Below are 57,027 nucleotides of genomic sequence, written 5' to 3' on the forward strand. Positions count from 1 at the left end.
TAGGCTTCCTCCCTGTTGATCGTTGACGGGCCTCAGGCCACGTCGGCTTCCGAGAACGCGCCGGTATCGGGCTTGTCCTCCTTGAACTCGTGCTCAAGCCCGTTGACGTTGAACACGGCGACAACCGTGCCCTCCTCGAGGGCTATCGGCGAATGACGATGTCCTTTGGGGATTAACGTGCCCTCGAACTGCCGCATGGCGATGGGCTCGCGGCCCTCGACATCGATCTGCAGCGCGCCCTTCAGAATCAGCCAGCCTTCGTCGCCATTGGTATGGCGATGCCAGGGAAAGCGGCCAGTCACCTCGGCGATGCGCAGATTGTACTTGTCGTCGAGCCGGAAGACGTTGAAATTGGTTCGGGGCGGATGGCCTTCCAGGGTCTTCATGACGTTGAAGAGCTTGAAGGCGCCCAGCGGTTCGGCGGTCATCAACTGCCCTCCTTAATCCGAAACGTAGTTCGCGCCATGGGCCGGCCGATCCCATTCGAGCAGCGGCCCGCGCAGCGCCTCCAGCTTGTCGCGGTCGAGCTCGAAGCCGAGGCCCGGGTCGGTCGGCACGATCAGGCGAGTGCCCTCGTAGCGCAGCGTTTCGGTGACCACATCCTCGATGTAGAGCAGCGGCCCGACCGGATCGCCGGCGTAGTGGAGCTGCGGGATGACCGCCGCGAGATGGGCGTTGGCGGCGGTGCCGAGGCTCATCTCCTGAGTGGTGCTGATCAGGCATTTGAGGCCGGCCGCCTCCGCGAGGTCGAAAAGCTTCCTGGCCTGATAGATGCCGCCGGACTGGATGGTGATGTTGAACACGTCCACCGCGCCCGCCTTGATCATACGCATGGCCTGGGCCTGGCTCGATATATGCTCCGAGATGTCGACGTCGATGCGCCGGCGCAGTTCGCTCATTCCCTCATAGTCTTCGGCCCAGCAGGGGCTCTCTATGAGTTCGAAATCATATTCCTTGAAGCGCTCGTAGATGCGCAGCGTGTCGCGCCAGTGGAAATGCCCCTGGAAATCCAGCGCTTTCAACTGCACCGAATTGCCGAAACGGTCGCGAAAGGCTCGGAGGAAGCGCTCGTCCTGGTCGAAATCGACGCCGACATAGTAGCGGAAGCGGTTGACGCCCTCGGCGACGAGTTCGGCGGTGTAGCCGAGATAGCGTTCGGTATCGCTTTCCTTCTTGGCCTGGAACACCGGATAGGTGATCTCGAAACTGTCGCGCACCTTGCCGCCGATCAGATTGTACACCGGCGTGCCGAAGGCCTTTCCGACGATATCGTAGAAGGCCATCTCGACGCCCGCGGCGATCTGCGAGGCAGGGGTGAAAGGGGGATAGTTGTTGGCGTAGCGGAAATAGACCGGCATGTAGGCGAGCAGCCGCTCATGCAGCGCCGCGATCTCGAACGCGTTCTGGCCGAGCGCGACCTTCTCGATCCCCACGCGCACGGCCTCCGGGTCGGGCATATACATGCGGTAGCAGTCGAGGTCGGAAATCTCTCCAAGCCCGATGATGCCGGCATCGGTCGCAAGCTCGAGCACGATGTGCGAGCTGATCGCCCCGGTGCGACGGCGCGTGCGCACCGTGTGAAGGGTCACACCGGTGATCCTGATCGAGTCCTTTGCGGATATCTGGGTCTGCAGCATAGCCTGTTCCATCAATAGATTTCGGGCTCGGGCAGCGGCGGGCCGGCTGCCAGGAAGTCGAAGTCGCAGCCTTCATTGGCCTGGCTGACATGGCGCGCGAACATGGCGCCGTAACCGCGCGCCAGGCGCGGCTCGCGCGGGATCCATTCGGCGCGGCGGCGGGCGAGCGTCGCCTCGTCGACATCGAGGTCGAGCCTGCGCGCTTCCACGTCGAGGACGATGAAGTCGCCGTTGCGCACCAGCGCCAGCGGCCCGCCAACATGTGACTCGGGTGCGATGTGGAGCACGCATGCCCCGTAGGAGGTGCCGCTCATGCGCGCATCGGAGAGCCGCAGCATGTCGCGCACACCCTGCCTGACCAGCTTCTTCGGGATGGGAAGCATGCCCCATTCGGGCATGCCCGGACCGCCCTGTGGGCCGGCATTGCGCAGCACGAGCACGTGGTCGACGGTGACATCGAGGTCGTCGCTTTCCACCGTCGCCTTCATCTCGGCATAGCTATCGAACACCAGGGCGGGGCCTCGATGTTTCAGGAAACGCGGCTCGGCGGCTGAGGGCTTCATAACCGCGCCGTCGGGCGCAAGATTGCCCTTGAGGACGGCCGTGCCGCCGCGCGGATAGACCGGGTTGGAGAGTGGCCGGATGACATCGGCATTGTGGACCGCAGCGCCCGCGAGCCCCTCCCCGAGCGTCCGGCCGCTGGCGGTCAGGCAGGAGCCGTCGATGAGATCGCCAAGTTCCGCCATCAGCGCCGTCAGGCCGCCGGCATAGTAGAAGTCCTCCATCAGCATCGTGCCCGAGGGCCGGACATTGGCGATGACGGGCACGCGCTGCGATATCTTGTCGAAGCGCTCAAGGGTGAGGTCGAGCCCGGCGCGGTGCGCCATGGCCAGGATATGGATGATGCCGTTTGTCGAGCCGCCCATGGCCTGGTGGACCGAGATGGCGTTGTCGATGGCGGCAGGGGTCACGATCTTCGACGGCAGCAGGTCTTCCCAGACCATTTCGACGATGCGGCGGCCGGATTCGGAGGCCATGCGCGGATGGTTGGAATCCGGCGCGGGGATCGAGGACGAGCCGGGGAGCGAAAAGCCCATCGCCTCGATCACCGACATCATGGTGGCGGCCGTGCCCATGGTCATGCAGGTGCCGTGCGAGCGGGCTATTCCCTGCTCCATCTCGCGCCAATCTGCCTCGGTGATGTTGCCGGCACGCTTCTCGTCCCAGTATTTCCAGGTGTCTGAGCCCGAGCCCAGCACCTTTCCGCGCCAGTTTCCCCGCAGCATCGGCCCCGCCGGCACGAAGATGGCCGGAAGGTCGGCTGAAAGCGCGCCCATGAGCAGCGCCGGCCCGGTCTTGTCGCATCCGCCCATCAACACCGCACCGTCGATGGGATAGGAGCGCATGCCTTCCTCCACCTCCATGGCGAGGAAATTGCGGTAGAGCATCGTGGTGGGCTTCTGGAAGGGCTCGGACAGGGTCATGGCCGGCAGCTCGAGCGGGAAGCCGCCCGCCTGCCAGATGCCGCGCTTCACCTCCTCGACCCGCACCTTGAAATGCGCATGGCACGGATTGATGTCCGACCATGTGTTGAAGATGCCGATGACCGGCTTTCCCATGAAGTCGGCCCGCTCATAGCCCATCTGCAGCAGGCGCGACCGGTGGCCGAACGAGCGCAGGTCGTTCACGCCGAACCAGCGATGGCTGCGCAGGTTTTCCGGGCTTTTGGGCATCATTCCTCCCTCATGAGGCGATTGTGTTATCATTCCCGCTTAAATCATACAATCCCTGCTATTTACAAATTTGTTATACAATCTTATTCAGAGCAAAGCCGCAGCATAGGAGCTCTCCATGGCCGACAAGATTGCCGAGAAACTGGGCCGCACCGTCGTCGCCGTTCCGCCAGTGGCGTGGACGCGGTCGCTGGACCTGGCCGAGAACCAGAACCGGTGCCTGATCGGCCACATAGAGGCAGGCGGCGTGAGCGCGCTGCTTTATGGCGGCAACGCCAATCTCTATCATTTCGATCTGGGGCGCTTCGCCGCGCTGATGGATCTGTTGGCCGAGGCGCCAAGTGCTGCGACCGATGTCATCCCGTCCATCGGTCCCGATTTCGGCAAGCTCCTGGATGAGGCGACGATCCTGCGCGACAGGAAGTTCGCCGGCGTGATGGCCTTGCCGATGACCTTCCCCACCCATCCCGAGGGCATCGAGAAGGCGCTCCGGGCCGCAGCGGACCGGCTCGGCGCACCGCTCATCCTCTATGTCAAGCGCGAGCACTATCTCGCGCCGGCGCGGATCGGAGCGCTGGTGGGGGACGGGGTGGTCAGCTTCGTCAAATATGCGGTCGAGCGCAGCGAGCCGGCCGGCGACTCCTATCTCGCCGACATCTGCAGTGCGATCGGCTCCGGCAATGTCGCAAGCGGCATGGGCGAGACGCCGATCCATGTCCATCTGCCGCAATACCGGCTGCGGACCTACACGTCGGGCGGCGTGTGCATTGCGCCGCGCGCGGCCATGAAGCTGCTTGCCGCCCATCGCGGCGGGGATAACGAAGCTGCCGGCCATCTCGCCGCTCCGTTCCTGGCCTTCGAGAAGGTGCGCGCCGCCATCAACGGCTTCTCGGTGATGCACGACGCGGTGACGCTGGCGGGCATAGCCGACATGGGGCCGATCCTGCCCATGGCCGGCAATATCCCCGGCGACGCGCGGGAAAGGGTGCAGCAAGCGGTCGACGCGCTTGTGGCGCTGGAAAGGACCTGCCAGAAATCGAGACTAGTACCAACGCCAACCGGACGAGGTAGCCTGCCCGATGAGCGAATTCGACCTTGTGGCCCCAGGCATTAAGGGGACAGCCGGCCGGACGCTCAGCGACACGGTCTATCAGCGCATCTACGAGCGGATATCCAACGGTGAATGGCCCAAGGGCACTCGCCTGCTCACCGAGATAGAGCTGGCGGAACAGTTCGGAGTCTCGCGCACCGTGATCCGCGAAGCCCTGCTGCGGCTGCGCATAGACGGGCTCATCGCTTCCCGGCAGGGAGCGGGCACCCATGTGATCGGCGCCCCGAGCCAGCGCGTCATCGACTTCGCCGAACCGGGCAGTGTCGCGGACCTGCAGCGCTGCTACGAATTCCGTGTCGGCGTTGAAGGGGAAGCGGCCTATCTCGCCGCCACCCGGATTTCGTCAGAACGCATTGCCGAGATCGAGGCGACGCTCGACGCCATGGAGCGCTGCATTGCTGAGGACCGTCTGGGCGCGGAGGAGGACATCGCCTTCCACCTGGCGATCGCCCGCGCAACCGAAAACGACTATTACCAGCGCACCATCGCCTCGGTCACCAAAGCCATCCGTGTCGGGATGTCCATAGCGGCCACGCTCTCGAACCGCCCGCCGCCCCAGCGTCTCGGCATAGCCATAGGCGAGCATCGCGGCGTGCTGGACGCCATCCGCGCCTCCGATCCCGACCTCGCCCGCGCCCGCATGCGCGCCCACATCGAAGGCGCTCGTAAACGCGTTTTCGTCGGGGGCAGCTAGCGAGGTCTCGTTTGAAATGGCAAAATCTCGGTTGCGGCCAAAGTCATGTGGCTCACTCTTGCTTCTCGATCGCTCAGCAGAAGATCGCCACCGCCCGCCCAGCTAGCGGCTATCCGGCTTGCGTAAGCCATTTGGGCTTCGGCACGGCCTGCAGCAGGGTTTGCGTGTATTCGTGGCGAGGCGCTGCGAACAGCGTCGAGGTTTGGCCTTCCTCAACGATCCTTCCGTTCTTCATGACCATGATCCTGTCCGCGAAATGGCGGACGATCGGCAGATCATGTGTGATGAAGACATAGGAGAGACCGAGCCGGGTCCTGAGGTCGGCGAGAAGGTCGATCACCTGCGCCTGGATGGAGACGTCGAGCGCTGAAACCGCCTCGTCGCAGACGATCAGCTCCGGCTCGCTCGCAAGCGCGCGCGCAATGGCGATGCGCTGCCGTTGGCCGCCGGAAAACTGGTGCGGGTAGCGGTCGGCGTGCTCCGGCAGCAGCCCTACCAGCTCCAGGAGCTCCGCCACGCGGCCCTTCCACTTGCTCTTCGGCAGGATATCGCGGTGTATCACCCAGGGTTCGGAGATGATGGAGTAAATGCGCATGCGCGGGTTCATGGACCCGTAGGGATCCTGGAACACCATCTGCACCTTGCGGCGAAACGCCATGAGACGCTTCCCGTTCATCTCGAAGATATTCTCGCCGGCGAAGACGGCTTTGCCCGAACTTGGCTCGTTCAGCCCTAGCAGCATGCGTGCGACGCTCGATTTGCCGGAGCCGGACTCGCCGACGATGCCGAGCGTTTCGCCTCTCCTGACCTCGAAGCTGACGTCGTCCACCGCCTTGAACGTGCGCTTGCCGGCAAAGGCCCCGGACGCAAGAACGTAGTCCTTGGTGAGATTCTCCACCTTGAGCAGGGTTTCGCCGGCGATCTTCGTCGAACGCCTGTTCGGCGCCTCCGTTGCATCGCCGTGCGGCAGCGCCGAGATGAGGCGGCGCGTATAGGCATGCTGCGGATTGCTGAAGACCTCCTCGGCGATGCCCGTCTCGACGACCTTCCCGCCATTCATGACGATGATCCGGTCCGCCATGGACGCGGCGACTTCGAGGTCATGGGTGATCATGATCAGCGCCATGCCGGTTTCGCGCTGGAGATCGCGCAGCAGATCGAGGATCTGCGCCTGGACGCTGACGTCGAGGGCGGTCGTCGGCTCGTCGGCGATCAGGATATCCGGCTTCAGCGCGATCGCCATGGCGATCATCACGCGCTGGCGCTGTCCGCCCGAGAATTGATGCGGATAGAAGTCGACGCGGCTTTCGGGTTCCGGAATGCCGACGCGCCGAAGCAGTTCTATCGCCTTGGCGCGCGCGGCCTTGCCGCTTCCCGCGCCGTGGCTCTCATAGACCTCCGCGATCTGGCGGCCCACCGTGTAGACGGGGTTCAGATAGGCAAGCGGATCCTGAAAGATCATCGCAATCCTGCGGCCGTTGATGCTTCTGCGCGCCTCCGCGTCGAGGCCGGAGAGTTCGACGCCGTCGAAGAGGCAGGAACCGGCCACGATATCGCCCGGCGGACAATCGATGAGATCCATCACCGCGCTGGTGCTGACGCTCTTTCCCGAGCCGCTTTCGCCGAGGATGACGAGGGTCTCGCCACGGCTGACGTGGAAAGAAACGTCGTCGACGGCGCGTACCGGCTCGTCGTCCGACAGGAAATCGACAGTCAGGCCCGCGACCTTGAGGATGGGATTGCTCGCGTTGCTCATCGGGCGGCTTTCCGCAATTTTTGCAGGCGCCAGCGTTGCTGCGGATCGGCGACGGTGCGCGCCCAGTTCGAGAGGATATTGAGCGACAGCGTCGTCAGCATGATCGCGAGGCCCGGCCAGAATGCGATCCACCAGGCGGTGGCGAGATAGCCGCGGCCGTTCGCCACCATTGCGCCCCAGGTGAAGTCCGGCGGCTGGATGCCGAGACCAAGGAAACTCAGCGCCGATTCCGACAGGATGACGGTCGCGAAATCAATGGCCGAAATCGTCACCAGTGTCGGCAGGACGAGGGGTGCGATATGCCGGATGATGATCCGGGCCGGCTTTGCGCCCATGGCCATCGCCGCGCTGACAAACATGCGCTCGCGCAACTCCAGCACCTCGGCGCGCGCCGTTCGGAGGTAGATGGGCATGCGCGTGACGGCGAGGACGATCACGAGATTGGTGATACTCGGGCCCAGCGTGTAGAGCACGATGAGCGCCAGGAGCAGCGACGGAAAGCTCATGACGATATCGGCCAGGCGCATGATTAGGTGGCTGTACCAGCGCTCCGAATAGCCCGCCACCAGGCCGAGCGTGCCTCCGACCAGCATGGACGCGAATACCGCCGCCGCGGCAATGCCCAGCGTGTTCTGCGCGCCGACGATCAGCCTGGCCAGGATGGGCCGGCCGAGCGTATCGGCGCCAAGGACGTAGATCCAGCCGCTCTCCAGCGAGAAGGGGGCGAGATTGCGCTGGCGCAGCCCCAGCCGCGAAGCGGCGTCCCCCACCAGCCACGGGCCGAGGATCGCCGCGAGCACGACAATCGCCAGGAAAATAGCGGCGGCGAGCGCAAGCTTGTCGCGCGTCAAATAGGCGAGAAGCACACGGCCGCTGCCTGGAACCGCCGCCGGCTTGGTGTCGGGGGTGATGATCGTCATGGTTCAGTACCGGATCCGCGGATCGAGAACGGCGTAGAGCAGGTCGATCGCGATGTTCAGGATGAAGATGGCGGTCGCCGTCACCAGGATCGTCGACTGGACGACGGCAAAATCGCGCTGAATGATCGAGTCGATCATCAACTTGCCGATGCCGGGCCAGCCGAATATCGACTCCACGACGACGGCGCCGTTGATGAGGCTCGTCGCGAGGTCGCCGGCGACCGTGACGACGGGCAAAAGCGAGTTGCGAAGCGCATGCCCGAAGATGATCTTCCGCCGGCTCAGGCCCTTGGCTCTCGCGGTCTTGATGTATGGGGAGGCCAGCGCCGACAGCATGGCGCCGCGCACGACCTGCACCAGGAGACCGAAGGGGCGGAGCATCAGCACGAAGATCGGCATGATCCAATGGGTCCAGCTTCCGGTGCCGGATGTCGGCAGAAGCTCCAGCCCCACGGCGAAGACAAGAATGCCGACGATGGCGACCCAGAAATCCGGCGCGCTCGCGCCGGCCAGGGAGACGAGGCTGGCGATGCGGTCGAACAGGCTGCCCGGACGCGCGGCCGCAAGGGAGCCGACAAGGATAGCCAAGGCGGTCGACAGCGTGATCGCGACGACGGCAAGCTTTAGTGTCTCAGGAAAGGCCTCGAGCGCGACCTCGATCGCGGAGCGGTTCTGGCGCAGCGACTGGCCGAAATCCAGTTGCAGCAGATCGCGCAGATATTCCAGGAACTGCCAATAGATCGGCTGATCGAGGCCGTTCAGCCGCGCGAAATCGGCCCGCGCTTCCGCGGTCGAGTCCAGAGGCAGGTAGAGGGCCGAAGGATCGCCGGTGAGCCGCGTCAGGAAGAAGACCAGCGTCAGCAGACCTATGACCGACAGGATGCTGTGGGACGCGCGGCGTCCAAGATAGGCAATCATTCGGATGCCCTTCGGCGATATCGACAGAAGTAGCAGGCCGGGGACGCAGGATCATCATCGGACCCTGCGTCCATGCATCGCTCAGTCTTTGATGGCGATGTTGGCCAGCGGTATTTCGCTGTTGGTGGTGATATCGGGCTTCCACTCCAGCCTGGCGCCAACGCGGGTATAGCCGATCATGTGGAACATCGGTATGTCCCCCACCACTTCCTTGCGGGCCCTGGCGAAGATCGCCTTGAAGCCGTTCGTGCGGGTTTCGCCGGTGGCGGCGAGAGCCTCGTCTATCTCCTTGTCGAATGCGGGATCGGCCAAGGTCGAGTAGCTGCCGCTCGAGCGGTAGAAGATCGGAATGGTGAAGGCCGCGTCGCCCTTGTTGTTGTCGTGCATCATCTGCAGGAGATTGGGGCCGCGTTCCGCGGGGAAAGGCTTCTGCAGGTAGCGCAGCCAGTCGGCGACATCGAGCATGGTGAGCTTCACGTTGAGGCCGGCGTCCTGCCACATCATCATCATGGCCTCCATGGCTTCCGCGCCGTTCGGATAGATGCCGTTGCGCCCGATGAGCTTGATTTCGGTGTCGACCGGAACGCCCGCTGCGCGCGCCTCTTCGATGAGCTTCTTCGCCTCTTCCGGATCATAGGGCCACGGCTCGAGCGCATCGTCGTGGCCGTTGATGCCGGCGACGACCATCTGCGAGGCTCGCTTGACGTCGTCGCCAAACAATTGGGCAAGGCCTTCCCAGTCGATCGCAAGGTTGAGCGCCTGGCGGATGCGCAAGTCATCGAGCGGCGGCTGGGCAGTGTCGATGCGGATCGCGGTGGTTTCGGAGTTCAGGTAGGCGAAATCCGTCTCCGGATTGCTGGCGTCCTGGATGGCGATCGACGGCGTCAGGTCGGCCTCTCCGGTTTCCACCATGGCCGCTCGAATCGAGGATTCCGGCCGCCAGACATAGGTTGCCTTGGTGATCTCCGGCTTTTTGCCCCAATAGCCGTCGAACGCGTCCAAAACGACGGTCTGCGGGGAGAAGGTCGACAGCTTGAAGGGGCCGGTCCCGACCGGGTCGTTCACGGCCTGATCGGCAGGCGTCTTCGGCGAGACGACCATGACCACGCTCAACAATGTCGGCATGATGGGCTCAGGCCGGTCCGACTTGATCTCGACGGTCAGGTTGTCGACCGGCGTCACCGTCAGTTTGGCATCGCCGAATTTCGCTATGTTGCTACAGGTGATCTTGCCGCCGATCATCCTGTTTATGGAGAATGCGACCGCCTCGGCGTTGAGTTCCGTTCCGTCCTGGAACTTCACGCCTTCGCGCAGCTTGATCCGCCAGGTCGTCGGGTCCACGCTGGTCCATTCGGTCGCCAGCTTCGGCTGAGGCTGTCCGGTCACCGGATCGATGACCGTCAGCGGCTCCACGACGTTCTGGCTGAGAATCTGTCCGACATTCGTGATGATGGTGCCGCAGGGCTCCAGATTCGCCGGCTGTTCCGGCAGGACGACACGGATCTCCTGCGCAGCTTGCGCCAGGGCCGATGGCGCGGCGGCCGTCATCAATATGGCGGCCGCAATCGTATGAATGCTCGTCCTGTTCATGTCTTACCTCCCTTTGATCTTCCGTTTTGGCTGTCGCGCCAGGCTGACGAACGTCCTCTTCCCGCTCGTCCGCCAATTCGCCGATCGTTCTAGGCGGCGACCCTCTCGATCAGGCCGCGCAACATGTCTTTTTCCTGTGGCTTCAAGTCCGTCAGCGGCGGACGGAGCGGGCCGGGCGTGCGCCCGATGATCTCGACGCCTGCCTTGATGATCGACACCGGATAGCCCTGTTCCCGATCGCGCAAGGCTGCGAAGGGGAAAAAGAAGCCGTGCAGGATTTCTTCCATTGCAGCGCGATCGCTTGCCCGCATGGCCTTGTAGAAGCGCTGCGCCAGTTCCGGCACGAAGTTGAAAACGGCGGAGGAATAGGTCGTCACGCCAACGCCGTTGAAGCCTTCGGCAAAGAGCTCGTGCGTCGGCATGCCGCCGATGTAGCAGAGCCGGTCGCCAAGCTTCGCGGTGACATGGCGGACGAGATCGACCTTGCCGGTACCGTCCTTGAAGCCGATGAGGTTGGGACAGGCGTCAGCAAGGCGGGCAACCGTGTCGGCATTGGCGACAGAGTTCGCGCGGTTGTAGATGATGACGCCGAGCCCCGTGGATTCGCATACGGCCTTCACATGCCGGAATATGCCCTCCTGGGGCGCCTCCATCAGATAATGGGGCAGCAGCAAGAGCCCGTCGGCTCCCGCATCTTCGGCGCGGCGAGCGGTTTCCCTGGCGAGCGACATGCCGTAGCCGCAGCCGGCGATGATCGGCACATTTCCCGACGCATCCTTGGCCGCACGGGTGACCTCGGCGACCTCTTCCGGCGAGAGGGAGAAGAATTCACCCGTGCCGCCTGCCGCGAACAGGGCAGCGGCGCCGAAGCCGGAGAGCCATGCCACATGAGCGCGGTAGCTTTCGAGATTGAGGCTGAAATCCTCGTTGAAATGCGTGACCGGAAACGAGAGCAGCCCAGAAGCGACCCGCAACTTTATTTCATCTGGCGACAAAGAAACTCATCCCGCAATTAATATGATGTCGCCCGGAGTCATATGATGAGTTTTATGACGAGTCAACCGCCGTTCTTGTCTTCCCTCGCCGGGCGCCGGACGGTCAGCGCGCGATAGCGCTTGATCCCCGTGACCAGGTGGCGGCGCATCGCCTCGCGGGCCTTTTCCGGGTCGCGGGCGAGAATCGCATCCGCGATTTCCCTGTGCTCCTCCAGAATCGGATGGTCGCGATTGGGCAAGGGATCGACGCCGCCCATCATGGTCTTGAACTTCACCCGCGGGATCATCCGGCGGCCCACATGTTCGAGGAAGGCCTTGAACCTGGCGTTGTTCGTCGCGGTTGCAATCGCCATGTGGAACTCGAAGTCCGCCTCGTCGGTGGGTTGCCCTTGCGCCATGAGATCGGCGAACCTTTCGACCTGGGCCTCGATTTCGGCCTCCTGCGCCGGCGAACTGCGGGCCGCGGCAAGGCCGGCCGCCTCGACTTCGATGCCTATGCGCAGCTCGAGCTCCTCGATAATGTCGGAGATCTTGTCCGTTTCGTCGGTGAAGAGCTTCAAGCCCTCGTCGACGGGCTTCGGGCCGAGAACGAAGACGCCGGCGCCTTGCCGCGATTCCACCAGCCCGTCGGCGCGAAGGGCGGCAATCGCCTCCCGGACCACCGTGCGGCTGAACCCGAACCGGTCGATGAGCGCGGGCTCTGTGGGCAATTTATCGCCGGGCGCATAGAAGCCGGCTTCGATCTGTCCGCGCAGCGCATCTGCAACCTGCGAGACGAACGACCTGCGGGACGTTCGGTGTTCGGCCTGCTGCATGGGTCCTCCAAACTAACGGGTCATGACGCTTCATACTCCCAGCGCAGGACAAAAGCGAGGACATCATACTACATAGGACTGAAATTCTCTTCAGTCATCATATGACTTCTATTTGCGCTCCGTGTTCCCGCCCGTCGGATCGCCGATGCTTTTGCCTCGCGAGTATCTTTCGGCGGTCAGCGCCGGGTGGAAGACAAAATATGGCGCCGACACGCGTTGGATGTTTTCAGAATCTCATCTTTCTGGCGTGAACGGAGGGTTGATCCGCACACCTGACTAGGATAACCTGACAATCGTAGTTAAGTTTAGCCGCGGCCGCAGCAAGGCTGGTCCTTTTACGCGCGGCGTCCTCGAAACCTTGAAGAATTCGAACCGAGCGCCTGCCCCCGGCCTCTGCATAAAATGGCGTCCGCAGGAATGCTCGACAAGAATCAGATTGCAGCAGAACAGGGGACGTTTAGAGCTTTCGCCAACAGCTATATGCGTGAGCTGAATTCCGGGATCCCGGTATTTCATCGCGTTGGAGAACGGAATTTCGATTGCGTGGAGATTTCGCTCCTGTCGCGGCGAGCCGTCCTGCGTATCGAAATCAAATCCCGATCGCTTTGCGGAATGCACCTCTTCGGACGAATCTGGATGCGCCAGGACGCCGGCGCAAACTGGTACGAGATAGAGCCGATCCTGGCCATGCATCTGCTTGTGCTGGGAGCCCGAGAAGCTGGATCGGCCACGCACCGACAGGTCGATGTAGAGCTTCTCGAACGGATTCTTCAGAGCTGCCAGGCGACGAAGCGTTATCTCGACGCCGCCGATCTGGCGCCGCCGCCGGTCGGCTTTATAGCTGCGGAACAATCCTTGTATTTCGGGCATCCGCTGCATCCGACGCCCAAAAGCCTGCAAGGCATGACGAATTGGCAGCAGACCGCCTATGCCCCCGAATTGCGCGGCGGTTTCCATCTGACCTATTTCGCCGCCGCCGCCCATCTTGTCCGCGAGGATTCCGCCGGCATGGCCGTGGCGCCGATCGTCGAATCGCTGCTGGGGAATGACGCCGGCAAAGTGAACGCCGGCGATGGCGAAGTACTCATGCCAATGCATCCGCTGCAGGCGGAGGCATTGATGCTCGACCCGAAAGTGCGGTCACTCATTGCCTCGGGACAGATCCGCCATCTTGGACCGGCGGGGCCCCTGTTCACGGCGACCTCTTCTGTACGCACCGTCTATTGCGAGGACGCAGCGTGGATGCCTAAATTCTCGCTGCCTGTCCGCATCACCAACTCAAAGCGCGTGAACAGGCGGCATGAGCTGGAGGCCGGTGTGGCGCTGGCGCGCCTGTTCGAGCGCGCCGGGATCAACACTTTCGATCCGCGCCTCGGCTTTCTCCACGACGGCGCATATTTGACGCTTGATATTCCGGGACAGGCCGAGAGCGGATTTGAAGTCATCTTCCGCGAAAATCCGTTCCGGCATCGCGCCGGCGATCCGGTGATAACCGTTTCGGCCCTGACGGCCGAGCCGCGTCCCGGACGGGTATCTTTGCTCGACAGCATCGTTCGACGTGTCGCGCGCGATAAAGACATTTCCGTCGGGGAAGCGTGCCGCCGCTGGTTCGTATGCTATCTGGACTGCGCGCTCGACCCGCTGGTCCGGCTCTACGACAGGTTTGGGGTCGCGCTGGAGGCGCATCAGCAAAACAGCCTGCTCGATCTTTCACGGGAGGGGCTCCCGAGCCGATATCTCTATCGCGACAGCCAGGGGTTCTACCTCTCGAGCAGCTTCAAGGAACGATGGTATGGCCTTGTGCCCGAAATCGTCCAGATCCGCAGCCTCTTCTTCGACGACCGTGAAATTCGCGAGCGGTTCTCCTATTACCTCATCGTCAACCAGATATTCTCGGTCATCGCGCGTGCCGGACATGACGGCCTGGCAAACGAGGCCGAGCTGCTCGGCATCCTGCGCGCGCGGCTCAAGAGGCTTGCGGGAGAGCTCACTGGCGCGGGCGGGGAATTCGTGACCGGCCTGCTAGACAAGCCGAACATTACCGCAAAGGCCAATCTCGCAATCCGGCTGCAGGATGTCGATGAGCTGGCCGACGGTGGCAGCACGATCTACACGCATTTTCCCAATCCGCTGAGCCGCGCAGGGCTGTTCATCGCCGCGGAGCAGGCGCATGCCATTGCCTCTTGATCTCCATGGCATTCCCGAGCTGCGTGTGATGCGCCAGCTCGCGGAAGCTCTGGTCTATGAAGGCCTGGTTGATTGCGAGGTGACGCGACTCGGCGGGAAATGCCGCTTCGAATGGCCCCAAGGCGGCGCCAGGATACGTTGCGAGGGCTCGATCGGCGCCTTCGGCCGGGTCAGGATCGCCCCCGAAACGCTTGAGCAGGGTTACGGCGATCGTTGGCGGCCGGCGACCCTCGACGATCTTCTGGCGAGCACAAACGCCTGTCCCGAACGCCGGGCGCAGCTTGCATTCGAGTTGGAGCGGACGCTTGGCTTCAGCGCCTGGAACGCTACGAACCTCCCGCTCCGGCCACGCCGCGATTTGCCGTTTGCACAATTGGATGGCGCGATGGACGAGGGCCATCCGTATCATCCGTGTTTCAAGGCGCGCACCGGCTTCGATTACGACGACCATGCGGCGTACGGCCCGGAAGCGGGCAATGCGTTTCAGCTGGCCTGGTTGGCAGTCGCACCCGAACGCCTGCACTCGGCGTTTCCCACGGACGAGCAAATCTTCTGGACGAACGAACTCGGCGCCGAAACCTATTCGGACCTGGATGAGCGCCGCGCCCGGTTCGGCGACAATGCAAGGCGGTTCGGCCTGATACCTCTACACCCCTGGCAATTGCGAGCGCTGCAGGATTCGGAATTGTCGCGCTGGTTTGCGGAAGGCTCAGCCGTGCTCGTCGGCCAGGCCGGAGATCGCTACACCGCCAGCCAATCCGTGCGGACGCTTTTCAATCGCGATCACCCGGAACGCGCCAATCTCAAACTGCCGATGAATCTCGTCAACTCATCGGCCAAGCGCATCATCGAACCGCATTCGGTGTGCAGCGCGCCGACGATCAGCCAGTGGCTGAAGGACATCGTCGCCGGCGATCCGCTGTTTGAGGAACGTTACCCGCTCACAATCCTCGGCGAATATGCCGGCACGATCGCGGATCGGGACGGTCCGCTTGCCGGACAGATCGGCGCGATCTGGCGCGAAGACGTGACGGCCTGCCTGAAGCCCGGCGAAGCTGCGGCGCCTCTCAACGCGCTCATGACCATGGAGAGCGACGGCCAGCCGTTCGTTGCGAACTGGATCGAACGGTACGGGCTGGAAGCCTGGCTCGACAAGCTTGTGGACACGGTGGTGATGCCAGTGTGCCACCTGCTCGCCGGCCATGGCATCGCGACGGAATCGCACGGCCAGAACCTGATCCTCATCCACCGCGACGGCTGGCCGGTCCGGCTGGCGATGCGCGACTTTCACGACAGCGTCGAATTCGTACCTGGCTTCCTTCGCGATCCAGACAGGGTTCCCGACTTCCTTGCCATGAACCCCGCCTACCGCGATGCCGCGCCCAACCAATACTACTGGATGGAGAGCGCCGAGCTGCTCGGCGAACTCTTCCTCGACGCACTGTTCGTCTACAACTTAGCCGAGATATCGCACCTCCTCAGCCACAGTTACGGCCTCGACGAAGCCGGCTTCTGGTCGGATGTCGGCAGGCGATTGCAGGACCATGCCCGGCAGTTCGGACTGACGGATCGGCAAGCCGCGCTTGGACTTTTCCAACCCCGCATCCGCACGGAATCGCTGCTCCGGCGGAAGCTTTCGCCGCCGGGCGCCGAATGCGCCCACGAAATCCCGAACAGTCTTGCCGGCGAGTAAGGAGGCATAAAGATGATAAGAATCAACGACACGGTCTTTGATCAGGCCTATTTCCGCGACGCGGCGGACCGTATTGCCGCTGACGCGCAGTTCGACAGGCGCGCGGGCGACCGCTTTGCGGTCTGCTTCTCCGATGCCCAGGATTGGCTGGCGTTCTTCTTTGCTGCGCGGGCGGCCGGAGTCAGCGTCCTGCCGCTGCATCCCTCGACACCTTACGCCGCGGCGCGCCGGCAGGCCGAGACGGCGAAATGCAACTGGCTCTTCTACAACCGGCTGGAAGGCGAACCGATCACCGAGGAGCGAGCGGCTGAGCCCGGGCAGTTGTTGCAGATGAGTTCCGGCACGACCGGTGAGCCGAAATGCATCGCCCGTTCGTGGGGCGACATAGACGACGAGATCGAGAGCTACGTGTCTTCGTTCGTCGAGCCGCGGGACATGACACCGCTGATAGCCTGCCCGACCACTCATTCCTATGGCTTGATCTGCGGTATACTGGTGGCGCTGAAGCGCGGCCAGATGCCCGCCATACTGGACACCGGGAACCCCAAATTCCTGTTGCGCAAGCTGAGGGAGACAGAACGGCCCTATCTGATTTCGTCGCCGGCCATCCTGCATACGCTTGCCAGGCTTTTGCCGGCCGGCGAACAGATCCACGCAACGATGACATCCGGGACCCTCCTGCCCGAATCCTGGTTCAGGCAGATCCGGAACAAGTCCAGATATATGTTCCAGCAATATGGCTGCTCGGAAGCGGGCTGCATCGCGATCAACCCGGACGTGCAGGCCGCAAATGAAGTCGGCTACGTACTGCCGCGGTTTTCGTTGCGCGACGCCGGCACTGACGGCGATCCGAATGAGATCGCTGTCGAGCGCGGAGGCATAGTGGTGGAAACCCGGGACCTCGGCTATCGCCGCGACGACGGCATGCTGGTCTTCCTGTCGCGCCTCGACGACCTCATCAATGTCTCCGGCCTCAACGTCTATCCCAAGGAAATCGAGGACGTCGTCATGACGTTCGCCGGCATCGGCGACGTTGTCGTATTCCGCAAGCAGGATGCATTCGCGGGCGAGCGTGTCGCGCTTCTCTTCAGCGCCGAACATGCGATCGACCGGGCGCAGCTTCGGCAATGGTGCGCCGAGCGGCTGGCGGCACACCAGATTCCAACTGAAATCCTTCAGGTGGAGCGGATTCCGCGTCAAGCAAACGGCAAGATAAGCAGGCGCGACGTGGCCGCCCGCTACGACGCCGGCGAATTCGGAGCTGTGCGGACGGAGGCGGCGTAGTGACCTACAATCAAGTACTGGGCGCGATCGAGAAGATCCTGCGCGAGAAGCTCAATCATCAACATATGGATGCGTTCGCGCCGCAGGCGAGGCTGAACGAGGACCTTTATCTCGATTCCGTGCTTATCCTCGAAATCATGCTGGCTCTCGAACTCGACTATGGCGTCGAATTGCCGGAGGAGGTCATCAGCCGCCAGGACCTCGACACTGTCGACGATCTGGCGCGGCTGTTCGTCGAGGCATCCGACTCCGCTCGGGAACTGGCGAGGCCTGCCAAGGAACTGGTCTTCACCCGCGCCGAAAAGGAGGCAGCCGAGCGGGTCGGCGTGCATGGGGAGGACTACGTCGATATCAAGGTTCACTGCTTTGTCAGCAGTGTCTGTCATGCGGTGAAGCAAAAGCAGCTCGATCATCGGCCGTTCTTCTTCGGCGTCTGGGATGCGGGCTTCGCCGTCGATCGACGCTGGCGGCTGGCGTATCACGCGGCTGAAATCAACCACGACTTCTTCCGCGATTGGTTCGAGCGCCTGTACGGCCCCAAGGTCCGCCAATGGTATCGGCCGGAGGCCACGAAAGAAGAGAATCTGGCGACGATGCTGGAGCTTCTGGAGCGCAAAAAGGAGAGCGAGTACCTGATGGTCATGCTCGACCTCTTCCATCTGCCCGAGCGCGAGAACAAGTTCAACCAGAACCCGTTCCCGCACTACCTGATGCTGGAGAACACCGACGACCCTGCGGTGTGGATGATTCTGGACCCGGATTTCCGCTGGGAAGGCAAGATCGAGAAGCAGAAAGTCATCAACGCGATCATGCAGCCGACCGTCGCGGGCGGCTTCATTTTCGACGCCGCCGATATCAGAACGCCGTCTGCGGTCGATCTGCGCGACTATTTCCTTGCCTGTTTTCACGAGGACGACAACCTTTTGACGCGCGCCACGCGCGAGATCGTCCGTGCGCATGTCGAGGGCCGCGACGGCGTGAAGTTGGGCGAACTGTCGAGCGCCCTGCGCGAGCTGCCAGTCATCTCAATCCGCAAATACGGGCTGGAGCATGGCTTTGCCTTCTTCTGGCGATCGCTGCAGCTTTCGAACACCGAGTTCGACATAATCTGCGACGACATCGAGGCGCTGATCCAGGAATTCAAGACGCTTCACTACGCCATCATGAAGCTCAGCCAGACAGGCAACGACGCCTTCGCGGCACGGGTGTTCGAAAAGCTCGGCGAACTGGACGCGATGGAACGCGACCTCAAGCGCCGCCTCGCTCAAACCTATCGGATGTGGTGCGACACGCGCGGCCTCCTGCACGCTCCGCGCCACGATCTGGAGGAGGCCGTCGCATGAGGCTGTCGCTCTGCACGATCACGTTCCGCCATCACCTGCTGTCGCTGGAGGACATTGCGCGATGGGCGGCGGCGAACGATTTCCAGGGCATCGAGCTCTGGGCGGCGCACGCGCGCAATATGCAGCACATGACCGACCGCAACGCCGAGTGGATGGCGGCGTTCGGCCTTTCCGTGCCGATGCTCAGCGACTACCTGCCTCTCGACGAGGACCTGGCGTCGCTGCGTCATGCCACATCGAATCTCTGCCGTCTGGCCGGCCGCTGGGGCGCTCGCAAGGTGCGCACGTTCGCCGGCAAATCGGCAAGCCGGGACATCTCGCCCGAAGGCCGCTGGCGACTATCCGCCCGTCTCAAGGATGCCTGCATGATTGCACAGGACCAGGGCTGCCAGATACTCGTCGAGACGCATCCAGGAACGCTTGCCGATACATTGTCGTCGACGCAGCGCCTGATCGAGGAGATCGATCATCCGGCGCTCGGGATCAACTTCGACACATTGCACGTCTGGGAAGGCGGCGACGATCCGATCGCCGCGCACCGCGCCCTCCTGCCGCATATCCGGCACTACCATCTGAAGAACGTGCGCTCGCGCGCCGACCTGGGCGTCTTCGAACCGGCGAACGTCTATGCGGCAGCCGGGAAACGGACGGGAATGACGGCGCTTTTCGACGGTGTCGTGGACTATCTGGAGTTCCTTGACGAACTGTTCGAGCGTGACGATGTCGACGCCTCGCTCGAATGGTTCGGCGGCGACTGCTTCAACATACTCGCCAACGACGCTCGTAACATACGTCTCCTCGAAGCTGATCGAGATGCGCCTATCCGCGCCGGCGTAGCGTAAGCCATCGCGTTTCGATACGAATTGCAAGGCCGGCGCAGGTCACTCCCGCGCCGGCCTTTTCGATGTCAGAACCGCGCGGTGGCGCTCGGGGTCAGAACCGTGCCGTGGCGCTCAGCCTGAACGAGCGGCCGGGATCATAGTGCGGATCCACGCCGTCGAAGTCCTGTCCGTAGGCCGCGCGATCCGTATAGTTCTCGTCGAATATGTTGAGTGCGTCGGCGCGCAGCGTGAAGTTCGGCTTCGAAGGCGGTGTCCACTCGAGATAAGCATTCACCACCTCATAGCCGGGAAGTTCTTTCTTTGCGCTCTCCGGGTCGGTCGGATGCCTCACCAGGGTCCTGTCGGTCTTCAAGGCGATTTCGATGTCGCCACCGACTTCAATGCCCCAATCGTCGAATGTGTATCCGGCGCCGATCATGATGATCTGCCCGAGCGGCGTCGTCAGGTACCGGCCGATCTCGGAATCGGCAGGGATATCGTCGACATCGGCATTGATGTCGGCGTATTTCACGCTGACAAAGCCGGCGTCCCAATCATATCGGCCTCCGATTTCCCAGCCGTTGGAGACGAGATCGAGCGTGCGGATCGACGTCACTTCCGGGACCGGCGCGCCGCGTCCGAACACCGGCAAGCGTGCATCGCTTATGTCGGTGCGAAAGACATTCGCTTCGAAGGTGAAGCCATTGTAAAGGGCCACAAGACCGGCCGTGTAGTTGTTGGAGGTGACCGGTTCCGGGCCATCGGCATAGGTCCAGAGTGGATTCTGGATGAAGTTCTCCGCCAGCGGAACGCCGCCCCAGACATGCGAGGTGCCGGCCTTGACGGTCAGGAATTCCGGCACAAGGTCATATTCGCCGGAGATGTTGCCGCTCACGCCAGCATTCTTCCAATCCGAATCGTCGACGCCGGTGAACCACTGATGATCGGCGCGGCCGCCAAACGAAATCCGGGTGCGGTCGAAAGGCTCCAGCCTTGCTTGCGCATAGGCGCCGATGTTTGTGGCGCGCTCGTCCGTAAAGAACGGCTCCGTCGGGTTGCGATACTCCAAATCGGCCTTGTCGTTGTAGAAATCAAAGCCGGCAGTGACGCTGCCGATGTCGAGCGCAAACCTGTTCTCCACCTTGCCGTTGAAGCTGCTGGTCGCGCCTTCCGTGGGCGAAACAACGTCGAAGAAATACTCAGGTGTCGCGATCTGCGTTCTGCTATAGGCGAGCACGATCTTGGGATCCCACCAACCTTCCGGCGACGTATCGGTATAGGTAAAGACCGTGTTCTGGCGGTGCAGATCGTAATTCCGCAGTTCGGGTTCCCGTCCCGGCCGATTGATATAGACATTGGCGCGATAGGGACGGAGGTCGTCGTCGCGCACCTGCTCGTGGCTGAGTTCGAAGCGATGCCCCTCGACGCTTTCGTAAGCGATCTTGGCGAGCCCGCTGATCAGGTTCGTGCCCGTCCCCGGCATCTCATCGCCGTCGCCAGCGGTGAAGTTGCCGCCGTTGCTGTAATTGATGTAACCGAGATATTCGAAGCCGCCCTGCTGGCCGAAGGCGCTGACGCCGGTCGTGTAGGTTTCGCTGTTGGTGTCCCAGATACCGGTGACGAAACCGCCGAAGTTGCGGCCTGGTTCGAGCAGGTCGGCAGCGTCCTTCGTCTCGAAGCCGAGCGAGCCGGCCAGCGCGCCTGGACCGGCGTCGGCCGGCGCGACGCCCGCCTGCACGGACGCGGCTTTCAGGAGCGCCGGGTCGAGCAGGTAGGTGCCGTTGTGGTGGAACACCTTGTTGTTCTGTCGCGACCCGTCGACGGTCACCGCCAGATTGTTCTCGTCGATACCGTTTACGTAGATCTTCTGCGTGCTTGGGATCGCCCCGCCGACGGCGATCTGTGGTTCGCCGGAAAAGACTTCCCTCAAGTCCCGCGGTTTCTTGCGGTCGATCTCCTGCTGGTCGATGATGATCACATCGGCGCCGGCCGTAGCGTCAGCGCCCGCACCCACGTCCACGATGATGATGGTCTCGAGTTGCGTTACTCCATCGGGAGCTTGAGTGTCTTCAGCGGAAGTCGTCGCGGCTTCCGCTTCCCGGGTGGGATCCGACTGCGCCAGCGCGCCGGTACACAAGAGAGTGGACATCGCGGTGCTGACGGCAAGCGCTCTTAGATAATCGGATGACATCAACTTGATTTCCCCTCAATGACGGCGGCCCCGGCCGGCGCGAAACGCGCGGCCCGGATTGCCTTAACGCATCGGGGCGATCTCGACAATAAAGTTGATTAAAAAAATCCAGTTTATGCAAGCTACTGTAACCATTGTGTTCTTCAGAACACACCAAGCGTTCGCGCGCCTCAAATGTGGTGCAGGACCGCCAATCGACCGGCGACCCGTTCGACACGCATCGGGAAGCCAAAAATGCCCTCCAGAATGTCTGGCCGGATGATGGCGTTGGTGTCGCCCGATGCGACAATGGCGCCATCCTTCATCGCAACGATACGGTCGGCGTAGGCGGCTGCGTGATTGATGTCGTGGAGCACGATAAGCACCGTCTTGCCGTGCTCATCGGCGATATGTCTCAGCGTCCGCATGAGGTTCCTTGCATGAAACATGTCGAGGTTGTTCAGCGGTTCGTCGAGAAGGATGTAATCCGTCCCCTGGCAGAAGGTCATGGCGACGAGGGCGCGCTGCCGTTGACCGCCCGACAAGGTGTCGATGAAGCGCTGCGCCAGATCGCTGAGATCGAACCGTTCGAGGGATGCCGCGATGATTTCGCGGTCTTTCGCCGTCAGGCTCCCGCGGTGATGCGGGAAACGGCCAAAACCCACTAGCTCTACGACGCGCAGGCGGCTTGCGACGCCGGGATCCTGTCGCAGGATGGCCATGGCCTTGGCCAGTTGCCGGCTCGGCGTCGTATCGACCGGCAGACCGTCGACGGTGATGCGGCCGCTTTGCAGCGGCTGCAGGCGGGCGATCAACGACAACAGGCTGGACTTACCGGCGCCGTTCGGGCCGACAAGCGCCGTGACCCCACCCTTCGGCACTGCCAGGCTGACATTGTCCAGGATACGGTTGCCGCCAAGAACCAGGGAGACGCCTGCAATCTCGATCATCGCCGGCTCCCGCCAAACAGAATGGCGAGGAACACGATACCTCCGACGAATTCCACGACGATGCCGAGGCTGCCTTCCCCGCCCAGAGCATGCTGGAGGACTATCTGGCCACCCACGAGCACGATTATCGCCGTGAACGCGGCTGCCGGCAGAAGAATGGCGTGCCGGCCGGCGCCCACAATGCGTTCGGCGAGCGAAACCACCAGCAGCCCCAGAAACGCCATCGGACCGACCAGCGCCGTCGACGCAGAAACGAGCGCGGCGACAAGAACCAGGAGCCCGGCAGCCGTGCCGCGCCACGCGACACCGAGCCCGATGGCTGTGTCGGCGCCCAGCGCGAGCACATCGAGAACATGTCGCGCCCGCCAGGCGGTGGCGACACCCGCCACGGTGATCACGCCAGCCAGCAGCAGGAGACCGGGTTCCACTGTATTGAAGCGCGCGAAGACTGCGCCTTGCAGCACCGCGAAATCGTTCGGATCCAGCAGCCGCGCCAGCAAGGTCGTCAACGATCGGAACAGCACGCCCAGCACGATGCCCGTCAGCAACATCAGCGTCAGGTCGAAACGCCGGCGAAGCATAGGCAGGAACAGCGCCAGCGCGAGGCACGTCATTGCCGTGAAGTTGCCAAGGAAGTGCAGGCGGGGATCCATGCCGGCAAAACCGAAACCAGTCAGCGCAAAAACAAGCGCGGTCTGGCAAAAGACGTAGAGCGCGTCCAGCCCCATGATCGATGGAGTGATGATGCGGTTGGCGCAAACGGTCTGAAACACGACCGTCGAAACCGCCACCGCCACGCCGACCAGAACCATCGCCGCCAGCCGCACTGCACGCAGTTCGATCACGAAGGCGAGATTGCCGCGCAGGCCGATCGTCATGAACCCTAGCGCGACCAGCAGTGCGACCGCCGCCATCACGGCGAGGCGGTGGTCGGGCCGCACCAAGCCCCGTTCCATCGCGACTTCAGTCATTGCTGTTCCGGCCAAGCAGCAGCATCAGGAAAAGTATCGCCCCCACGACGCCGAGGATCGTGCCGACCGGAACCTCGTAGGGGAAGCGGAGGAGCCTGCCGATGGTGTCGCAGGCAAGCACCAACGCAGCACCGCCGCCGGCGACCCACGGCAAGGTCTGGCGCAGATTTTCACCGGCGAAGCGCGACACAATGTTCGGGACGACCAGCCCGACGAAAGGGATTGTCCCGACAACAACCACAGTCAGAGCGGTGATCGCCGAGACGATGACCAGGCCGAGCCGCAGCATACCGGCGTAGTTCAGTCCGAGCCCGATGCTGACGTCCTTACCCAGCGAAAGGATCGTCAGACGGTCGGCCGTCCACCACGCCAGTGCGACCAGAGCGCCCGCAACCCACAACAGCTCATAGCGCCCGCGCAGGACGCCTGAGAACTCACCTGTGATCCACACTTCGAGGTATTGCAGGAGATCCAAATGCCACGCGGCAAAAGTCGCGGCAGATCCAATGATGCCGCCATAGACAAGTCCGAACAGCGGAACGAGAAAGGGCTGCGTTGGCGGCAGCCTATGGGCAAACATGAGAAAAATGGATGTTCCGGCGAGAGCGGTCGCGGCGGCGCCGAGCGCCTTCCATCCAAGCGACGCATTTGGCCACACGAGCGTCACGATCAGTATGCCGAGTGCTGCGGATTGCGCGGTTCCCGCGGTCGACGGCTCGACGAAACGATTGCGGGCAAGTGTCTGCATCACAAGCCCCGCGATGGCCAATGCGCTGCCGGCCAGAAGCGCCGCCAGAGTACGTGGCAGCCGGCTGATCATGATCAGCCGCAACGCTTCCGGATCGGAACCCAGGCTTCCTATCGCAAGATCGCTGACGCCGACAACCAGACTGGCCGCAAAAAGCGCCAGCAAGGTTGCGATGCCGATTGCCTGATAAACGATGCCCGGACGGCCAATGGATTCAGCCGTCATTGGGTCTGGGCGAACGCGTCCCGGATCGTCTCAAGCACGCGCTTCGTCGACCGGACGCCGCCTGCAGCGATGTAGAAATCGGCTGCCGGCATGTAGACTACCTGCTTCTTCTTCCAGGCTGTAGTCGCCGCAACCAACTCATTGTCGAGCGTCGCCATGGCATTCTGCTCGCCCGAACCGATCGCGGCGGCGCGATCGAGCACGATAAGCCAGTCCGGATTGGCGTCACGGAGGAACTCGAAGGAGATCGCTTCACCGTGGATGGCGGCCTCGACATCCTCGACTGCCGGCGGCAGTTCGAGCGCCGAATGCACCCAGCCGAAACGGGAATCTTTGCCGTAGGCCGTCACTTTCGGACCGCTCGTCATCACGATCAGCGCCTTGCCCTTGCCCTTGACGGCGGCACGTGTCGACAAGAGCGCGTTGTCGAGTTCCAAGGCAAGCGCCTCGGCCTCGGCCTGCCTGCCGACGAGAGCGCCGTAAGCCGTCAGGCGCTGCTTTGCCTGCGCGAACAGGTCATCGCCGTCCATCGTCATGTCGATGGTCTGCGCAATCCGGCTCGTCGCCGCCAGTTGCGGCGAGGAGCGTCCGCCGACAATGATGAGGTCCGGCGCCAGCGCGCTCAGGGCCTCCAGGTCGGGCTCGAAAATGGTGCCCACGATTTCCGCGCCACCCTTCAATCCGGCAAGTTCGGGCACATAGAGGTTCTCGGGCAAGCCGGCAATCTTCACACCCAGGCTGTTCAACGTATCGACTGCCGCAATATCGAAGACGGCGAGCGTTTGCGGCGTGTTGCCGACGGTTACCGGGCCTTTCGCAGTCTCGATCTCGGTTGCGAACGCCTGAACGACGAAAAGAGCCAGCGCCGACAGCGCCAGGACCGGGTTGAGCCATCTCATGAGCATGCTCCGTGTCGAAGACAGGCGCTTCAATCGTGCCACGCCAGCGGCTGGAGATTTTCGCGGAAGGCGAACCGGACGAGATGCGATTCGATGACTTGCTTGGTCTCGGTCAAAGCGCTGGTGTCGGCCGCTTCCACCGTTATATCCAGCTCTTTGAGGCCGGCATTCATGGTAGCCGTGCCGCAGGAAAAACGGCACTGCCCGTGACCATCACCGTAGGCGACCTCCACCTTGTGCGCGAAATGTTTGCAGAGCTGCTGGAGATATTTGCCCGCATTCGGCGTTTCGCAGCGCGTGGTTGCAGTCAGCATGGAGACCTCATAACATGATATTCGAACTCAAGTTATCCTAAGCTATTCCTTCAGGCAAGGTTGGCCTCGATGGGCAGTTGCCTTGGCAGCGATGTTTTTCCGGGCCGCACTCGAATAGAATGGGTGATACCCGCCCGCAAGAATGCCTGAAGCGACCGCCCCTACATCGCCATGCTCCTGGCAATCCACACCTTCGAACCAGAAAAGCGTCCCAATGCTTCGTAGATTTTTCTCCTACTACCGCCCTTGGAAGGGTCTGTTCATCCTGGATTTCTGCTGCGCGGTTCTGTCCGGCATGCTGGAACTCGGGTTTCCGATGGCGGTCAAGGTCTTCGTCGACGAATTGCTGCCGACGCAGCAATGGATGCTGATCCTCGCAGCGTCGGCCGGCCTTCTTGCCATCTATGTGTTGAACACCGGACTGATGGCGGTCGTGGTTTACTGGGGCCATATGCTCGGTATCAACATCGAGACCGAGATGCGGCGGAAAAGCTTCGATCACCTGCAAAAGCTCTCGTTCCGCTTCTATGACAATCACAAGACGGGCCACCTCATTGCCCGGGTCACCAAGGACCTGGAGGAAATCGGCGAGGTAGCCCATCATGGCCCGGAAGACCTGTTTATCGCCGTCATGACGTTCATCGGCGCCTTCGCGCTGATGTTCTCCGTCAATGCGCAGCTTGCACTGATAACGGCGGCGATCGTTCCGCTGGTTGCCTGGGTGACCAGCCGCTATGGCGCGCGCATGACGCGCAACTGGCAGGCGCTCTACGGGCGGGTCGGCGATTTCAATGTCCGCATCGAAGAGAGTGTCGGCGGCATGCGGGTGGTGCAGGCGTTCGCCAATGAAGACCACGAGCGCAATCTTTTCGCGCGCGACAACGCCAACTACCGCAAGACCAAGCTCGATGCCTATCGCATCATGGCAGCCAGCACGTCGCTGAGCTACATGAGCATGCGGTTGATCCAACTGGTCGTTATGATCGCCGGAAGCTACCTCGTGCTGCGTGGCGAACTTTCCAGTGGCGGCTTCGTCGGTTTCCTGCTCCTGGTCAATGTTTTCTTCCGGCCGATCGACAAGATCAACTCGGTGATCGAAACCTATCCGAAAGGTATCGCCGGATTTCGCCGTTATGCGGCCCTCCTCGACACTGAGCCGGACATCGCGGATCGGCCTGGCGCAATCGACGCACCTACGCTCCGGGGTGACATCAGCTACCGTGATGTCACCTTCGGCTACAGCGGCGAACGGCCGGTTTTGAAGAGCATCAATCTTGACATCGCAGCAGGACAGACCATCGCCTTCGTCGGACCGTCCGGCGCTGGCAAGACGACTCTGTGCTCGCTGCTGCCGCGATTTTACGAGGTCGACAGCGGCGCTATCACGATCGACGGTTTGGATATACGCGATATGAAGCTGGCCTCGTTGCGCGGCCAGATCGGCATCGTGCAGCAGGACGTGTTCCTGTTTGGCGGCACGATCCGCGAGAACATCGCCTATGGCCGGCTGGGCGCGGTGGAAAGCGACATTGTCGAGGCTGCGCGCCGAGCCCGCCTGGACGAACTCATCGCGTCGCTGCCGGAAGGCCTCGACACAATCATCGGCGAGCGTGGCGTAAAACTGTCGGGCGGTCAGAAACAGCGCCTTGCGATCGCGCGCATGTTCCTGAAGAACCCGACAATCCTCATCCTGGACGAGGCGACGTCGGCGCTCGACACGCAGACCGAGCGCGAGATCCAGCAGTCGCTGGCAGAGCTTGCGCAAGGCCGAACGACACTGGTGATCGCGCATCGGCTGGCCACGATCCGCAATGCCGATCGCATTGTCGTGGTCGACGATACGGGCATCGTCGAACAAGGTCCGCATGATGAACTGGTCGTGCGTGGCGGCGCCTACTCACGACTAGGCGCGACTCCAGATTAAGGTGAACAACGCACCCCCCGCGGCCTCCCAATGAACCGCAGGCGTTCCGGCCCTTGAGCTTCACGTCCGGGGATTCGTCTCACCGCTTTGCTTCGCTTTCCCTCCGCGTCGCGACGAGTTGTCGTGCGGTACGACTTCACGGCGGAAATGTCTCTTGAGTATCTCCACCAGCGCCAAGGTGACGACGATCACGGCCGGTCCGAGGACAAGCCCGGAGGCGCCGAACAGGATTAGGCCGCCAATGAGGCCTATCAGCGCCGGGACCGTGTGAAGCTTCAGCCGGTTCCCCACCAGGACCGGGTAGAGAAGATTGTCGATGCCGCCGACAATGATGCCGCCCCATGCCGCGAGAATCAGCGCCTTTATCCAATGGCCCTCGAAAACCAGAAAGACAGCCGCCGGTACCCAGACGACGAACGCACCCAGCACGGGCACAATGGCAAGCAACCCAATCACTACGCCCCAAAATAGCGGCAGTGGTAGGCCCAGCCACCAGAACATCAATCCGCTCAGCGTTCCCTGGACGGCGGCAACGCCCAGCGTGCCGAAGATCGTTGCGTGAACAGTGTCCATGAACCGGCGGGCGACCAGCTCAGTCGCGGCACGGGAAAGCGGAGAAAAGTCGCCCAATGTCCGCCAGGCTCGCTGCCTGTCGCGCAGGAAATAGAAGAGCAGATAGAACGTCAGCAACAGATTGAGCAGCTGATTGACCGAACCTCGCACCAACGAGGTGCTCTGGACGGTGAGCCATTGCGCGAGGTTTGCAGCGGCTCCGGTGAAGTCCAATCGTTCCTCGAGCCATTCCACGCTTCTTGCCAATCGTGGATAGGCATCAATGGCATCACGCCATTCCGCGCCGCGAAGCTGCCCTTCCAGGTAAACGGCGCCTTCCACCGCTTCGACGACGAGTTTCTGCGCCACATAGAGCACAGGAACGACCACTGCGATCGCCGCCACAATGACGGATATAATGGCCGCTAGATCGGCATGGCCGGTGCGCGCCTCGATCCAGCGATGCATCGGCAAGAGCATCACGCTTAAAACCAGCGCCCAGGTCAATGAAGGCAGGAAAGGGAAGGCCAACAGGTAACACAGATAAAGCCCCAAGGCGGTCGCCGCCACCAGGATCAATATCCTGAGCCTGCCCTCTGTCAGCGCCCACTCTCGCATGATCAGGTGCCTCCATGAATGGCCAACGACCTAGCAGGAGTTCCCGCGTCTCGGCCGGTTCCTACTTCGAATGCTGGTCTTTCATGCCGGGCACGAAGTTCGCAAACTCCATCGGGAAGGGAAAGACGATCGTCGAGTTCTTCTCGCCCGCTATCACGTTCAACGAACTCAGATAGCGGAGCTGCATCGCCTGCGGCTGCCTGGCCAGGATTTCGGCGGCTTCCAACAGCTTCTGGGCAGCCTGCTGCTCGCCCTCGGCATTGATGACCTTGGCCCGCCGCTCGCGCTCGGCTTCGGCCTGGCGAGCAATGGCCCTGATCATGGACTCGTTGATGTCGACATGTTTGATCTCGACGTTGGCGACCTTGATGCCCCAGGCATCGGTCTGAAGATCGAGTATTTCCTGGATGTCGCTGTTGAGCTTGTCGCGTTCGGCCAGCATTTCGTCGAGATCGTGCTTGCCGAGAACAGACCGCAGCGTCGTCTGCGAAAGCTGGCTCGTCGCCATCATGAAGTCCTCAACCTGGATCGTCGCCTTTTCAGGGTCTATGACCCGAAAATAAATCACCGCGTTGACCTGGACCGAGACATTGTCGCGGGAGATGACGTCCTGAGTGGGGACGTCCAGCACCAGTGTGCGAAGGTCAACCCGGACCATCTGCTGGACGAAGGGCACGAGCAGGATCAGGCCGGGCCCTTTGACGCCGGTGAAGCGGCCAAGCGTGAAGACAACGCCCCTCTCATATTCCCGCAGGATCTTGATCGCCGAAGCAAGGACGATCAGCAGGAGCAGGATCGGCACGAAATAGAACGTAAAGTCGCCGAAAAAGTCCATTTGACTTCTCCTCTGTCGCCTTAGGGTAGTCGCTGCGCGTCGAGCACATTGTCGACTTCGAGGGTCAGGCCGTTTAGCGCAGTGACGCGGACTTCCTGGCCGGGAGCCAAGGGACGGGACGAAACCGCATTCCACCGTTCGCCATGCACAAACACGTGGCCGACGGTTCCGTTCCAGTCTCCGACGGTGCCCGTCGCGCCGACCAGTTGCTGGGCGCCTGTGACCACTTTGCGCCGCTGCGAAGTCCATGCCAGCCGGACGATCAATAGCGTGAGCGCCAAGCTGCCGACCGCGACACCGCCGATCACGGGCCAGGACAGCTGCAAACCGGGTATGTCGGTGTCGAAGAGAATGGTGGCGCCCAGCACCAGCGCGACGGTGCCGCCGATGCCGAGGATACCAAAGGACGGCGCGAAAGCTTCCGCGACGATAAGGCCGACACCCAGCACGATCAGGCCGGCCCCCGCATAGCTGACCGGAAGCACCGCCAGCGCGTACAGCCCGACCAGCAGGCTGATGCCGCCGATCGTTCCGGGCACCATTGCGCCGGGATTGAGAAACTCGAAGATCAGTCCGTAGATGCCGATCACCATAAAGATCAGTGCGACATTCGGGTTCGTGATGACGGCGAGAAGCCGGGCGCGCCAGTCCGGCTCCAGCTCCTCAACCAAGAGGTCGGCAGTGTCGAGCGTGACGGTCGTCTGACCGACGCGCACAGTGCGGCCGTTCGCCTTGGCGAGAAGTTCGTCTACTGTAGCGGCGGTAAAATCGATGACATTCTCGCGCGCTGCGGCCGAGGACGACAGACTGGCCGCCTCGCGCACCGCTTTTTCCGCCCAATCGGCATTGCGGTCGCGCAGCTCCGCCAATCCCCGAATATAGGCCACGGCATCGTTGATCGCCTTTGCTTCGGCGGCGTTGCGTGGAGACTGCCGCTCTCCCGCCGATTGGTTCCCCTCAGGGTCGCCGCTTTCGTCCTGGCGCTCCTGGTCAGCCTCTTCATCGCCGAACGGAAATCCGCCGCCACCGATGGCGATTGGAGTCGCGGCGCCGAGGTTTGTGCCCGGAGCCATTGCGGCGATGTGGCTCGCATAGAGGATATAGGTGCCGGCGCTGGCGGCCCGCGCGCCGCTCGGCGCGACGAAGCTTGCCACGGGCACGGGCGAGGCAAGGATTGCACGGATGATCTCGCGCATGGACGTGTCGAGACCGCCGGGCGTGTCCATCTGCAGGACCGCCAGTTCCGCCCGACGCTCCTCGGCCTGCTGAAGACCGCGCGTGATATAATCAGCAGTCGCCGGACTGACGGCGCCGTCCAGCTTCAGCACAACGGCCACGCCTCTGTTTTCCGAAGCATGCGAGATCACTAAGCCAAGGACGCCGGCCAGCACCATCACCATCAGTACAAAGGTTCGTGCCCAGCACCGGATGCTGGCAAGGTTCTCGCCCTGTAGTCGGACATCCATACGGAAAGATATAGGTCCGAGGCCGGAAGCGGACAGGCGGCCAACGACGCAAGCTAGCCCGCGGGTCGTCTGGCCTGTGCCGTGATGACTTTCATGCGGGAAACGAACAGCCTGTCTTCGGGCTCTGAAACCTTCGGGGTTGCGCCGCGTTGAGCACACGCGGTCAAATCCATACAACCCGGGAAAGTAGAAATGAGGTGACGCAATGGCGAACAATCGAGATGATCCTGATAGGTTCGCGCGAATCGTTCACCTTCCGCCGCATGAGGTCATGGCAGATCTGGAGCCTTCTGATCGTCATCGCGCTGCTGGCGATTGGCCTTTTGTTCTGGGCGTAATCGGGCCCGGACGCTTGAGCTGATGCCAACCCAAGCGGGACGGCTGCGATCTGTATAGCCCCGTTCAGAGCCTGTTCAGGCCGCATATGAAACGATGGCCGGTAGAACTGCTAGTGAGGTATGCCAATGCTGAAATGTTTTTTCCTTGCTGGCGCTGTCGCTTTGATCGCTTCGCCCGCGCTTGCTGATCCCGACAAGGACGAGAGCGGCAAGGGCTCCTACCGCGTTTGGAACCGCTATGATGGCGACTGGCACCGGGATTGGCGAGAGCGCGAGCGGGATGATCACAGGCGCTATTCCTACCGCATTCCCCAAGGGCATTTACCTCCGCCAGGAAGCTGCCGCGTGTGGTTCTACGACCGTCCGGCTGGCCAGCAGCCTCCGCCGACAAGCTGCCGTCAGGCGCAGCGATTTGCCTACCGATATGGCGGTCGGGTAATCTGGGGCCGTGAGTAGGACTAGGCTAGCGCGGCCTCAGAGCAGCTTTTGGCCGTTGCTGGTCAACGACGCGATGAGATCGCCAAACCGGTCTCCCTGGACGGCGATGTGGCCCCGCAGCAGTTCGCGGGCGGCTTCCGCTTCTCCGGCCAGGATTGCTTCGACAATGCGCGTATGCTCGCCGAAGGACACTTTCATCCGGTTCAGGACACGCAGTTGCAGACGGCGATACGGCCGCAGACGGCGGTGCAATGCCGTGCATTGGTCAAGAAGAAAGCCGCTGTGGCTGGCTTCGTAAATGGCGCGGTGGAATATCTCATTGTCGTAATAGTAGGCGTCGGTATCGCCGCTTTTTACCGATCGCTCGCATTCGGCATGAGCTGCAAGCAACTTAGCCCGATCCTCCTCCGTATAACGTCGGGCCGCGAGTGAGCCGGCCATTCCTTCCAGTTCGGCCATCACCTCGAACATCTCGTATATGCGGTTCGGGCCAGGATTGACCACCACCGCACCGCGACGCGGCCTTATCTCGACGAGACCGATCGCGCCCAATTGCATCAACGCTTCCCGGATAGGCGTGCGCGAGACCCCAAATCGGCTGGCGAGCTGCACTTCGTCAAGCCGCGATCCGGGCGGGAGGGTTCCGGTGACGATGCCGTTTTCGATCTCGTCGCGCAATTTGTGGAATGTGCTGGTGGCCAATGGATGTCTCATTCTTATGCAGGAGTGGCGTTTTTGTATACATCCGTATTGACTTTGCGCGCAAGATTGGCGTCAATCATTCCAATCGGCTGGAGGGCCGGGAACACAGGGAGGAAATAATGAAGACCTTTGCGAACATTCTCAGGCTGGCAACGGCTCTCGCCGCCGGCTGCTTGATCGCGGGGGCCGCACAGGCCCAGACCGTGCTCAAGGCCTCGCATCAATTTCCCGGCGGCAAGGGAGACCCTCGCGACGAGATGGTGCAGATCATCGCCAAGGAGGTCGCGGCGGCCAATGTCGGGCTCGAGATCCAGGTCTATCCCGGCGCGTCGCTCTACAAGCCCAACGAACAGTGGAACGCGATGACGCGCGGCCTGCTCGCCATGTCATCATTCCCGCTCGACTACGCCTCCGGCCGTCACCCTGTATTCTCGGCGACGCTCATGCCGGGCCTAGTCGGCAGCCTGGATCGCGCGGAGCGGCTGAACGATTCCGAATTCATGGACGAGATCAAGAAGGTGATCGAGGAAGCCGGTGTAGTCGTCATCGCCGACGCCTGGCTATCGGGCGCCTTTGCATCGACCAAGGGGTGCATCACCGCGCCGGAAACGGTCAAGGGACAGGTCATCCGCGCGGCGGGGCCTGCCTTCGAGGAGATGCTCGCCTCGGCAGGCGCGTCGATCACTTCGATGCCGTCATCGGAAATCTACACGGGAATGCAGACCGGCGTGCTCGACGCGACAAACACGTCCTCGGCAAGCTTCGTCTCGTACCGGCTCTATGAGCAGGTCAAGTGTCTGACGGCCCCCGGCGAAAACGCGCTTTGGTTCATGTACGAGCCGATCCTGATGTCGAAACAAGTCTTTGATGGCCTGACACCGGAGCAACAGAAGGCGGTCCTCGCGGGGGCGGAAAAGGCGGAAGCCTATTTCAACGAGGAGATCAAGAAGGGCGACCAGATCATGGTCGACACCTTCAAGAGGGCCGGCGTCGAGGTCGTCGAGATGTCCAAGGCGGATTACGACGCCTGGCTCGCGATCGCCAAGGAGTCGTCCTACAAGAACTTCGCCGAGAAGGTCGAAGGCGGCGAGGAACTGATCCAGAAGGCGCTCGCAGTGAAGTGATCCCTTCCGGCGGCCGGCAGGTACGCTGGCGGGCCGCCGTCAATCCCGAAGCGGGTACGACAATGATCAAAAGCTACATCCGCGCCGTGAGCAACGTCTCGCGGGCGCTGGGAGCACTCGCCACATTTCTCCTCATCCTGGCGATGCTGGTGGTCTGCCAGATGATCTTCGCTCGCTACATATTGCGCGTGGCGACGACCTGGCAGAACGACTTCGTCGTCTTTTCGGCAACCGCGGCGATCTTCGTCGGCGCGCCTTACGTGCTCCTGAGGAAGGGGCATGTGGGCGTCGACGTTATCGAGCATCTGGTCGGAGACGCGGCGCGGCTCAAGCTTCGGCTGGCGGGATGCTGGCTCGGCCTGATTTTCTGCTCGATCATGCTGGTCGCCGGCTGGATAAACTTTCACGAAGCGTGGGCGAACGAGTGGACATCGCCGACTGTATGGGCTCCTCCGCTCTGGATTCCGTACTCGGCGGTGCCGATAGGCTTCGCGATGCTGTGCCTGCAATATTTCGCAGAAATACTCAGACTTCACACCGACGAGAGCGCCGCCGCGCTCGAACCCGATGCCGAGATTTCGGCATTCGCCGATGTTGAGCCGAGCAAGGAAAGACCAATATGAGCCCTATGACAGCCGGTCTGCTCCTGATCGCCGGACTTTTCGTTCTGCTGGGAACCGGCATGCCCATCGCCTTCGCGCTCGGTCTCGCGGCTGTCGCCGCACTGCTCCTCGATGGCGGCATCGGCATGTTCTACGTGTTGTCCGAGACCATGTACGCCGGCATCGCCAATCTCGCCTTCGTCTCGATCCCGATGTTCGTCCTGATGGGGGCGGCTGTGGCTTCGTCGCCAGCCGGCGGCGACCTCTACCTGGCGCTCGACCGCTGGCTGAATCGCGTTCCGGGAGGATTGGTGCTTTCAAACATCGGCGCCTGCGCCATCTTCGCCGGCATGACTGGCTCTTCACCGGCAACCGCCGCGGCGATCGGCAAGATGGGCATCCCCGAGATGACGCAGCGCGGCTATCCGTCCTCGGTCGCGGCGGGCTCGATCGCGGCCGGCGGCACGCTCGGCATTCTCATCCCGCCCTCGGTCACGCTCATCGTCTACGGCATCTCGACCGAAACCTCGATCGGCCGGCTCTTCATGGCGGGCGTGATTCCGGGCCTCATGCTGACGGCCATGTTCATGGCCTGGGCGCTGATTGACTGCAAGCGCAAGGGCTACGACTTCGCCGGGCGCGCGGTGCGCTACACCATGGCTGAAAAACTGTCGAACCTGCCCCGCGTGCTGCCATTTCTTCTGATCATCGCCGGCACACTCTACGTGCTCTATGGCGGCATCGCCACGCCGTCGGAAGCGGCGGGGGCGGGCGCGTTCCTCACCATCGTCGTTGTCGTCGTCGCCTACAGGCTGTTCAAGTTCCGGCCTGTCTCCAACATCTTCACCACCGCGATGCGCGAAAGCGTGATGATCATGATGATCCTGGCGGCGGCGGAGCTGTTCGCCTTCGCCCTGTCGTCGCTGTTCATCACCCAGACTATCGCCGGCGCGATCGCCGAGATGGAGGTCAACCGATGGGTGCTGATGGCGGTCATCAACGTGTTCCTGGTGGTGGCCGGCATGTTCCTACCTCCGGTCGCGATCATCGTGATGTCGGCGCCGCTGTTGTTTCCGATCATCGTTCAGGCGGGATTTGACCCCTACTGGTTCGCAATCGTGCTCACCATCAACATGGAGATCGGGCTGATCTCGCCGCCGATCGGCCTCAACCTGTTCGTCATCAATGCCATCGCGCCCGATATCCCGACCCGGGAAATCTTGTGGGGGGCGGTGCCTTATGTGCTGGTGATGCTGCTCGCCATCGTAATCCTGTGCTTCTTCCCAGGTATCGTCACCTGGCTGCCCAACCAGATGCTAGGAGCTGGAATATGAACACCTCGTCGATCTTCGGCGATATGTTGCAGACGATAGCCAAAAGAGGACGCAAGCTGTTGTCCTTCGGCTGGCAGCCGCTGCCGGCGGATGGTATCGGCGAGTTGGAACGAGCCTGCGAGAACCTGCTTTCACGGCGAGGCGAAGCCTCCGGCATGGCGCTGGCGGGCGACATACTGGAGCGCTGGCGGCGTTCCGCCCAGGACGACCGCCGCGCGTTCATGGCAATGCTGCTCGAGAAATTCGGCCCCGACCCCGAACGTCTCGAGAAGGCGATCGAAGCCTATCGGGGGGAGCGCTCGCCTCAGACGCTGCGCGAACTGCATGCGGCCGCCGAGCCCAGGCGGCAGGAGTTGATCCGCCGGCTGAACCTTGCCCCCAACGGCATTGCGACGCTGGTGCGGATGCGCGAGGCGTTGCTGGACCAGATGGCCAGCGACCGCGATCTGGAAGCCGTGGACGCCGATTTCAGCCATCTGTTCGGATCGTGGTTCAACCGCGGCTTTTTGGTGCTGACGCCGATCGACTGGTCCGCGCCGGCCAATGTCCTGGAAAAGATCATACGCTACGAAGCCGTGCACGAGATTGGCGACTGGAACGAGTTGCGCCGCCGGCTCGACCCTGAGGACCGCCGCTGCTTCGCGTTCTTTCATCCGCAACTCATCGACGAGCCCCTGATTTTCGTCGAGGTCGCGCTCACGAAATCAATCCCCGGCTCGATTTCGGAACTGCTCAGCGAAGCCCGGGCGCCGATCCGGGCGGAGGACGCCACGACGGCCACATTCTATTCGATCTCCAACTGCCAGGATGGCCTGCGCGGCATCTCCTTCGGCAATTTCCTGATCAAGCAGGTGGTGGAAGAGTTGCGCCGCGACCTGCCAAAACTGGAAACCTTCGCGACGCTGTCACCGCTGCCAGGCTTTTCCCGCTGGCTGGCGTCGGAGATGGATCCGGCTTCGGGCGCACTGAGCGACGCCGACCGGAAATCGCTGGAGCTGCTCGGGCATCCGGAATGGTCCAGCGATCCGAAAACACGAGCAACAGTCGAAGCGGCGATCCTGCCGGCGGCAGCGCATTATCTCCTGCGCACCCGCACCCAACGCGGCCAGCCGATCGACCCGGTCGCCCGCTTCCATCTCGGCAACGGCGCGCGGCTCGAACGCATCAATTTCCTCGCCGATCAGTCGCCGCGCGCCATGCGCCAGTCGCACGGGGTGATGGTCAACTACCTCTACAAGCTCGACGACATCGAGGCCAACCACGAGGCCTTCGTCGAACGCGGCGAGGTTGTTGCGGCCGCCGCCGTCAAACGGCTATTGCGCAATGAACGTGCGGTGCGGCGGGCATTGCCTGCGCCGGAGCCGGAAAAGCAAATCGAAAGCAGCAGCCAAAACAGGGAACTGACATCGTGAGCAACCACATGTTCGATGCGATCCGGGCGGCGATCCCATCAACGAAGGCGCCCTTCATCGAAACGCCGAAGGGGCGCGTTTGGACCTATGGCGATATGCTCGATGCCTCCGGCCGCATCGCCAGCGTACTGGCGGGATTGGGCGTGGAGCCGGGCGATCGCGTCGCGGTCCAGGTTGAAAAGAGCGCCGAAGCGCTGATGGTCTATCTCGCCTGCCTGCGCGCCGGGGCGGTCTATCTGCCGCTCAACATCGCCTATACGCTCGCTGAGCTCGACTATTTCATCGGAGACGCAGAGCCACGCCTCGTCATTTGCACGCCGGGCGCCGAAGCCGGCATAAGCGGGATCGCCAAAGCGCATGGTGGAAAGCTCGAAACGCTGGACGAGTTCGGCGGCGGCTTGCTTATGGGAAAGGCAGCCCTTGCGAATGCGGAATTCGCGGATGTCGCGCGCGGTGCGGATGACCTGGCCGCGATCCTTTACACTTCCGGCACCACCGGGCGCTCAAAGGGCGCAATGCTGACGCATGACAATCTGCTGTCGAACGCCTTGACGCTAAGGGACTACTGGCAATTCACCGCCGACGACCGGCTGATCCACGCTTTGCCGATCTTCCACACGCACGGGCTGTTCGTGGCGACCAACACGATCCTGGTCGCCGGCGCGTCGATGCTGTTCCTGCCGAAATTCGATCCCGACCAGATATTGGCCCTGATGGACCGAGCGACCGCGATGATGGGCGTGCCGACCTTCTATGTCCGCCTGCTGCAGCATCCCGGTCTCACTCGCGAGGCGACAGCCGGCATGCGGCTTTTCATCTCTGGTTCCGCCCCGCTTCTGGCCGATACGCATCGCGCCTTTCGTGAGCGCACCGGCCACGCCATCCTCGAACGCTACGGCATGACCGAGACCAATATGAACACGTCGAACCCCTTTGACGGCGACCGGATCGCCGGCACGGTCGGCTTCCCGCTGCCGGGCGTGGAGCTTCGGGTGGTCGATCCCGACACGGGCCACGAATTGCCGCGAGGCGCCACCGGTATGATCGAGGTGAAGGGACCGAATGTCTTCAAGGGCTATTGGCGCATGCCCGAAAAAACCCAAGCCGAGTTCCGCGACGACGGCTTCTTCATCACCGGCGACCTCGGCCAGATCGACGATCGCGGCTACGTCTCGATCGTCGGCCGCGGCAAGGATCTTGTGATTTCCGGCGGCTACAACATCTATCCGAAGGAGGTTGAGGTCGAGATCGATCAGCTTCCCGGAGTGGTGGAAAGCGCCGTCATCGGCGTGCCTCACCCCGATTTCGGCGAAAGCGTGACCGCCATCGTTGTCAGGGAAAGCGGGGCGGAAATAGATGAGAAGGCGGTCATCGCTGCGCTTGACGGTCGACTGGCCCGCTACAAGCAGCCCAAGCGGGTGATCTTCGTCGATGAACTGCCACGCAACACGATGGGCAAGGTCCAGAAGAAAGTATTGCGGGACGAGTATGCGGGGCTCTACGCGCCGGTCCTGCAAACCCACGGCTAAGGTACTCTCTGGCGCCCAACGCGGCCCGGTCGCTCAACGCTTCGGATAAAGATAACCCGCCCCGCGCATCGTCTTGATCAGTTCCGGCTTTGTCGGGTCCGTCTCCAGCCGGCGCCTAAGGCGGGTTATGCGACTGTCGATGCTGCGGTCAAAAGGCTCGTCGCTGCGCGGCGGGGCGAGATCAAGGATGTCGTCACGGGTCAGAACCCGGCCCGGATGTGTCGCGAAGACCGCGACGAGGTCGAGTTCCATCGGCGTGAGCGGGACAAGCGCTCCGTGCATATCGACCAGGCTTCTCGCATTCGGATCGAACACATAGCTGCCGAAAGCGAGGCAACCGGCCGCCAGCGCTGGAGCGCCAATCGCGATCTTCGGGCGGCGGCGACGCAAGACCGCTGCGATCCGGGCCTCAAGCTCGGTCAGTGCGAACGGCTTCGACAGATAATCGTCAGCGCCGACTTCCAGGCCCGCGACCCTGTCGAAGGCCGTATCGGCGCCGGTCAGCATCAGGATGCCGGCATCATGATGCTCGCGAAGCCACCGGGCCAGACTGAGGCCGTTTTCACCGGGCATATTGAGATCGAGGACGACGAGATCGGCTGAAGCGGCCGCCATCGCCTCGCGCAAGCCGACGCCGTCAAACGCCACGCGCAAACTGTGGCCCAGTGCCTGGAGGTAGTCCGCGATCATCGATGCGAGGTCTTTCTCGTCATCGACGACTATGATGTCGGCCATGCCGGCGTTTCCCCCGCAGTGTCGGCAACCCCTGATAGCACATCATTGCCGGAATCCGGCTTACCGGCAAGCATTCGGCCATGCCGCCCTTCAGCAACGCCGGCCACAAGCTGCAAAGGCGTCCCAATCCTTGAGTCTGCTCATCGACACAATTGAAACAATGAGCGTCGGAATGCCGGTGGAGCGGCATCGTCCCGAAACGTTCGGAGCGCCTGCTCGACCGGCTGCTGCCCGGTATTCAAGGGACGAGATGCACTCATCGGCTGATGATCGACGGGCCAGGCTTGACAGCGCCGTGGCCGCGGCGTCCCCTGCCCCGGGCAATGACGGCGCGGGGACGATGGCTGGCGCGTTTGCCGCCGGAGCCGCGATGTCGCCTTTCTCCAAACTCCCCCTGTCCCGGCGCTATGCGGTTGTCATCATCCTTTGCGCGTTACCGCTCGTCCTGCTTGTGGCGGGACTTGCCTTCTATCAGTTCGACGCCCATCGGCAGGCGGAACTGCAAGCCCTCGGCTCGGATATTTCCGAGGCGAAGCTTGTAGTCGACAGCGTTGTCAAGGAGGCGCTGGATCATGTCAGTCAGTTGAAGCAACAGGCTGGCGATCTCCTGGATGGAAACGTGCCGCCAAGCGATCCGGGGTTGCGCGCGCTTTTGAAGCCGTCGTTCCCGCCTGGCTCACAAGGCGCAGCGGAAGGGATGACGCTGGACGCGATCGCGGGAACGCCGCTGCAGCGCTGCCTCGGCAATATGTACCTTGTCGAAGACCGGCTTGCCGCAGCCGCCTCGGGCGAGGTGGAGATGGCCCTGGCGCTGTTCGAGCCCATGCGTCTCACCCATCTTGTGACGCCTTATCTCCGCTGGAGCTACTATTTCTCGGCAAGCGGAGCTTTCGTAGCCATTTCACCCTTCGTTGGGCGGGCGGAGATGGTCGAGGGCTTCGGGCACGGCTCGATCCGCGCAATGATCGACAGCTATCTGGCCTACGACGTCTATCTAGACGCGACGCCAGGTCGTAACCCATCGGGCTTGTCCTACTGGTCGCCTCCTTATCTCGACGCCGCCGGCGCAGGCTGGATGGTGTCGCATGCCACCCCGGTTTTCAACAGCGACAAGTTTGCAGGCATGGTCGGAACCGACCTGCTTTTATCGTTTCTGGACGAAACGCTGATGAAGCTGCCGCTGAGAGCAGGGCAGATCTGGATCGTCAGTTCAACGGGAGAGCTGATCGCGGACCGTTCAGGCACGCCTGCAACCGGCGAAGCCGTTCGCAAGCTGGCGGCCGTATTGCCTTCGGGATTCGGCGACATCGACGACATCTTGCCGACCATTCTGGAAACCGGACGGCACGATATGGCAGGCCACCGCCTTTTTTCGGCGGAAATCGCAGGAACGCCCTGGGCGCTCCTTCACGTCGTTTCCGACCGCGAGCTGAACGGCATCACCGCCGGGCGCATCGCTCCTTACGCCGTCATCCTGCTGGCCTTGCTGGCGTCGATTTTTGCGGCTCACTGGGTCCTTCGCCGGCAGTTTGTCCGTCCGGCAATCGCGCTGGTCGAGCACCTGCGCGCCGAAAGCGCGGGCGATACTCCGTCCGTCCCGATAATTCCCGCGCTGTGGCGGCCGTGGGCCGACCTCGTGTCGAGCATTTTTGATGAAAACCGGTCGACGATGGAGAAGCTTGCCTCCAGCGAAGCCAGCTATCGAAGCGTTGTCGAACTGCAAACCGAGTTTGTCGTGAGGATGACGCCGGACGGCTATCTGAGCTTCGTCAACGATGCGTACTGCCGTTATCATGGGAAATCCCGTGAGGAACTGCTGGACCCGTCCTGGTGCGAGCTGGATGTCCTTCCGCCTGACGAGCGGCGGCGATTTTCAGAGCATCTGGCCCGGCTGACACCGGAGGCGCCTGACGCCAGCATCGAATTGTACAACGCCATGCCTGACGGACGGCATGAATGGCTTGCCTGGAACGATCACGGAATTTTCGACGGCGAGAGCCGCCTGATCGAGGTCCAGTCCGTCGGCCGCGACATCACGGACCGCGTGCTGGCCGAGCAAGCGGGCCGAGAAACCGCCGCGGCCCTGGCCGAAAGCGAAGCGCAATTCCGCGCCATTGCCGAGGGTGTTCCGTTGGCGATTGTAATCACACTGCTTGAAAGCGCTGAGATCATGTTCGTAAACGAACGTGCGCATCAGATGCTGGGCCTTCAGGTCGAACAGAACGGGCAGACGGCAACCGCGGCCTGGGCGGACCTCTCTCGCCGCGACGAGCTTGTCCGGCGGTTGCTTGGGGAAGGCGTTGTCGATGCGTTCGAAGCCGAACAGATTCAACCTGACGGGAAACGGCTCAACACGCTTATTTCGGCGCGGCGGATCACGCATCAAGGCCGACCGGCAATACTGGCGGCAGTGACCGACATCACTCGCCAGCGGGAGGCCGAGGCCGAGATCACGCGACAGCGCGAAACCTTGTACCAGTCCGAAAAGCTTTCCGCGCTCGGGTCGCTGCTCGCCGGCGTCGCCCACGAGCTCAACAATCCGCTTTCGGTGGTCATCGGCTACAGTTCGATGCTCAAGGAATTTTCGACAGATGCCGCGACCGCGGGGCGGGCCGACAAGATCCATGCGGCGGCCGAGCGATGCTCCCGGATCGTCCGGACGTTCCTCGCCATGGCCCGGAAGAAGCCGCCGACGCGAGGTGCGGTGGACGTCAACGAGGTCGTCGCCGCTTCGCTGGAACTTGCCGCCTATGGTCTGCGCTCCGCGGGTATCGAAACGAGAACGGAGTTGCCGGAGGGTCTACCCTATGTCTGGGGTGACGCCGATCAGCTTCATCAGGTCATGACCAATCTCGTCGTAAATGCCCAGCAAGCCTTGCTGCTGGCGCCGCATCCGCGGCGGCTGACAATCACTTCGTCGGGTGACGCCGACGGCCTGCGTATCGTCGTCGCGGACAATGGACCCGGCATGCCGGAGAACGTCCGCTCACGCGTATTCGAACCGTTCTACACGACCAAGCCCGCCGGCGTTGGAACAGGAGTTGGATTGTCTGTTTGCCAGGCTATCGTGAGCGCCCATGACGGCAGCATCACGCTCGATACGGAGGAAGGCCGAGGCGCCCACTTCACGGTCTGGCTCCCGAGTGGGCCAGCCGATGCGGTTGTCGCTCCTGATACTGCCGTCAAGGCCGGCAACAGGACGCCCAACGCGCGAGTGCTGGTTGTCGACGACGACGCCGACATCGCGTCTATGATCGCGGAAATGCTGCGCAAAGACGGCCATGTCGTCACCATTGCCGAGGACGCGACCGCCGCGCTCGCAGCCGCCGGCGATGGCGGCATGGATTTGCTGATCAGCGATATCCGCATGCCCGGCCTGGACGGGCCTGGGTTGTATCGGGCACTCGGCGGTATTCGCCCCGGACTCGCAAATCGCGTGCTGTTCGTGACCGGCGACACGCTTGCGCCCGAGATCGACAGGTTCATCAGCGAGACGGGAGCGGCGGTGATCGAAAAGCCGCTCGATCCACAGGCCTTCCGCAGGCTGGTTCTGGAACGTCTGTCCGCCGTGCAGGAGGCTGAAAGCCGATGAGACAAAAGCTGCTGATCGTCGATGACGAAGCACCGCTGCGCGAAATGCTCGCCGAGTATCTCTCCGCCCACGGCTTCGATGTTCATGCCGTACCCGACGGCAAGGGTATGCGGGCCGAACTCGATCGCTCCGGGGCCGATCTCGTCGTCCTGGATGTCAATCTCGTCGGCGAAAGCGGGTATGATCTCGCGCGCGAAATTGCCGGGCGAAGTCGCGCCGGAATCCTGATGCTGACGGCAGTCGGCGACTTGCCGCACCGGCTCGAAGGACTGGCGGCCGGGGCCGACGACTATATGGCCAAGCCGTTCGAGCCGCGGGAACTTCTGGCTCGCGTCAGGAGCGTTCTCAGGCGATTGGGTGAGGTCGAGCCCGAGCCCGAAAACCATATCCGCCTCGGCCGGTGCACGTTTGATCTCGCCGGGCGCCGGATCATCGACGCCGAGGGAGCCGAAATCCCCCTGACCGCGATGGAATTTGAGCTCATATCGGTGTTCATCCGCCATCCGCGGCAGATTCTGTCGCGCGACCGGCTTTGCCAATTGGCGCATCACCGCGACCTGGAACCGGGCGATCGCAGTATCGACATCCGCATCACGCGGATACGAAAGAAGATCGAGGTCGATCCCGAAGAACCGTCTATCCTGCTGACCGTACGCGGCGAAGGGTATGTTTATGAGCCGGCGCAGACTGTCACGCGGCTTTGATGTGACGCAATCATCCGACTTCACACGGTAAGCTCCACTCGTGAGCAGGGACTGCCCGCGCTACCGCACGGAGGGAAAAACTCGCGCTGCGGGAGCAGCAGCTTGCGCTCAGATCTCCACGTCGGCGACCGCCTCGCGGCGGCGGCCAAGACCCGTTCGCAGCCCGCGTAAAGCGTCGCGAACGACCGGAGCGGTCCAGCGCGCCGTTGCCGATGCAATCAGCAGACCGGCGACCGGGTCGATGAAGCGGGCAATGAGCGTTCCCTCCAGAACGAGCGCCGCACCCAGGGACAGCGCAATCAACAGGTTCGAGGCTAGCTTGTCGGAGAAGAGGCATATCTGCGAACGGACAAGGGACGACGGCGCGCTGCGCCCGCGTTCCCGCCACCTGCGCAGTATCCACAAATTGATTGCCGCGTAGGCGAAATTGAGGGCCATGGCCAGAAAGACACCCGATCCCTGAGGCGCCATACCGCCGGCCATAATCCGCCGGACCGCGATCCACGCGACGACCGCCATCGACAGGCTCATGCAAAGCGCGGCAAGCGTGCAGGCGAGTGTCTCGGCCATAGCCGGTTCCGCTTGTGGAGAGATTGCGCCCGCACGTCCTGCGCGGCGGGCCACGATCCATGCCGTGACAAGGACGAGCATGTCCAAAACCGTCAGCACGAGATCGGCGCGGATCGTCAAAGAGGTTGAATTCGCGGCGGCGAACGCCGTCAGCAGGAGGCCGGGCGCGCCCACGAGGACCGCGATGCAGGCGGTGCGCGCGGCCTTGCTCTCGCCCTTGGGCGAGCTTTCCACATTGGGTTCGGTTTGCATGGCGCCAGAAATCTCCGTCGTTTTCTGGCGCCACCATTGGCGGAGGCTTGTTGCTCCGGTTTGCCGGTTTCCACGTCAAGGTTTCATTTGTGTCGTGCAGGCGAGCGAATTGATCTGACTGCTCGAATACGTCGCGTTCAAACAGAATGACGCGGCGCCGCGGCCTCCCGAGATCGCGTTCCGGCGTCGCGGTTATCGCCTGGCTTGCCGCATTGTCTGAAACATTGGCGGCCAAATCAGGCATTCGCCTGAAACAACGCGGCCGCAAAACCGCTCCATCGATCAACCGCCTTGGTCCACCGGGCCAGGAGCATCACTTGGAGCAGGACCATGGCCGTAACGACCGAATACAGTTTCGAAACCGCCACAGAAGAATTCACCGCGAACGGGTTTATTTCCGGCGACCAGTTTGGCGCCGAGATCATCGGCTTGTCAAATGGCGGATTCGCGGTCGTCTACGGATCAGAACTCGGCGGCCAGGGCCTGCCGCTGGTCACCTTCTATGATGCAAACTTCAGTCGGGTGGGCCACTTCACCATCCCCTACGAAGACAACTACATCTATATGCAAGGCGATCCCGAAATCATCGAGCTTTCGAACGGCAACGTCGCGGTCATTTGGGACGAAGGGGTGGGCGGCGCCAATACGGTTGTCGGCGCGATCGTGAACCCGCTAAACGGAAGTATCGTGCACTCCGAGTTCCAAGTATCCAATTTCAGTAGCGACGGCGATCCGGAAGCAACGGCGCTTGCCGGCGGCAACTGGGTGGTGGCGACGAGCAGCGGAGCGGCCGTCTATCTCCAGATAATGAATACGGAGGGCGAACAGGTCAGCGGTCAAATCACAATCAACACCTCGGCGAGCGATCAGTTCGATCCCGCGATCACGGCGCTTAACGACGGCGGCTTCGTTGTAACCTATACTGACGCTTTCTCGGGCAATGATGAAGTCTTCGCGCAGATCCACGACTTCAACGGTGACGTCAGGACGCCGGCGTTCCTGGTGGGCCCCGTGGGTGAGAACAACCAGTCGGCCGTAGCGGCCTTGCAGGACGGGGGATGGGCTGTGGTGTTTTCGGACAGCGGCTGGAGCGGCGACGGGCTCACCCTCCGGACTTTCGACTCGAACGGCGCCGCGCATAGCAACGTGCTCCGCGTCGACACCAATTCCGGTGCGGTCGAGCAGGATCCGGACATCACCGTCCTCGAAAACGGCTTCATCGTCGTCTCATGGACGCAACCCGCTGGCCTCGCCGGCACCAACATTTATGCCCGGCTGTTCGATCCGGATGGCGTTCCGATCGCGGTTAACGGGTCCACCGACGCATTCGCCATCACTTCATCCAGCACCAACGACCGCGACGTCTCCATCTCATCCTTCTTCAGCGGCGTGTTCGGGGCAGTCTGGACGGATTCGGAAAATGATGGAGACGGCGGGCAGATCACCGGCGAGGTCAACCAGATCACTCGCACGACAATCGGGGATGACAATGCCAACAATCTGGTTGGCGACGCGCTTTCCGACATCATGTCCGGCGCCGGCGACGCCGACATTCTTAGCGGCCTCGCCGGCAACGACAGTCTGTATGGCGATGCCGGCGACGACAAGCTTTACGGTGGTGCTGGAAACGACATTCTGATTGGCGGGCTCGGCGCCGACGTGCTCCACGGCGGAGATGGTTTCGATTATGCCAGCTATAGCGAAGCGGCGGCGGGAGTGACCGCCCGGCTCGACGCGCCTGGCCTCAACACCGGCGAGGCCGCCGGCGACACGTATAATACCATCGAGGGTCTGAGCGGCAGCAACTTCAACGATATTCTGGCCGGCAACGGGATCGCCAACACTTTGCTGGGCGGGGCCGGCAACGACACGCTTTACGGCGCGGCCGGCGACGACACGCTGGTCGGCGGGACCGGCAACGACACGCTGGTCGGCGGGGCCGGCAACGACACGCTGGTCGGCGGGGCCGGCAACGACACGCTGGTCGGCAGCGATGGCGGCAACATACTCAATGGCGGGCTCGGGGCGGACGTGTTCGACGGCGGCGGCGACTTCGACTATGCGAGCTATGCCGGCGCGACGGTGGGCTTGACGGCAGCGCTCGGCGCGCCCGGCTTCAACACCGGCGAGGCCCTCGGTGACATCTATAATTCCATCGAAGGCCTGATCGGCAGCGCCTTCAACGACGTGCTGGTCGGCAACGGGATTGCCAACACGCTGCTGGGCGGGGCCGGCAATGACACATTTGACGGCGGCGATGGCAACGACACGCTTGATGGCGGGGCGGGCGCGGACACCATGTTCGGCGGCGCCGGCGACGACATCTACATTGTCGCTGCGGCAGGCGACGTCACTACCGAGCATGCCGGCGAAGGCACCGACACGGTGCGCTCCTACATCGACTGGGTGCTGGCCAACAATGTCGAGCGGCTGGAACTGCAAGGCGCGGGCAATCTGAACGGTACCGGTAATGCTGACAACAACACGCTGGTCGGCAACTCCGGCAACAATTTGCTCAACGGCGGCGCCGGCAACGACTACATGCGCGGCGGCGCCGGCAACGACATCTATATCGTTGCGGCGGCCGGCGATGTGACCGCCGAAGATCCTGGCCAAGGCACGGACACCGTTCGCTCCTACATCAACTGGACGTTGACCAACAATGTCGAGCGGCTGGAACTACAGGGTTCCTCGAACCTCAACGGCACCGGCAACGGCTTGAACAACACGCTGGTCGGCAATTCAGGTAACAACAGCCTGAACGGCGGCGACGGCAACGACTACATCGTCGGTGGGGCCGGCAACGACACGCTTACCGGCGGCGCAGGGAACGATAGGCTGATCGGCGGCGCGGGCAGCGATATCCTCAACGGCGGCACGGGAAATGATACTTTCGACTTCGATCTGGTTTCCGACAGTCCGGCCGGCCCGGCGTCCCGCGACTCCATTGTCGGCGGCTTCAGCCATGGCTTCGATCATATCGATCTTGCGACCATCGACGCCAACACGCTCGCCGGCGGCAACCAGGCGTTCTCTTTCATCGGCAGCGCGGCCTTCTCCGGCGTCGCCGGCCAGCTTCGCTACTCGAACTATAACGGAACCGTCATCATCGACGCCGATCTGAACGGCGATTCAACGGCCGACATGCAGATCCTGGTCGCCGGCACCAACTTCATGACCGGCACCGACTTCATTCTCTGAGCCGCAACCGGGAAGGTTCACAGGATCAAACACAAAAGCCCGCGCCTCCGGGGAGACGCGGGCGAGCTTCGAGAAAGTTGCCGGACCGGCGCCAAGGGGTTGGCGGCGATGCGAAAAAAATCGGCGTGTATGTCACATTGGCAGATCCTGTCTCGTCATGATGTCGTAACCAACAGAAGGAAACGAACCATGACTGCCAAACTTGATCCCTTCGCCGCCGCCCCCTCGCTCATGAAGAGCTGGATGGGTACGTCGCTCGCCATCCATTCGAGCCTAGAACCTAGCCTCATCGGGCTTGTCGAGATCCGCGCATCCCAGATCAACGGCTGCGCCAACTGCCTCAACATGCATACAGTGGATGCCCGCAAGAAAGGCGAGACCGAACAGCGCATCTACCTGCTGTCGGCCTGGCGCGAGGCGCCTTGCTATAGCGACCGCGAACGCGCCGCGCTCGGCTGGACCGAGGCTCTGACGCGGCTCTCCGAAGGGCATACGCACCAAAGCGCCTATGAAGCCCTGAAGGGGGAGTTTTCGGAAGAGGAACAGGTGAAGCTCACGCTGATGATCAACATCATCAACGGCTGGAACCGGCTCGCGGTCGGCTTCGGGCTGTTCGTTGATCCGGCGGCCGCGAAGGCCATTCAGGCCAAGGTAGCGGCCTGATGCCGGAGGCCGGGCACGCGGACGCGGCGGCGAGCTTCGACCCGCTGCGTCCAAAGCTCATGCGCGTCGCCTACCGCATGCTGGGCTCCGTAGCCGACGCCGAGGACGTTGTACAGGAGGCCTTCATCCGCTGGATGGGGGCCGGCCGCAGCGAGGTGCGTGAGCCCGAGGCGTTCCTGCGCCGTACCGTCACGCGGCTCTGCCTCGATCAGCTCAAATCAGCGCGCCGCCAGCGCGAGACCTATGTCGGTCCCTGGCTTCCCGATCCCGTCGTGGAAGAGGAGGAAGAGGAAGACGTCACCTTGCCGCTGATGCTTGCGCTGGAGCGCCTTTCTCCGCTCGAGCGGGCGGCCTTCCTGCTGCACGATGTGTTCGGGCTGGGTTTCGAGGAAGTCGCGGCGAGCATCCAGCGTGACCCGGCTGCGTGCCGCCAACTCGCTGCCCGCGCACGCATTCATGTGCGCGAGGCGAGGCCTCGCTTCCAGGTGGAAAAACAACGAGGCATCGAGCTTGCCGGAGCATTCTTTGCCGCCTCGCGAAGCGGCGATATGAAGGCGCTCGGTGCGATGTTGGCGGCCGATGTCAGTGTCCATGCCGACGGTGGCGGCAAGCGTCCAGCGGCCATGCAGCCGATCTTCGGCTTTGATGCCGTGATGAAGGTGCACGAAAATCTGGCGGCCCTGTTCCGGAAGGATGGCTCGAAGCTCATCCGGACCGGATTCGTGAACGGACTACCCGGTTTCATCACGCTCGAGGCCGATGATGAACTGCAGACGACCGCGCTCGAAATCGAGGACGGGAAGGTTGTGGCAATCTATGTGATGCGGAACCCCGACAAGCTGAGGCATCTGCATTAGATTCAACCCGCTGGCAGATTCAACCCGCTGGCGTGTAACCGGGCGCTCTCAGGCAGAGGCAACGCGCTGTGTACACAATGCCATACCGAAACGGCTCCCGCGCGCTTTCCAGCTTCGATCCGAGCGGCGCGTTCGACACAGCTGCGCATACTCATCATCCCGACGGCTCGGCCGGTGCGCTTTGCATCAACTGTCACATGCCGAAGCGCACCTATATGAAAGTGGACCCGCGATGCGACCATTCCTTCGTGGTCCCTCGTCGTTCCATACGGCTGCGGCATCATCGCGGTCCGGGTGTCGACGCGGAGCGCCGTTGATCCAGATCAAAGAACAAGACGCGCTTGTCGACGAATGCTACCGTTGGCGGAAAGGGAGGAGACAATGAGGAAAATACGCGCAGCTTCGATTTTGGCTGGGGTCGCCGCCTTCGGTATTGCCGGGCCTGGGCTTGGGCGGCCAGCCGCCGCCCAAGAAACCACCGATGTCGGCACGCTGACGCCTGAAAAGGCCGGGAAAGCGCATCCGAGCAAGCCACTCTATTCGCCGTATGCGGGGCGCAACTTTCCGACCCGGCCGCTGTTCGGCGACACCCACCTCCACACCGGAGCCTCGTTCGACGCCGGCGCTTTCGGCGCGCGACTGACGCCTCGCGACGCCTACCGCTTCGCCCGCGGCGAGGAGATCACGGCGTCGAGCGGTCAACCGGTCAAGCTGTCGCGGCCACTCGATTTTCTCGTGGTGGCCGACCATTCGGATAACATGGGTATGTTTCCCGACCTCTTCGCCGGAAAGCCGGATGTCATCGCCGATCCGCAGGCGAAGACCTGGTACGAGGAGATCAAGGCCGGACAAGGCGGCAAGGCTGCACTCGAAATCATCTTTAGCTTCGGCAAGGGAACGCTGCCGAAGTCGATGATCTACGGGCCGGACACGCGCCCCTACAAGAACGCGTGGCAGGACACGGTGAAGGCGGCTGAGGAATACAACGACCCGGGCCGGTTCACCGCCTTCATCGGCTATGAATGGACGTCGAATACCGCCGGCAACAACCTGCACCGCAACGTCATCTTCCGCGACAACGCCGACAAGGCCGACCAGGTCGTGCCCTACACGACGCTGAAGCCGCTCGGCAGCGACAACCCGCGCGACTTGTGGAAGTGGATGCAGGCCTATGAGGACAAGACCGGCGGCAGCGTGCTGGCGATCGCGCATAACGGCAATCTGTCCAACGGGCGCATGTTTCCGCTGATCGAATCCTTCACCGACAAGCCGGTGGACACCGAATATGTCGAGCAGCGCGCCAGGTGGGAACGGCTCTACGAGACGACCCAGACCAAGGGCGACGGCGAGGCGCATCCGCTGCTGTCGCCGAACGACGAGTTCGCGGATTTCGAGACGTGGGATTTCGGCAACCTCGACGCCAGCGTGCCGAAAACGCCCGACATGCTGGAATTTGAATATACGCGCGCGGCGCTGAAGAACGGCCTCAAGCTCGAAGCCGGGCTTGGCACGAACCCCTACAAGTTCGGGCTGGTCGGCAGTTCCGACGCGCATACGGGCCTTGCGGCCATGGAAGAAGAAAACTTCTTCGGCAAGACAACGCCGCAGGAGCCAAGCCCGGAGCGTCTGACGGCGACGTTCGTCAAGGACGCCAAGACCAATATCACGGTGATGGACTGGGAGGTCGGCGCGTCGGGTTACGCCGCCGTCTGGGCGGCGGAGAACACCCGCGAGTCGCTGTGGGACGCCATGCAGCGCAAGGAGACTTACGGCACGACGGGACCGCGCATGGCCGTGCGCTTCTTCGGCGGCTGGGATTTCGAGCCGGCCGACGCCGAGACCCGCAATCCCGGCGCGATCGGCTACGGCAAGGGCGTGCCGATGGGCGGCGACCTGACGGCGGCGCCCGAAGGCAAGGCGCCGACGTTCCTGGTGGCGGCGCTGAAGGACCCGATCGGGGCCAATCTCGACCGCTACCAGATCGTCAAGGGCTGGCTCGACGATAAGGGCGAAACCCATGAGCAGGTCTACGATGTGGCGTGGGGCGGCGACCGCAAGCCTGGCGCCGACGGCAAGGTGCCGTCGGTCGGCAGCACGGTCGATATCGAGAACGCGACATGGACCAACACGATCGGCGCGCCGGAGCTGATCGCGGTGTGGAAGGACCCGGACTTCGATCCGAAGCTGAAGGCCTTCTATTACGGGCGCGTCATCGAAATCCCGACGCCGCGCTGGACGGCCTATGACGCCAAACGGTTCGGGACGAAGCCGCTGGAAGGCACGCGCATGACCGTCACCGAACGCGCCTATACTTCGCCCATCTGGTACACGCCGTAAAGGTCTTTACGCAAACGCGTGAGAACAAGGACGCCCGGACAAGGCGCGCATGACCCGGACCGGCGTGGTCGATGTCGAACTGACCTATGACGGAAAGACGGTGTCGGCGATCGGGAAGAACCTCAACGTCTATACGAAGATCCCCCTAGAGGGCTCGGTCGACGATATGATCGATACGCTCCGCTCCGCTTATGGCGTCGAAGCGCCGGCCGCCGACCTTCTGTCGGCCAACGCCTTCGCGATCATGATGGAGAACGTCACTGCGGGCAAGGACCTCGGAAGCGGTGTGATTGGTGGCGAGGTCTGCAACCACCTGGCCTTCCGCACCAAGGACACCGACTGGGAGATCTGGATCGCCGATGGCGACGCGCCCCGTCCCTGCCGTTTCACCATCACCAGCAGGATGATGGCCATGGCGCCTTCCTACACGGTACAGATTTCCGATTGGAAGGTCGGCGAGGGCGTAGCCGCTGACGATTTCCAGCTGGAGACGGGAGATGCCAAGGAAGTGAAGATTGAGGAGATGCCCGGGCTGGACGATGTCGCCGGCCTGCTTGAAGAAGGAGATGCACAATGAGGTCGTCCACCAAGGCAATAATCGCATCACTTGCGCTGTTGTTCGGCGGCTCGGACCTCCACATCGCCGACTGGCGGGTGGGCATGGGCTTCTTTAACCTGGTCTCCGATGCCGAAGCGCGCGTTGGGCGTCCGGCAACGCCGGGCAGCGTTGCGGGCGTCGCCCGCAGGACCACGCGCTGCGTGATCCGCCGCGGCGCCTATATCGGCGCCATTCCCACAGGCTGTCCGTACGGCAGCTACTACGGCTACAATCTCTACTACTGCGGTGGCGTCTATTATCAGAAGTCGGGCGGCGGATATGTCGTCGTCTATTTCTAAGCAATGATGCTTGGAAGCATTGCGAGGGAGCCGCCTGCGTGTTGTGGGTCGCGACCGGGCAATAGCGCCGGAAGCGGCGGCGAGCGACTCAACGCTGGAGGACGAGCGATGGACCCGGCCAGATATTTTGAAAGATAGTTCCAGAGCTACTGCGATTCGGAGCGTTCGCAATGGCTGAAAGAGTCCATGAAGGCCGAATTCAGGATGGCGGCCCTACGAAGCCTTCAACGAGGGCATGTCTTTCGAGAAGAACGGAGGATGAAGACGATCTCGCCAATGACTGATCTTGGTTCACCCAGTTCGGTGAAACAATCGCAGCCGGTTCGCCATGCCGGCGCCGCCGCCTTGGCAATCGGCATGGCGGTCGGCGTTGCGTCCGCAGCTTCGGCATGCGGCTACGACAACCCGCAGGCCTTCGCGCTCGGCACGCTCAACTGGGCCTACCCGAACGCGCTTTATGTGCGCACGGCGGTCTGGCAGGCCGAGAACACAGGCTTGCTGCCGCCGCGAGGCCAGCCCCGGGCGCCGGGACCGCTCGCATTCTACCGCGCCGCCGCGGTCATGAAGCAGCTTGGTGCGAGGCTGGCGGAGGCGAAGCTGGCCGAAACCGGCGTGGCCATGTCGGTCGTGCTCATCCCGCAGGTCATGTGGACGCGCTTCGAGGCCGGCCCGGAAGGCGTCTACGCCAAGAGCCATGCCGACGGGCCGGCCGGCGGCGACGTCGTGATCGTCACCAACGAGAAGGTCGTTCGGGCGCTGCTGGGCGGCCGATTGAACGCGGCCGCGGCCGAGGATTATGGGCTGCTGCGCCTTTACGGCGGCCAGGAGAAGACCGCGAGCATACGGTCCGTCATGGCGAGAGCGACCCAGGCAAGTCCGGCGGCGCCACAACAGGCGCCGAGCGTCGAGCCGACCATCCGGGGTGGCACGTGAACGAGCCTTCGCCGATGAGCCACGACGCCTGAAACCAGCCCCCAACCTTCCGCCCTGGACGCATGACCGATGCTGAAATCGCTGTTGAAGGAACCGCTCCTCCACTTCCTGCTGCTCGCGCTGGCGATCTTCGCGGTGCACGGGCTGGTCGGCGCCGACGCGGACGAGAAGACGGACAGCATCGTCGTCACGGCGGCGAAGATCGAGCAGATGACGACGCTGTTCGCCAGGACCTGGCAGCGTCCGCCCACGCCGGAAGAACTCAAGGGCATGATCGACGATCATGTGAAGGAGGAAATCCTCGTCCGCCAGGCGCTGGCGCTCGGGCTCGACAAGGACGACACGGTCGTGCGCCGGCGCCTTCGCCAAAAGATGGAGTTCCTCGCTGACACCGACATGCCGGCGCCGACCGACGCAGAGCTTGACGCCTACCTGAAAGCCAATCCGGATGCGTTCGAGATCGACCCGATGCTGGCCTTCGAGCACATTTTTCTCAATCCCGAGCAGCATGGGGATCGAATGGAACGGGACGCGGCCGCAATTCTGGAAGCTCTGAGCAGGCCCGAGACCGACCCCGCCTCGCTCGGCGACGTAACACTGCTTCCGCCCGGGCTTCCGCTCTCCGGCAAGACATCGATCGGCCAGACCTTCGGCGCCGATTTCGCGGAAGAGCTCGACAAGGCCCCCGTGGGCCGGTGGACGGGTCCCGTCGCCAGCGGCTTCGGCCTTCACCTGATCCGTGTGTCGGAACGTATGCCGGGCCGGGTGCCGGCGCTCGACGAGGTGCGCGACGCGGTGGCGCGGGAGTGGACGAATGCCAAACGCGCCCAACTCGAGGACCAGCGCTTCGCCGAACTCCTCAAGCGCTATGTGGTGAGCATCGAGAGCCTGGACGACATGGAAGTCAGCCAGTGACGCGGCTTGGCGCCTTGCTGGCCGTGCTCATCACGGTGTTCCTGGCCGCACCTGGGATGGCCCACGAGATCCGGCCGGCCTATCTCGATATGCGCGAAACGGCGCCCGACGAATTCGCTGTCGTATGGAAGGTTCCGGCGCAGGGCGAGATGCGCCTCGGGCTCAATGCCCGCCTGCCCGCCTCGTGCGCGGCGAAAACCGAGCCGGCGCGCTCGATCGAGGCGGGAGCCTATCTGGAGCGATGGACGGTGGCCTGCGCGGGCGGACTGAAGGGCCTTGAGATCGGCGTTGGCGGGCTCGGCACGACTATGACCGATGCGCTGGTGCGCATCCAGTACGCGACGGGCGACACCGAGGTCGCGCGCTTGCTGCCGGAGGCGCCGGCCTTCGTCGCGGCCGGAACGCAGACCGGGCTCGAGGTGGCGCAAACCTATTTCCTACTCGGCGTAGACCACATCCTGTCGGGCCTCGACCACCTGCTGTTCGTGCTGGCGCTGATGCTGCTGATCCGCGACCGCTGGATGCTGGTCAAGACCATCACCGCCTTCACCGTCGCGCACAGCATCACGCTGGCTGGCGCATCGCTCGGCTATTTCAGCCTGCCGCAGGCCCCGGTGGAGGCGACCATCGCGCTCAGCATCGCCTTCGTCGCCAGCGAGCTCGTCAAGGCAAAGCCCGACGAGCGGCGGCTGTCCGAGAGCTATCCGTGGGTGGTGGCCTTCGCGTTCGGTCTGCTGCACGGCTTCGGCTTCGCCGGCGCGCTGAAGGAGATCGGCCTGCCGCAATCCGACGCGCCGCTCAGCCTGCTGACATTCAACCTCGGCGTCGAGGCGGGACAGCTGATCTTCGTCGCCGCGGCGCTCGTCCTGCTCAAGGCAGCGGACGCACTGGTCAGGATACCGCCCGCGCCGGCGCGGCTGATTGGCGCCTACGCGATCGGCACGGCCGCGATGCTGTGGCTCATTCCCCGGATCGCCGGCATGGCGGCGGCCTGACCAAGTCCGATCAGCTTACGTGGGCAACGGGGTCCAGATGTGGACAGAACAGGCTCGTGGCCGGATGGCCCAGATCGCCGAGAGGCGCCATCTGCCCCTTTTCACGGCATTTTCAGGCGACGGCCAGGGCCTGGGTGAGATCGGCGACAAGGTCGTCGGGGTGCTCGACGCCAATCGACAGCCTTATGGTCGACTCAAGAACTCCGATCCGTTCCCGAACGTCTTTGGGCACACCCGAATGGGTCATGGCGGCAGGATGGCTAGCCAGCGATTCCGTGCCGCCAAGGCTGACGGCAAGCTTCAATATCTGAAGGGCGTTGAGAAACGCGAACGCCGCGGCCTGACCCCCGCGAATGTCGAACGAGAACGTCGATCCGGCACCCGTGCATTGCGTCCTGAATACGCTTGCGGCCGGAGTGTCGTCGCCGAGGAACGGCAGATAGGCCACCCTTGCGACCTTCGGGTGCTCGGCCAGGAATTCAGCGACGATGCGGGCATTGGCGTTGGCTTTCTCCATGCGAATGCTCAGCGTTTCCAGCGAGCGGCCGAGCATCCAGCACGAGTGCGGATCGAGCTGCGTGCCGATCGCCCCCCTAAGCGCCTTGATCGATTTGGTGACGGCCTTGCTTCCAAGTGCCGCGCCGGCGATCAAATCGGAATGGCCGCCGACATATTTGGTCAGGGAATAGACGGAAACGTCGACGCCGTGTTCAAGCGGACGCTGAAACACCGGTCCGAGCAAAGTATTGTCGCACATGACGACCGGGCGCTGGCCCTGTTTGGCGGCGATCTCGTCGGCGATGCGGCCGACCGCCATGAAATCGACTAACGAGTTGGTCGGGTTGGAAGGCGTTTCGATGAAGATGACCGATACGCGGCCTTTCCTGCAACCTTCATCGGCCGCCGTGCGAATGGCTGACTCATCGACACCATCGGCGAAACCCACAGCACCGACGCGAAAATTAGCCAAGGTCTTGGCAAACAGAGTTTCGGTGCCGCCATAAAGCGGCTGCGAATGCACGATGGCGTCACCCGGACGGGCGAAGGCAAGCAAGGTGGTGGCGATGGCCGACATGCCGGACGAGAACAGGATGCAGGCCTCGGCCCCTTCGTAAATTGCTAGGCGGTCCTCGACGATTTCGCTGTTGGGATGATTGAAGCGCGAATAGACCAGCCCGGCTCCGGTTCCGCTCGGCGGTTCCTTGCGGCCGGAGACGAAATCGAAGAAATCGCGCCCCTCTTCGGCAGATCTGAACACGAACGTCGAGGTGAGGAACACCGGCGGCTTCACCGCCCCTTCTGATAGCTGAGGGTCGAAGCCGTAGCTCAGCATCAACGTTTCAGGATGCAGTCGATGGTTTCCGATATGCGTCTTGGACGGGCGTGGGGCAGTCATGACGATCCTCCGGTCAGGTTTTTCAGACCAAAATTAGAGGAAGAACCAACACCAGTCCTTGCCAATTTTTGTGCAATGACTTCCGACGAAGATCTGGCTAAGGCCATTTCGGAGGTCGCGATACGGACGGGTTGCTCCGTCGTACTCGATGAGCAGGCCGGCGCCGATACTCTCAAGGGCATCTTACTTCCCTAATCTGCCGTAGCCAGCGGAAAGAGATGGCCCGGCCACGTTTCCGCAACTCGCGTGCCTGGCCTACGTCGCCATGCCGGCCGGGCCGATGCGTTCCGACAAACCGACGGAGATGACTGGTTCTTGGGTGAGGGCACCGA

At 62.7% G+C, this 57,027-nt stretch carries 49 protein-coding genes and 2 pseudogenes (1 of these 51 only partly in view); 28 read left to right on the forward strand and 23 right to left on the reverse strand.

Features of this window, described 5'->3' with window-relative positions; all coding sequences use genetic code 11:
- Nucleotides 1–32 precede the first annotated feature (32 nt).
- Genes G6N73_RS22030 through araD form a run of 3 tightly spaced genes read right to left on the reverse strand, consistent with a single transcriptional unit; the run spans nucleotide 33 to nucleotide 3,373 of the window.
- Nucleotides 33–428, reverse strand: coding sequence for a cupin domain-containing protein (locus tag G6N73_RS22030; RefSeq protein WP_165031519.1), 396 nt, complete (start codon nucleotides 426–428; stop codon nucleotides 33–35).
- 12 nt (nucleotides 429–440) lie between these two features.
- Complete coding sequence (locus tag G6N73_RS22035; RefSeq protein ID WP_165031521.1) at nucleotides 441–1,637, reverse strand: mandelate racemase/muconate lactonizing enzyme family protein; 1,197 nt, start codon at nucleotides 1,635–1,637, stop codon at nucleotides 441–443.
- Between the two features lie 11 nt (nucleotides 1,638–1,648).
- A complete protein-coding gene (araD, locus tag G6N73_RS22040) occupies nucleotides 1,649–3,373 on the reverse strand; it encodes an L-arabinonate dehydratase (RefSeq protein WP_165031523.1) in 1,725 nt (574 codons plus the stop codon).
- 115 nt (nucleotides 3,374–3,488) lie between these two features.
- Here araD and G6N73_RS22045 point away from each other — a divergent pair, with 115 nt between their 5' ends.
- Together G6N73_RS22045 and G6N73_RS22050 are read left to right on the forward strand one after the other, a co-directional pair.
- The gene (locus G6N73_RS22045; RefSeq protein WP_165031525.1) at nucleotides 3,489–4,484 is read left to right on the forward strand and encodes a beta/alpha barrel domain-containing protein; all 996 of its coding nucleotides are present in this window, start codon (nucleotides 3,489–3,491) and stop codon (nucleotides 4,482–4,484) included.
- A complete protein-coding gene (locus tag G6N73_RS22050; RefSeq protein ID WP_165031527.1) occupies nucleotides 4,450–5,175 on the forward strand; it encodes a FadR/GntR family transcriptional regulator in 726 nt (241 codons plus the stop codon). Before G6N73_RS22045 ends, G6N73_RS22050 begins: the two co-directional genes overlap by 35 nt.
- 109 nt (nucleotides 5,176–5,284) lie before the next feature.
- Here G6N73_RS22050 and G6N73_RS22055 read toward each other — a convergent pair whose 3' ends face one another.
- The 7 genes from G6N73_RS22055 to G6N73_RS38345 form a co-directional block, all read right to left on the reverse strand.
- Nucleotides 5,285–6,931, reverse strand: a complete 1,647-nt coding sequence (locus tag G6N73_RS22055; RefSeq protein WP_165031529.1) for an ABC transporter ATP-binding protein — start codon at nucleotides 6,929–6,931, stop codon at nucleotides 5,285–5,287.
- Nucleotides 6,928–7,851 carry an ABC transporter permease gene (locus G6N73_RS22060; protein WP_165031531.1) on the reverse strand — a complete coding sequence of 308 codons (924 nt, stop codon included), beginning with the start codon at nucleotides 7,849–7,851 and terminating at the stop codon, nucleotides 6,928–6,930. The genes G6N73_RS22055 and G6N73_RS22060 overlap by 4 nt, the downstream gene beginning before the upstream one ends.
- Nucleotides 7,852–7,854: 3 nt before the next feature.
- Nucleotides 7,855–8,769, reverse strand: a complete 915-nt coding sequence (locus G6N73_RS22065; RefSeq protein ID WP_165031533.1) for an ABC transporter permease — start codon at nucleotides 8,767–8,769, stop codon at nucleotides 7,855–7,857.
- A gap of 81 nt (nucleotides 8,770–8,850) precedes the next feature.
- Nucleotides 8,851–10,359, reverse strand: coding sequence for an ABC transporter substrate-binding protein (locus G6N73_RS22070; RefSeq protein ID WP_165031536.1), 1,509 nt, complete (start codon nucleotides 10,357–10,359; stop codon nucleotides 8,851–8,853).
- Nucleotides 10,360–10,448: 89 nt separating this feature from the next.
- Complete coding sequence (gene kdgD / locus G6N73_RS22075; protein ID WP_165031538.1) at nucleotides 10,449–11,354, reverse strand: 5-dehydro-4-deoxyglucarate dehydratase; 906 nt, start codon at nucleotides 11,352–11,354, stop codon at nucleotides 10,449–10,451.
- Between the two features lie 62 nt (nucleotides 11,355–11,416).
- Complete coding sequence (locus G6N73_RS22080) at nucleotides 11,417–12,169, reverse strand: FadR/GntR family transcriptional regulator (RefSeq protein ID WP_165031540.1); 753 nt, start codon at nucleotides 12,167–12,169, stop codon at nucleotides 11,417–11,419.
- A 276-nt stretch (nucleotides 12,170–12,445) separates the two neighbouring features.
- Complete coding sequence (locus tag G6N73_RS38345; RefSeq protein WP_343044701.1) at nucleotides 12,446–13,126, reverse strand: hypothetical protein; 681 nt, start codon at nucleotides 13,124–13,126, stop codon at nucleotides 12,446–12,448.
- On the opposite strand from G6N73_RS38345, the gene G6N73_RS22085 reads away from it, so the two are divergent.
- From G6N73_RS22085 to G6N73_RS22105, 5 genes are read left to right on the forward strand one after another with little or no spacing between them, the layout of a single operon-like run.
- The gene (locus tag G6N73_RS22085) at nucleotides 13,025–14,356 is read left to right on the forward strand and encodes an IucA/IucC family protein (protein ID WP_343044700.1); all 1,332 of its coding nucleotides are present in this window, start codon (nucleotides 13,025–13,027) and stop codon (nucleotides 14,354–14,356) included. The two genes, G6N73_RS38345 and G6N73_RS22085, sit on opposite strands and share 102 nt — an antisense overlap.
- Nucleotides 14,340–16,049 carry an IucA/IucC family protein gene (locus tag G6N73_RS22090; protein WP_165031545.1) on the forward strand — a complete coding sequence of 570 codons (1,710 nt, stop codon included), beginning with the start codon at nucleotides 14,340–14,342 and terminating at the stop codon, nucleotides 16,047–16,049. Before G6N73_RS22085 ends, G6N73_RS22090 begins: the two co-directional genes overlap by 17 nt.
- A gap of 12 nt (nucleotides 16,050–16,061) precedes the next feature.
- Nucleotides 16,062–17,333, forward strand: coding sequence for an AMP-binding protein (locus tag G6N73_RS22095; RefSeq protein WP_165031547.1), 1,272 nt, complete (start codon nucleotides 16,062–16,064; stop codon nucleotides 17,331–17,333).
- On the forward strand, nucleotides 17,333–18,676 hold the full coding sequence (locus tag G6N73_RS22100; RefSeq protein ID WP_165031549.1) for a DUF6005 family protein: 1,344 nt from the start codon (nucleotides 17,333–17,335) through the stop codon (nucleotides 18,674–18,676). Before G6N73_RS22095 ends, G6N73_RS22100 begins: the two co-directional genes overlap by 1 nt.
- Nucleotides 18,673–19,518, forward strand: a complete 846-nt coding sequence (locus G6N73_RS22105; protein ID WP_165031551.1) for a sugar phosphate isomerase/epimerase family protein — start codon at nucleotides 18,673–18,675, stop codon at nucleotides 19,516–19,518. The genes G6N73_RS22100 and G6N73_RS22105 overlap by 4 nt, the downstream gene beginning before the upstream one ends.
- 91 nt (nucleotides 19,519–19,609) lie before the next feature.
- On the opposite strand, the gene G6N73_RS22110 is transcribed toward G6N73_RS22105, so the two are convergent.
- From G6N73_RS22110 to G6N73_RS22135, 6 genes are all read right to left on the reverse strand, one after another.
- Nucleotides 19,610–21,688 (reverse strand): TonB-dependent receptor domain-containing protein, encoded by a 2,079-nt coding sequence (locus G6N73_RS22110; protein ID WP_165031553.1) that lies wholly within the window; start codon nucleotides 21,686–21,688, stop codon nucleotides 19,610–19,612.
- 170 nt (nucleotides 21,689–21,858) lie between these two features.
- Nucleotides 21,859–22,617 carry an iron ABC transporter ATP-binding protein gene (locus G6N73_RS22115; RefSeq protein ID WP_165031571.1) on the reverse strand — a complete coding sequence of 253 codons (759 nt, stop codon included), beginning with the start codon at nucleotides 22,615–22,617 and terminating at the stop codon, nucleotides 21,859–21,861.
- Nucleotides 22,614–23,588 (reverse strand): iron chelate uptake ABC transporter family permease subunit, encoded by a 975-nt coding sequence (locus G6N73_RS22120; protein ID WP_165031573.1) that lies wholly within the window; start codon nucleotides 23,586–23,588, stop codon nucleotides 22,614–22,616. Before G6N73_RS22120 ends, G6N73_RS22115 begins: the two co-directional genes overlap by 4 nt.
- A complete protein-coding gene (locus G6N73_RS22125) occupies nucleotides 23,581–24,561 on the reverse strand; it encodes an ABC transporter permease (protein ID WP_165031575.1) in 981 nt (326 codons plus the stop codon). Before G6N73_RS22125 ends, G6N73_RS22120 begins: the two co-directional genes overlap by 8 nt.
- Nucleotides 24,558–25,460 carry a siderophore ABC transporter substrate-binding protein gene (locus tag G6N73_RS22130; RefSeq protein WP_165031577.1) on the reverse strand — a complete coding sequence of 301 codons (903 nt, stop codon included), beginning with the start codon at nucleotides 25,458–25,460 and terminating at the stop codon, nucleotides 24,558–24,560. The genes G6N73_RS22125 and G6N73_RS22130 overlap by 4 nt, the downstream gene beginning before the upstream one ends.
- Before the next feature lie 29 nt (nucleotides 25,461–25,489).
- A complete protein-coding gene (locus G6N73_RS22135; RefSeq protein ID WP_206079014.1) occupies nucleotides 25,490–25,774 on the reverse strand; it encodes a DUF2218 domain-containing protein in 285 nt (94 codons plus the stop codon).
- A gap of 214 nt (nucleotides 25,775–25,988) precedes the next feature.
- Between G6N73_RS22135 and G6N73_RS22140 the strand changes: the two genes are divergently transcribed.
- Nucleotides 25,989–27,698, forward strand: a complete 1,710-nt coding sequence (locus G6N73_RS22140) for an ABC transporter ATP-binding protein (protein WP_165031579.1) — start codon at nucleotides 25,989–25,991, stop codon at nucleotides 27,696–27,698.
- Nucleotides 27,699–27,758: 60 nt separating this feature from the next.
- Here the strand turns inward: G6N73_RS22140 and G6N73_RS22145 are convergent, their stop codons facing one another.
- The 3 genes from G6N73_RS22145 to G6N73_RS22155 form a co-directional block, all read right to left on the reverse strand.
- Nucleotides 27,759–28,868 (reverse strand): AI-2E family transporter, encoded by a 1,110-nt coding sequence (locus G6N73_RS22145; RefSeq protein ID WP_165031581.1) that lies wholly within the window; start codon nucleotides 28,866–28,868, stop codon nucleotides 27,759–27,761.
- Between the two features lie 61 nt (nucleotides 28,869–28,929).
- Nucleotides 28,930–29,703, reverse strand: coding sequence for a slipin family protein (locus tag G6N73_RS22150; protein WP_165031583.1), 774 nt, complete (start codon nucleotides 29,701–29,703; stop codon nucleotides 28,930–28,932).
- A 20-nt stretch (nucleotides 29,704–29,723) separates the two neighbouring features.
- On the reverse strand, nucleotides 29,724–31,169 hold the full coding sequence (locus G6N73_RS22155) for an NfeD family protein (RefSeq protein ID WP_165031585.1): 1,446 nt from the start codon (nucleotides 31,167–31,169) through the stop codon (nucleotides 29,724–29,726).
- A gap of 197 nt (nucleotides 31,170–31,366) precedes the next feature.
- Here G6N73_RS22155 and G6N73_RS22160 point away from each other — a divergent pair, with 197 nt between their 5' ends.
- Both G6N73_RS22160 and G6N73_RS22165 read left to right on the forward strand, forming a co-directional pair.
- Nucleotides 31,367–31,507: a hypothetical protein gene (locus tag G6N73_RS22160; protein WP_165031587.1), complete on the forward strand. Its 141-nt coding sequence runs from the start codon at nucleotides 31,367–31,369 to the stop codon at nucleotides 31,505–31,507.
- Between the two features lie 126 nt (nucleotides 31,508–31,633).
- Complete coding sequence (locus tag G6N73_RS22165; protein ID WP_165031589.1) at nucleotides 31,634–31,963, forward strand: hypothetical protein; 330 nt, start codon at nucleotides 31,634–31,636, stop codon at nucleotides 31,961–31,963.
- An 18-nt stretch (nucleotides 31,964–31,981) separates the two neighbouring features.
- On the opposite strand, the gene G6N73_RS22170 is transcribed toward G6N73_RS22165, so the two are convergent.
- A complete protein-coding gene (locus G6N73_RS22170; RefSeq protein ID WP_206079015.1) occupies nucleotides 31,982–32,647 on the reverse strand; it encodes a GntR family transcriptional regulator in 666 nt (221 codons plus the stop codon).
- A 119-nt stretch (nucleotides 32,648–32,766) separates the two neighbouring features.
- Between G6N73_RS22170 and G6N73_RS22175 the strand changes: the two genes are divergently transcribed.
- The 5 genes from G6N73_RS22175 to G6N73_RS22195 all read left to right on the forward strand — a co-directional run bounded on the left by G6N73_RS22175 (nucleotide 32,767) and on the right by G6N73_RS22195 (nucleotide 38,648).
- Nucleotides 32,767–33,771, forward strand: coding sequence for a TRAP transporter substrate-binding protein (locus tag G6N73_RS22175; protein WP_165031593.1), 1,005 nt, complete (start codon nucleotides 32,767–32,769; stop codon nucleotides 33,769–33,771).
- Between the two features lie 62 nt (nucleotides 33,772–33,833).
- Nucleotides 33,834–34,394, forward strand: a complete 561-nt coding sequence (locus G6N73_RS22180; RefSeq protein ID WP_165031595.1) for a TRAP transporter small permease subunit — start codon at nucleotides 33,834–33,836, stop codon at nucleotides 34,392–34,394.
- A complete protein-coding gene (locus G6N73_RS22185) occupies nucleotides 34,391–35,707 on the forward strand; it encodes a TRAP transporter large permease (RefSeq protein ID WP_165031597.1) in 1,317 nt (438 codons plus the stop codon). The genes G6N73_RS22180 and G6N73_RS22185 overlap by 4 nt, the downstream gene beginning before the upstream one ends.
- Nucleotides 35,704–37,119, forward strand: a complete 1,416-nt coding sequence (locus G6N73_RS22190) for a malonyl-CoA decarboxylase (protein ID WP_165031599.1) — start codon at nucleotides 35,704–35,706, stop codon at nucleotides 37,117–37,119. Before G6N73_RS22185 ends, G6N73_RS22190 begins: the two co-directional genes overlap by 4 nt.
- Nucleotides 37,116–38,648, forward strand: coding sequence for an AMP-binding protein (locus tag G6N73_RS22195; RefSeq protein ID WP_165031601.1), 1,533 nt, complete (start codon nucleotides 37,116–37,118; stop codon nucleotides 38,646–38,648). The genes G6N73_RS22190 and G6N73_RS22195 overlap by 4 nt, the downstream gene beginning before the upstream one ends.
- A gap of 33 nt (nucleotides 38,649–38,681) precedes the next feature.
- On the opposite strand, the gene G6N73_RS22200 is transcribed toward G6N73_RS22195, so the two are convergent.
- Nucleotides 38,682–39,383, reverse strand: coding sequence for a response regulator (locus G6N73_RS22200; RefSeq protein ID WP_165031603.1), 702 nt, complete (start codon nucleotides 39,381–39,383; stop codon nucleotides 38,682–38,684).
- Nucleotides 39,384–39,753: 370 nt separating this feature from the next.
- Here G6N73_RS22200 and G6N73_RS22205 point away from each other — a divergent pair, with 370 nt between their 5' ends.
- Nucleotides 39,754–42,975, forward strand: a complete 3,222-nt coding sequence (locus G6N73_RS22205; protein ID WP_165031605.1) for an ATP-binding protein — start codon at nucleotides 39,754–39,756, stop codon at nucleotides 42,973–42,975.
- Nucleotides 42,972–43,679 (forward strand): response regulator, encoded by a 708-nt coding sequence (locus G6N73_RS22210; protein ID WP_165031607.1) that lies wholly within the window; start codon nucleotides 42,972–42,974, stop codon nucleotides 43,677–43,679. The genes G6N73_RS22205 and G6N73_RS22210 overlap by 4 nt, the downstream gene beginning before the upstream one ends.
- Before the next feature lie 108 nt (nucleotides 43,680–43,787).
- Here the strand turns inward: G6N73_RS22210 and G6N73_RS22215 are convergent, their stop codons facing one another.
- Complete coding sequence (locus G6N73_RS22215; RefSeq protein WP_165031609.1) at nucleotides 43,788–44,501, reverse strand: cation efflux transmembrane domain-containing protein; 714 nt, start codon at nucleotides 44,499–44,501, stop codon at nucleotides 43,788–43,790.
- Between the two features lie 330 nt (nucleotides 44,502–44,831).
- Between G6N73_RS22215 and G6N73_RS38020 the strand changes: the two genes are divergently transcribed.
- The 10 genes and pseudogenes from G6N73_RS38020 to G6N73_RS22260 all read left to right on the forward strand — a co-directional run bounded on the left by G6N73_RS38020 (nucleotide 44,832) and on the right by G6N73_RS22260 (nucleotide 55,299).
- Complete coding sequence (locus G6N73_RS38020) at nucleotides 44,832–47,702, forward strand: calcium-binding protein (protein ID WP_165031611.1); 2,871 nt, start codon at nucleotides 44,832–44,834, stop codon at nucleotides 47,700–47,702.
- Nucleotides 47,703–47,891: 189 nt separating this feature from the next.
- Complete coding sequence (locus G6N73_RS22225; protein WP_165031613.1) at nucleotides 47,892–48,365, forward strand: carboxymuconolactone decarboxylase family protein; 474 nt, start codon at nucleotides 47,892–47,894, stop codon at nucleotides 48,363–48,365.
- The gene (locus G6N73_RS22230) at nucleotides 48,365–49,222 is read left to right on the forward strand and encodes a sigma-70 family RNA polymerase sigma factor (RefSeq protein ID WP_165031614.1); all 858 of its coding nucleotides are present in this window, start codon (nucleotides 48,365–48,367) and stop codon (nucleotides 49,220–49,222) included. The genes G6N73_RS22225 and G6N73_RS22230 overlap by 1 nt, the downstream gene beginning before the upstream one ends.
- 57 nt (nucleotides 49,223–49,279) lie before the next feature.
- A pseudogene (locus G6N73_RS37095) lies at nucleotides 49,280–49,482 on the forward strand (hypothetical protein); the annotation flags it as partial.
- A gap of 121 nt (nucleotides 49,483–49,603) precedes the next feature.
- Nucleotides 49,604–51,559, forward strand: a complete 1,956-nt coding sequence (locus tag G6N73_RS22235) for a DUF3604 domain-containing protein (RefSeq protein WP_165031615.1) — start codon at nucleotides 49,604–49,606, stop codon at nucleotides 51,557–51,559.
- Nucleotides 51,560–51,602: 43 nt separating this feature from the next.
- Nucleotides 51,603–52,136: pseudogene (locus G6N73_RS22240) on the forward strand (DUF2092 domain-containing protein); the annotation flags it as partial.
- Nucleotides 52,133–52,456, forward strand: coding sequence for a hypothetical protein (locus tag G6N73_RS22245; protein WP_165031617.1), 324 nt, complete (start codon nucleotides 52,133–52,135; stop codon nucleotides 52,454–52,456). The pseudogene G6N73_RS22240 and the gene G6N73_RS22245, both read left to right, overlap by 4 nt.
- Before the next feature lie 276 nt (nucleotides 52,457–52,732).
- Nucleotides 52,733–53,389, forward strand: coding sequence for a hypothetical protein (locus tag G6N73_RS22250; RefSeq protein ID WP_165031618.1), 657 nt, complete (start codon nucleotides 52,733–52,735; stop codon nucleotides 53,387–53,389).
- Nucleotides 53,390–53,458: 69 nt separating this feature from the next.
- Nucleotides 53,459–54,304, forward strand: a complete 846-nt coding sequence (locus tag G6N73_RS22255; protein WP_246252406.1) for a peptidyl-prolyl cis-trans isomerase — start codon at nucleotides 53,459–53,461, stop codon at nucleotides 54,302–54,304.
- Nucleotides 54,301–55,299 (forward strand): HupE/UreJ family protein, encoded by a 999-nt coding sequence (locus G6N73_RS22260; protein WP_165031619.1) that lies wholly within the window; start codon nucleotides 54,301–54,303, stop codon nucleotides 55,297–55,299. Before G6N73_RS22255 ends, G6N73_RS22260 begins: the two co-directional genes overlap by 4 nt.
- A gap of 112 nt (nucleotides 55,300–55,411) precedes the next feature.
- Here the strand turns inward: G6N73_RS22260 and G6N73_RS22265 are convergent, their stop codons facing one another.
- Nucleotides 55,412–56,695 (reverse strand): cystathionine gamma-synthase family protein, encoded by a 1,284-nt coding sequence (locus G6N73_RS22265; RefSeq protein ID WP_165031620.1) that lies wholly within the window; start codon nucleotides 56,693–56,695, stop codon nucleotides 55,412–55,414.
- 315 nt (nucleotides 56,696–57,010) lie between these two features.
- On the opposite strand from G6N73_RS22265, the gene G6N73_RS22270 reads away from it, so the two are divergent.
- On the forward strand, nucleotides 57,011–57,027 hold the 5' portion of the coding sequence (locus G6N73_RS22270) for a hypothetical protein (protein ID WP_165031621.1). 298 nt of this gene lie beyond the right edge of the window; the window shows 17 of its 315 coding nt (coding positions 1–17); it begins with the start codon at nucleotides 57,011–57,013; its stop codon lies off the right edge, out of view.

This window comes from Allomesorhizobium camelthorni (assembly GCF_011045125.1).
In the GTDB taxonomy this organism is placed as follows: domain Bacteria; phylum Pseudomonadota; class Alphaproteobacteria; order Rhizobiales; family Rhizobiaceae; genus Allomesorhizobium; species Allomesorhizobium camelthorni.

What these genes read in the sequence shown, in the direction of transcription:
- G6N73_RS22225 (WP_165031613.1), top strand. Translation starts at nt 47,892, where the DNA reads ATGACTGCCAAACTTGATCCCTTCGCCGCCGCCCCCTCGCTCATGAAG.
- G6N73_RS22110 (WP_165031553.1), bottom strand. Translation starts at nt 21,688, where the DNA reads ATGTCATCCGATTATCTAAGAGCGCTTGCCGTCAGCACCGCGATGTCC.
- G6N73_RS22155 (WP_165031585.1), bottom strand. Translation starts at nt 31,169, where the DNA reads ATGGATGTCCGACTACAGGGCGAGAACCTTGCCAGCATCCGGTGCTGG.
- G6N73_RS22055 (WP_165031529.1), bottom strand. Translation starts at nt 6,931, where the DNA reads ATGAGCAACGCGAGCAATCCCATCCTCAAGGTCGCGGGCCTGACTGTC.
- G6N73_RS22180 (WP_165031595.1), top strand. Translation starts at nt 33,834, where the DNA reads ATGATCAAAAGCTACATCCGCGCCGTGAGCAACGTCTCGCGGGCGCTG.
- G6N73_RS38020 (WP_165031611.1), top strand. Translation starts at nt 44,832, where the DNA reads ATGGCCGTAACGACCGAATACAGTTTCGAAACCGCCACAGAAGAATTC.
- G6N73_RS22145 (WP_165031581.1), bottom strand. Translation starts at nt 28,868, where the DNA reads ATGCGAGAGTGGGCGCTGACAGAGGGCAGGCTCAGGATATTGATCCTG.
- araD (WP_165031523.1), bottom strand. Translation starts at nt 3,373, where the DNA reads ATGATGCCCAAAAGCCCGGAAAACCTGCGCAGCCATCGCTGGTTCGGC.
- G6N73_RS22185 (WP_165031597.1), top strand. Translation starts at nt 34,391, where the DNA reads ATGAGCCCTATGACAGCCGGTCTGCTCCTGATCGCCGGACTTTTCGTT.
- G6N73_RS22245 (WP_165031617.1), top strand. Translation starts at nt 52,133, where the DNA reads ATGAGGTCGTCCACCAAGGCAATAATCGCATCACTTGCGCTGTTGTTC.
- G6N73_RS22230 (WP_165031614.1), top strand. Translation starts at nt 48,365, where the DNA reads ATGCCGGAGGCCGGGCACGCGGACGCGGCGGCGAGCTTCGACCCGCTG.
- G6N73_RS22120 (WP_165031573.1), bottom strand. Translation starts at nt 23,588, where the DNA reads ATGACTGAAGTCGCGATGGAACGGGGCTTGGTGCGGCCCGACCACCGC.
- G6N73_RS22175 (WP_165031593.1), top strand. Translation starts at nt 32,767, where the DNA reads ATGAAGACCTTTGCGAACATTCTCAGGCTGGCAACGGCTCTCGCCGCC.
- G6N73_RS22205 (WP_165031605.1), top strand. Translation starts at nt 39,754, where the DNA reads ATGTCGCCTTTCTCCAAACTCCCCCTGTCCCGGCGCTATGCGGTTGTC.
- G6N73_RS22250 (WP_165031618.1), top strand. Translation starts at nt 52,733, where the DNA reads ATGACTGATCTTGGTTCACCCAGTTCGGTGAAACAATCGCAGCCGGTT.
- G6N73_RS22210 (WP_165031607.1), top strand. Translation starts at nt 42,972, where the DNA reads ATGAGACAAAAGCTGCTGATCGTCGATGACGAAGCACCGCTGCGCGAA.
- G6N73_RS22165 (WP_165031589.1), top strand. Translation starts at nt 31,634, where the DNA reads ATGCTGAAATGTTTTTTCCTTGCTGGCGCTGTCGCTTTGATCGCTTCG.
- G6N73_RS22080 (WP_165031540.1), bottom strand. Translation starts at nt 12,169, where the DNA reads ATGCAGCAGGCCGAACACCGAACGTCCCGCAGGTCGTTCGTCTCGCAG.
- G6N73_RS22090 (WP_165031545.1), top strand. Translation starts at nt 14,340, where the DNA reads ATGCCATTGCCTCTTGATCTCCATGGCATTCCCGAGCTGCGTGTGATG.
- G6N73_RS22030 (WP_165031519.1), bottom strand. Translation starts at nt 428, where the DNA reads ATGACCGCCGAACCGCTGGGCGCCTTCAAGCTCTTCAACGTCATGAAG.
- G6N73_RS22045 (WP_165031525.1), top strand. Translation starts at nt 3,489, where the DNA reads ATGGCCGACAAGATTGCCGAGAAACTGGGCCGCACCGTCGTCGCCGTT.
- G6N73_RS22060 (WP_165031531.1), bottom strand. Translation starts at nt 7,851, where the DNA reads ATGACGATCATCACCCCCGACACCAAGCCGGCGGCGGTTCCAGGCAGC.
- G6N73_RS22140 (WP_165031579.1), top strand. Translation starts at nt 25,989, where the DNA reads ATGCTTCGTAGATTTTTCTCCTACTACCGCCCTTGGAAGGGTCTGTTC.
- G6N73_RS22095 (WP_165031547.1), top strand. Translation starts at nt 16,062, where the DNA reads ATGATAAGAATCAACGACACGGTCTTTGATCAGGCCTATTTCCGCGAC.
- G6N73_RS22265 (WP_165031620.1), bottom strand. Translation starts at nt 56,695, where the DNA reads ATGACTGCCCCACGCCCGTCCAAGACGCATATCGGAAACCATCGACTG.
- G6N73_RS22135 (WP_206079014.1), bottom strand. Translation starts at nt 25,774, where the DNA reads ATGCTGACTGCAACCACGCGCTGCGAAACGCCGAATGCGGGCAAATAT.
- G6N73_RS22130 (WP_165031577.1), bottom strand. Translation starts at nt 25,460, where the DNA reads ATGAGATGGCTCAACCCGGTCCTGGCGCTGTCGGCGCTGGCTCTTTTC.
- G6N73_RS22235 (WP_165031615.1), top strand. Translation starts at nt 49,604, where the DNA reads ATGAGGAAAATACGCGCAGCTTCGATTTTGGCTGGGGTCGCCGCCTTC.
- G6N73_RS22065 (WP_165031533.1), bottom strand. Translation starts at nt 8,769, where the DNA reads ATGATTGCCTATCTTGGACGCCGCGCGTCCCACAGCATCCTGTCGGTC.
- G6N73_RS22190 (WP_165031599.1), top strand. Translation starts at nt 35,704, where the DNA reads ATGAACACCTCGTCGATCTTCGGCGATATGTTGCAGACGATAGCCAAA.
- G6N73_RS22200 (WP_165031603.1), bottom strand. Translation starts at nt 39,383, where the DNA reads ATGGCCGACATCATAGTCGTCGATGACGAGAAAGACCTCGCATCGATG.
- G6N73_RS22050 (WP_165031527.1), top strand. Translation starts at nt 4,450, where the DNA reads ATGAGCGAATTCGACCTTGTGGCCCCAGGCATTAAGGGGACAGCCGGC.
- G6N73_RS22035 (WP_165031521.1), bottom strand. Translation starts at nt 1,637, where the DNA reads ATGCTGCAGACCCAGATATCCGCAAAGGACTCGATCAGGATCACCGGT.
- G6N73_RS22215 (WP_165031609.1), bottom strand. Translation starts at nt 44,501, where the DNA reads ATGCAAACCGAACCCAATGTGGAAAGCTCGCCCAAGGGCGAGAGCAAG.
- G6N73_RS22115 (WP_165031571.1), bottom strand. Translation starts at nt 22,617, where the DNA reads ATGATCGAGATTGCAGGCGTCTCCCTGGTTCTTGGCGGCAACCGTATC.
- G6N73_RS22125 (WP_165031575.1), bottom strand. Translation starts at nt 24,561, where the DNA reads ATGACGGCTGAATCCATTGGCCGTCCGGGCATCGTTTATCAGGCAATC.
- G6N73_RS22150 (WP_165031583.1), bottom strand. Translation starts at nt 29,703, where the DNA reads ATGGACTTTTTCGGCGACTTTACGTTCTATTTCGTGCCGATCCTGCTC.
- G6N73_RS22070 (WP_165031536.1), bottom strand. Translation starts at nt 10,359, where the DNA reads ATGAACAGGACGAGCATTCATACGATTGCGGCCGCCATATTGATGACG.
- G6N73_RS38345 (WP_343044701.1), bottom strand. Translation starts at nt 13,126, where the DNA reads ATGGAAACCGCCGCGCAATTCGGGGGCATAGGCGGTCTGCTGCCAATT.
- G6N73_RS22255 (WP_246252406.1), top strand. Translation starts at nt 53,459, where the DNA reads ATGCTGAAATCGCTGTTGAAGGAACCGCTCCTCCACTTCCTGCTGCTC.
- G6N73_RS22105 (WP_165031551.1), top strand. Translation starts at nt 18,673, where the DNA reads ATGAGGCTGTCGCTCTGCACGATCACGTTCCGCCATCACCTGCTGTCG.